Origin of the sequence: Buttiauxella massiliensis, assembly GCF_902500225.1 — a bacterium.
Taxonomy (GTDB): domain Bacteria; phylum Pseudomonadota; class Gammaproteobacteria; order Enterobacterales; family Enterobacteriaceae; genus Buttiauxella; species Buttiauxella massiliensis.
This window is the reverse complement of sequence record NZ_LR722655.1, coordinates 173015-224826: the sequence shown is the minus strand read 5'-3', so window position 1 is coordinate 224826 and position 51812 is coordinate 173015. Positions and strand designations below refer to the sequence as shown.

Sequence of the window (51812 nt, the reverse complement as noted above, 5' to 3'; positions counted from 1 at the left end):
GAAGTACGGGAAATCACGGAACGCTGGCTGAATGAATACAACAGTGAGCGGCCCCATGAATCCCTGAATAACCTGACGCCGGAAGAATACCGGCTGATGGCTGAGAAACCGGAAATCTCAAAAAGTGCGTGGAACTAAAGCTGGGATACTTACAAGATCATCAGTATTCTCCGCGAGACTAAAGCCGGGGTTTCAGGCCGTGAACTCGACCGCAAGCACATCACCTTTTACGCCAGATGTAAAAGTTTCGCGGTATGGAAGTGCCGGAAGTTAAGCGTCTTAAGGCTCTCGAAGAAGGTAACGCCCACCTGAAGCCATGCTGGATATGGAGGCGATCTGGGGCGAAAGTACTGACGACAGACCAGAAGCAGCACGCTGTGGTAGTGATGTGGACGTGATGGGTCTGTCGCAACGTCGTGCCTGCAGCTCGCTGGTTTGTCGCTGTCAACATTCCGTTATGAGGTTCAGCGTCAGGCAGCACCTAATCTCACCTAGGTCAATGGTCTTTGTCATGAATGCACTGGTCACCGGATTAAGTTCCTGACCTGACTGGATGATTTGACGAAGGAGTGCCTGACGATTACCGCCGTTTTCGTGATTTCAGACGTGCAGTTAACGCGCATTCTGGACAGCATTGCACTGCTTCGTGGCTATCCGGTGGCGGTAAGAACCGATCAGAGGCCCGGATTTACCTGCTGGCCGCTGGACCAGTGGGCCTTTGAACATGACCTAGAACTTCGGCTTATTCAGCCGAGCAAACCAACACAGAACGGATTTATTGAGAGCTTTAACGGACGCTTTCGTGATGCATGTCTGAATGAGCATTGTTGAGCGAAATCATTCGCATCAGGTCAATCCCTAATGACTGTAAGCTGGACTATAACGAATGCGGACCCCATTCAGCACTGAATTTTCAGACGCCATCTAAATTTACAGCAGGCTGGAGAAATGGAAAATTTGAAGGTAAACAAACCGACATGACTAACTGACGGCTGTATCTAATACTAAGGCTGGTCATCTCCTTCAAACAGCCTGCATTCCTTAACAGAAAAAATTAGCTTGCCAGTCATAGCACTCCGGGAGTCCTTTTTCAGATACTGTCGATGGGATTAGCTTTCTTATCCTCCAAAAGTCTACCTTCTTAAACTATTCGCAACCAATTCAATCCAGATCAAATTTCAAGGGATCATCGTTGTACACAAAGTGCCAATTTAGGGATAGTATCGACAGCGTATCCTGTTTTTAATTGGCAAAACGGTAATTATGATGAATATCTATGAAGAGCAGTATCAATTATTAAAGCAAAATGGCGCGCAGGCGTGGGCTGGTGAAGGTTATAAGCGAGCGCATCAACAATTAGCTCTCATTCTGCAAGAGTTAAAACAACGTAATATCCTACCCTCCCCTGGAGCTTCATTTCTGGAATTAGGCTGTGGAAATGGTGCGATGTCTTCTCAATATATGGCAGAGCGTGGCTACGAAGTATCTGGTGTTGATATTTCACAAACCGCAATTGAGTGGGCAATAGAGCGATTTTTGACACTTGGGCTTAAAGGGCATTTTACCCAGGGCGATGTCTGCCATCTTAAGCAGCTGGAAGCAGATTCATATGATGTTATTTTTGATGGAAGTTGCTTGCATTGCCTTATTGGTTCACAGCGTGAATTGTGTCTTACAGAAATAAGACGTCTGATAAAACCAGAAGGTACGGTTGTTATCAGTACTATGGCTGGGAAACCGAAAAAACCTGAAGATTTACGAGATTTTGATGCCGATAATTACCATTTAATGAGGAATGGCCAGCCATGGAGAACCTTAAAGCCTCTTACACTACTGGAAGAAGAGATCAGCAATCAGGGATTCTCGATTATTTATACCGACCTGAATCATAATCCATGGTGGGATCATGCCACTATTTGTTGTAAGCCATCATAGAAATGAGAATGTATTGTAAGATCAAGCTATCTCATTCAACTCAATCAATTTCCCGCGGTAAAATTTTATATCTCCTGAGCCTTCTAGCTCTCTTACAACCTTCTGAACAGCACTCCTCGATATATTATTTCTGGAAAGAATAAAATTGTATACAGAAGTTGTGTGTCTTTCTGGTTCACCTAAAGCCCAAATTTCCTTCAAATGTTCAACAACGATCTCCCTGGCTGATGATTTATGAATTAGTTTTCCTTTAGGCATGCAGATATATAAATACTTTCTGATTATAAAAAAAGCATCTTGCCATAGACTTTTCTCTGTAAATAAATCAAAAGCAATATTCGAATCAAGGATCCACATTGAACATTCGCTTTTACACTGAATGAAATGAGTCAGCCCAATATCATGTATATGGCCAAGTCCAATAACTGCGGGCGCTTTAATAGAGTTAGTCAGTAGCCCATCTTCAATACGATGAATAGTAACAATGCCCGATTTAAGGAATGCAACCTGATTATCCTGAATAATCTCTACGTGCTGCCCCCTTTTTCTAATTGCAAAAAAAGCATGTTTACATTTTTCTATCTCTTCACTGACTACTTTTACTGAGTGCGAGATATCCGTTCGACTGTTCATATCATAAGTGCCCTATTAATACCTTCTGGATTAATTTAAAGTATTACTTCTTCAATTGGCACAGGCTTACCCGTGTGGTATCCCTGTAACCAATCTACACCTATTCTTATTAGCTCTTGCTTGATCTCTTCATTTTCAACAAATTCTGCAACGACCTGCATTTTTTTGATTCTAGCAACGGTGCAGAAAGATCTAACTAAAAAGTGATTTAAGTCATCATGAAGAATCTTGCGGATAAAAGACCCATCTATCTTAAGAATATCAGCTTCTATTTCTTCCAGGCGAGAATAGCTGGAGCAACCGGCACCAAAGTCATCAATGGCTATCTTGCAACCAAGACTGCGCATCTTTTCAAGCTTTAAAGCGGCTACTTTAGTATCAATAATGTCCGTTTCGACGATTTCAAAAATAATTCTGTCCGGTGATATTTTGTACTTCTTGAATAGCCCCATCAAATGGTCAATAAAATAGATATGATGAAGCGTCCGCGGGGCTAAATTAATACTAAATTTACTTTCAGATTTTGATTCCTCAAGTGACTGTATAAATCTGAATGTTTGTTCAATAACAGTCATATCTAATTGAGCAAGAATCCCAGCTTGTTCTGCAATAGGAAGAAATGCGTCAGGAAATAAGAGCTTTCCATCTTTGTTTCTGATCCGAATAAGGACTTCATGATAGTATGAATCTGTACGTGATGAGATCACAGGCTGAGCCATGAGTATAAAAGACTGGTTGTCTATAGCGCTTTGAAGCTCACTCCGTATATTGTCATTACTCTTTATATTACGTCCCACCGTCAAAAAATCTGTATCATCCCAAACGACCATTACCGGAACTTCACTATTGATAGATTCTGCAGCAACAGCAGACAATTTACCGACAATCATTAATAAATTATATCTTTCTGGCAAGCTTAACATGTAAGCCAACCCTGAATTAATGCCCAATGTATTATTGCCATGCGAAAAACGGTATGTCTTAACTAAAGAATATATATTATTAATATGCTCTTTATCAGGAGAACTCAGTCTAATATAAAGCCCATAACCTGGTTGATAATAGATCTCTTCATTATCCTGAAGATGAGGGAGAAGATAGGCGGTCAATGACTTAACGAACATAAATCTAATGCTAAGCCCATGCGTTTGTGTCAAAGTCCAAAGCTCAGGGCAGTGAATTAAAGCAAGCCCGGACCCAGGGTAGTCAGCAAGAGATTTTTTGAGTGCATAAACATTCGATAAGCCAGTATAAAACTCAGTTTGCATTAGCCTGGTTATTTTTTTGATATATGAGCGATTACTTGAAACCAGCACTCCAGATAAAACTAAAGAGAAGGACACAACTAATAGTGTGGCAGATGCAGTTGCCAAAGGTTCAAGGATTTCAAGTTCACTGATAGCGTAATTATATTGTATATAACCATCACTGTGGAATCCGAGCAGAATCAAAACAGCACTCCAGATGGGAACAATAAATGAATGACCAATAGTTACTGTTCCCCAGACCATTATCGGGAGTAACCATAACAACCCATATCCGGTAAATAATAAAAATGTTTGCTTAGTAGATAGTAAGCAATACATGATACCAATGAGAGAGCATAGCCATATAATCCGATAGAATATTCGCGAACCTGAAAATATTATTTTAATTTGTTCATTAAGGTAACGCGAACACCATGCTGTATTGCTGATACATCTAAGAATAAGATAACAGAATGGTACACCAGTAAGGCAAGATGTCATCATCCATTGGACGTTAATCAAGTTTTTGGTGCTAAAAAATTCACCATACAAAACTTCATCAAAATGAAATAAAAACAACATTAACTGATGAATAACTTCAAACACTACAGAGTTAAAAACAACCAACCAACCGATACGATGAAATGTTAATTTGTAACGACCGAAACTGACTGCACCTTTGCTTCCAACAGAGATAAAATATATCAGGCAGCTGATTGAAGCGGCCAGAAACTGTGAATAAACAGTGAGGTTTTGCAACACAGATTGCGTGTTTAAGCTGTAGATAATAAGCAGCCCGAGTGCAGGTATGGCTCTGACACCATATAAAACAAGTAGTGCTGTAAACAATGGCAGCCTGAGATCATAGAATGTCAGAGCATATCCACCCACTTCAGCACTACTCATTAGTTGACCAAAAACATAATGAAACAGAAACAACAATACACAAGCTTCCAACATGCGTTTAATCGTATTTCTGGTTTCTGCACTTATTTGCATTAAACAACTTTCCATCTATCAATATGTACAAAAAAACATCCATGTGAGAGTAAGCCTCGCTTTAACATCATGATGTTAATTGCAGCTCCTTTTCATAGGTTGAAACATTATTAGAGCAATGATGATTTTCTTTCAGGACCTGGCATAATTTTTCAACTGGTAACGGACGCCAGAAAAGGAACCCTTGTGCCAGTTCGATACCAACAGAGCGAACCTGGGCAAGTTCCTGGTCTGTTTCAATCCCTTCAATAAGAACCTGGCGCAGCTCATCTTCAGTTTCAACACCTTCAATAACAAGATTGCAGTGCGTGAGTCGGCACAGTCTGGTGACTTGTTTTAAAAACTGCAGCCCACCATTTTCAGCTAGCCCCTGCACTAGTGAACGATCAAGCTTTATCTTGTCGAGCGGATATCGTGTCAGATAATTCAGTGTCGAGTACCCTGCCCCAAAATCATCAAGAGCAATACGAATCCCCATTGATTTTAATTTTGTCAGCACCGAGGCCACATTTACCGGGTCGATAACAGCTTGTGACTCTGTAATTTCCATCTCAAGAGTCCAGCCTGGAGGTAAAGGTTTTTCCAGCACTTGGGATATCACTTTAAATAATCTCTTGTCCAGCAGTGTCTGCGCCGAGACATTGACCGACAGAGTCATTTCATTAAATTCTTGAAGATGATGATGTAGATAATTAACAGATTGTTCGATAACCCAGAAATCTATATCTGCCATCGCTTTGAGGCGATCATAATATTGTAGGAAAGTAGGTGGCGTAATTTTACCATCTTCACCCTGATGGCGGATTAATGCCTCAACCCCAATAATGCGACGGTCGGAGATCCGTACCTGAGGCTGAAAATAAAGAATGAAATGACCACTCGATTGTAAGTGTTGCACCTTGCTCAGTGCATCAAGATAAGATTTTTCTTCGGACTGCAGCGTATGCCCAGGAACCAGGTCTAAATTTGTTGGTGGTAAAAACAGATTCAACTCAGGGGTTTTAAGTTTGCTAATAGACCATTTTCTAACAAATGGTGTGTAGATAAGCGCGCTTACGCCAATAATAATGATATTCAGGACAATGGCTGAAACCGAGCCCTCGGTGGCAAGCCAGGTGCTCAAAATAGGTGGAACGCTCCAGTTTACCGCTTCAGAAACAGGGGGCACCAGATGCCAGACAGTTGCAGTGTACGCTATTGTATAGGACACAGCTGGCACCAGAACAAAAGGGATAATCAGCAAGGGGTTCATGACTATCGGCAAGCCAAAGATCAAGGGTTCATTCACATTAAACAGCGACAGCGGAAGCGATAAGCCAAGCAAATTCCTGTGCGGAGATTTTTTATTCAACAATATGCATAGCAACATTCCCAGGGTATTTCCTGTACCACCCATGGTGCACCAGATATTATAAAAAACGGGGCTAATAATGTTTAGCTGCCCTTGCCCTGCATGCCAGGCAGCAATATTGCTATTCATTTCGGCAATAAACCCGGCATCAATATCGGCACAAATAAAATACCCATGAATACCAAAGAACCACGGTATGCAGCGAAGAACAATATAAATCAACCCATCGATGAAGTTATCAGGGTAAGAGTGTAGTAGCGTTTGCGATATTACGGGAAAAATTAAAAGGTAAATGGAGTGGGCTACCACGCCAATAATCAATGTGGAAAAGGTGATAATGAGTACAGAACAGAAGAAAAGAGCTGATGTTTTTCGGCTTTTGCTTTTCAGGAAATCAACTGAATCCACTAAAGCGATAGTTTTTTCCAGCAATAAATTGACCATAATGCCTGAAAGTAAAGCTAAGGGAACAGTAATATCAAAGAAGAAAAGCTTATCATTACTGATAACCCGGCTAATAAATAGCAAGCTACAGAAATTAATAGTCAAAAAGTGGATAACTGAATATCGATTACGAATTGCCCAATGTAAAGCCATAAAGGCATTTATTGCGATGGGCATAAATTCTGTAAGCGTTTCTTGTAACTGGAACAACTGTACCGAAAAACTCCCCCACCCCAGCTGGTTGCAGACGATTGAGCCAACAAGAAGTAATGCACGGATGATGGCAAAGGGGACAATAGCTAAGGAGCTTGCGACAATAGACTTTATAACTCGGTTATTGAATAACAAAATCCGACTGTTGTTGAGCTGATAAATAAAAGTGTTCTGAAACCATGTACTCATCTCAAAAATACTCTTTTTTGGACATTTATTGCCTGACTGAAAACTATATTTATAAAAATTCCGAATATTTCAAAATGCTGAATTTTTTGTATGAGTTATAATTCATCAGAGTTTCTTATTAATTAGTGTTGCCGGAAAGATGCATACATTTTGCTAGTTATGACGCACTGCAAACTCAATTGTTAGAGTGGTGTTAGCCAGGAAGCTATTGCCATGCTCAATATATAAACACAGATCGATATAAACGATCAATAAATTAATTTCGATAGATTTAATCAATAGGTCTGATAGATCATTCACCCATAATAGATCGATAAAACCTATCAATTTGTTTAGTTATATGATTAAGTTTTAAAGAAATGTTAACGCACTTTGTGAGGTGTTTGTAATTACGGGAAATTAAATTCTGACATTTACTTCTAAATATTATGTGAAAAGAGGTGCGATATAATAAATAAGTGAACGATAAACAAACAATAGTGTAAGTGTTTGTTACATATATTTTTTTACTATGAACATAGCGTTTTAACGGACAACTCTGGTTGCTCACATTAATTTATTGGACGAATAGATTGATTTACAACCCCTGGTCTGGTGAGCAGCAAAGTTGTTTTTATAGGATCATCTCATTAATTGACTGATCAACCCGTGGTTGCGCTAGGCATTTTGATTTGAAATAACAAGTACAACATCTTCCACACAGCCGATTTTTATTTCACTGGTTCTATTTATTTTACTCTTGTCGATAAGCAATAAAGATTGTGCTGCGCGCTTCATGAGTAATGATTTAAATTCCGCATTGTAAGCATTGGAATCCCATAGCACACCATCCTTATCAACTCCCTCACAAGAGAAAAGAAACAGATCGATATCCAGCTCTTTAAGTTGGGAAATAATTGCAGGATTGACGTAACAAGCATATTTACGTTGAAGCAAGCCGCCTGAACTAATGAGCTGTATATTTTTCCATTTTGCAAGTTCCTGGCAAATACGCACACTATTGGTAAAAACAGTGATATCAATATCAGGGAGTTGTTTTGCCAAATACCAACATGTTGAACTCGCATCGAGCGCAATAGTCATTCCAGCACTAATCCACGGTAGTGTCTGGCGTGCAATATCGGCCTTGCTGGCAAAATGGCTTTTGAGGCGAGCGCTAAATGGGTCTCCACTGTCATGAGTGTCGCGCTTGATGCTCTTAGCTCGCCCATGCTGGCGAATGATTTTCCCCTGCGTCTGTAAAGCATTCAGATCACGACGGATGGTTTCTTTACTGACCTTTAATAGCTCGGCGAGATCTTCAGTTGTCAGGGTTTCATGTTGTCGAATGAGTTCTACTATAGCCGCATGACGCACCGTTTTCACAAGCCCTCTCCTCTACCTGAAACAACCATGCGCCGGTGGCGCATGGCAAAACAAGGAGTCTGAGACTACGGCGTAACCCCTTTCTTTAACAGAATATTCCCGTATTTAGCGGTCTCACCTGTGATGACGATCGCAAATGCCTGCTGCGCTCGTTCATAGAATGCAAAGCGATCAATACGGCTGACCTTATGTTGCGGCTTTTCACCAAATAAAGCCTGCAAATACCGGGTTTCAACACATGGATCTAATTCATCGCCTTCAACTGCCGCCATCATGACGAGCGGGGGCGCGTAACTATCGAGTTCAAATAACGGAATAATTGCGGCCAGTAACTCGCTCACTTTTAAACCATCGGCGCGGATAACATTCGGGCCCATGCTATGGGCAGGAAAATGTGCATCTGAAAAAATGATTTCATCGCCGTGGCCCATTTCAGCCAATGTTTTAAGTAGCTGAGGCGAAATTAATGGAGATATGGTTTTTAACATCGTTAAACCTCTTCGAATATTTCGGAGCACTGGCAAGCGAAGTCTTGATATTGCGCGCTTTGCTTGCCTGGATAATAAGACTGGTAGCAATAGTTAACTTGCTGGCGCGCTTGTTCTGGTGAGGTGTAAAAGTTGGCACCACTCCAGGCAAACATTGCCGCTCCCAGAACGGTGGTTTCCGCATCTTGTAATACTTTGATAGGTAGATTGAGCACATCCGCTTTTATTTGGTTCCACAGTGGGTTTCGGCTCCCTCCCCCAACCAGCAGCAACTCTTTAGCTTTAAAACCGCCGATATCTTCCAGCACTAACAAGTTTTGCTTTAGCTGCCATGAAAGGCTCTCTAACGCCGAGCGATAGAAATGACCGCGTTCTGTATGCAGATGCACACCACTCCAGCCTGCCTGCTCGCGCCTGTCGAGAAGTTGGCAGTTCATACGTAAACCTTCAGAACCTGGTGGGATCGTTTTGGCTTCAGCGATCATCTGCTCATATACAGCAGGCAATGTGCCATCCGGCCAATACAGCTTACGAACCCATTCCAGAACACCGGAGGCCAGCCATTGCAAACCGGGATTAAACAGACCAGAACAGCTATCAAGCTCGCACGTTGAACCTGCAAAACGTGGCAGCAATGAGGTATTAACCTGCGGGGTGCGTACCATCAGGATTTCCCAGGTTCCCGATGAAAGCACTGGCTGATCTAACCCCGCGCCGGAACCAAATAACGCAAACTGGGTATCATGCCCGGCTGAAATAACCGCTGTTCCCGCTGGTATTCCAAGGCGTTGTGCCATATGAGGTAAGAGATTGCCGATATGCTCGCCTGCGGCAACAAGACGTGGAAACAGCTCTATCGGCAGGCCGGTACGCTGAAAAATAGTCTTGCTGAAGATTTCCTGCCGAACATCTAATAATTGGCTGGTTCCCGCCATAGTGCGGTCGGTCGTGAATTCGCCGGTTAGCCGCTGATTAATCAATGAAGAGATAAATAGCCACGCGTGCGCTTTTTCCAGTAACTCGGGGCGGTTTTCTTTTAGCCAGATAAGTTTATATAAGGTGTTAAAGCTGAATTGACCGATACCCGAAATAGTTTGTAGCTCACCGGGGGTAATGTAGCGGTCAATTTTTTCCATAATTTCTGACGTGCGGGGGCATTTCCAACTAATTATCGGATAAATGAGCTCCCCTTGAGCATCCACCAGCGCGCCATCCACACCAAATGTTGTGACACTCAACGCATGAATTTTATCGCCTTTGAGCTGCGGAATAATTTGCATACAGCAGTCGGAAAAGCGCTGCAAAATGTCATCTAGCGACCAAATGTGCCATTGGTCATTTTCTTCAGCTGCAAGGCTTACATTAGGTAAAGCCGCTTTCGCGACCACATTGCCTTGCGAATCCACAGCAATGGCACGGATGTTAGTGGCGCCACAGTCCAGAACAATCACCACATCACGATTCATGATGCTTCCTTTGATAAGTATAAATGTGCCCCCCTCCAGACAAAGGGAGGCGACAAAGGGGCCTGGTTATAAGCAACCCCCTGGAGCATTATTTTTTATACAGTGGCCCGTAGTTTTGGCAGGCGCGATAGTCCTGGCCTTCCACATCCATACCATGAGCACCCCATGAAGATGGGCGATAAATGTCACCGTCCTCGACGTTATGCATACACACTGGAATGCGCAGCATTGACGCAAGGGTAATAAGGTCAGCACCCACATGCCCAATAGTCAGCACACCGTGATTAGCGCCCCAATTTGCCATCACAGAGTAAACATCAGTGAATGGGCCTTTGCCTGTCAGGCGTGGGGCAAACCATGTGGTTGGCCATGTTTCATTAGTGCGTTTATCCAGAATGTCATGCACATCTTTTGGCAGCTCAACGCTCCAGCCTTCCGCAATCTGCAAGACCGGCCCAATGCCCTTAATAATATTGATACGGGACATCGTGAATGCCACGCCACCGCGAGTGAGGAAGCGTGATGAATAACCGCCGCCACGGAAATATTCATGGATGGCCGGGCACCATTCGGTAGCTTGCAGGCAGTCATCAGCCTCTTTCTTGCTGATTTTCCAATGCGGCTTCATGGTTGGCTTGCCCTGCTCATCAAGCTGGCGACATGAACCATCAAGTGCTGCGGAACCGGAGTTAATTAAATGGATAATTCCGTGCTCAGCATGCCCGGTCAAATCGGTACCGGTTACGCGTTTCACCGCTTCTGGGGACCAGTAAGTACGCACGTCAGCGAATACCTGGGCCGTACCCGTGAGCATATGCCCAAACAACATTGCCACACCGTTCAGACTGTCATTTTCGGTCGCAAGCACATACGGCTTGCGCACCCCATTCCAGTCGAAAGAGCTATTTAACAAGGCTTCAGCGGTATCACCATTCGGGTATTGATCCGTCCAGTGACGTTGCCCCTGGAAACCGGCGGCGATGGCGTTATAACCAAGGGATTCTTCAACAAAACCTTTTTGTGCCAGCGCAGGATTGCCCTGCATCATGTCGCGGATACACATCGCCATTAGCAAGCTTTCACGCAATACCTGGCGGCTGCTTTCAGGGGAACGGCGATATTGTTCCGCGTTAAGATCCGGCCCGTAGCGGAAGTTTTTATCGGCCCAGGCCAGTGCCAGCTCTAGTTCCTGTTCATCATAAATTTTCTGGTCAATACGACGACGTAGCTCGGTCATATCAACAGACTGCACCTTCATACCCAGCCAGGATTCAAAGAAATTGTGGTCCACAATGGAACCTGCAATCCCCATTGAAACGCCACCCAGAGACATATAGCTTTTGCCTTTAATACTCGCCACAGCCAGGCCTGCCCGAGCAAAACGCAGCAGTTTTTCTTGTACATCCGCAGGAATAGATTCATCGCCGCCATCTTGTACGTCATGGCCATAGATTGAGAACGCGGGGATCCCTTTTTGGCTGTGGGCAGCTAACGCCGCGGCCAGATAAACTGCGCCAGGACGCTCTGTACCATTGAACCCCCAGATAGCTTTCGGGCGGAACGGGTCCATATCGATGGTTTCACTGCCATAACACCAGCAAGGCGTCACAGTAATGGTAAGGCCAACATTCTGTTTACTAAATTTGTCGTCACAAGCTGCTGACTCTGCCATTCCGGCGATGCAGCCATCGGCGATAATGCATTCAACCGGTGAACCACAGGCATGGTGAAGTTGTTCGCTCAGCAGTGCCGCCGTGGCTTTCGCCATATTCATGGTCTGCTCTTCCAGTGATTCACGTACCCCCATACGGCGACCATCAATCACAGGGCGAATACCAATTTTTGGTAGATTTTTAGACTGGTGTTGGCTGTTCATTTTATTCCTCAAATTAATCAGTAAATTGCACTTATTAAGGTTGAATTGCTTAAGCCGTTACACGCGGCATTACGTTTGATCTGAATTTGGCGAAAATGAAAATAATGGCGAAGCACAGCGCGGGGATGATTTCAGCAGCCGGGATATTGCCCGCCGCATCACTGACGAACCCCATAATCGGGGTGACAATCCCGCCACCGACAATAGTCATCACGATAATGGATGAACCATATTTGGTATCCTGGCCCAGTCCCTTGATGCCTAAGGAGAAAATCGTTGGATATTGAATGGACATAAACATGCTGCATAAAGTCAGCGCTATCAGGCCAAGATGCCCGCCCAGCACGGCTGAGATGATGCATAACAACATGGAAACGAAGGCATAGATGGCCAAAACTTTAAAAGGTGCATAGCGGCGGATTAACCATGTGCCGCTGAAGCGTCCGATGAAGAAACAGACCATGGTGGCGGTAAGATAGTTGGCGGCAAACCCTGGCGTAGTCCCCGGCAGCTCTTCGATAGCGTAACGAATCAAGTAACTCCAACAGGCTGTTTGTGCGCCGACGTAGCAAAACTGAGCTAATACAGCCCAACGCCAGTGGCGAATACGCAGCAGGCGAGATATAGAAGCCATGACTGAACCAGCTTCTTTACTTTCGTCATGGGAATCACTTTGAATCGAAGGAAACTTGGTCAACGCAATTAATAGCGCCACAACTAATACGACCGCTACGATTATCATGTAGGGAGACTGAACGGCGAGCACCAGGCTGTGGTTATAAGCACCAAGCTGGTCAGGCGTCATACTCTTTAATACGTCATCTGATTGATGAGGAACATGGGAAAGAATAAGGCCCTGACCAAATACTACGGCAACAATGGCTCCGAAAGAGTTAAAGGTTTGAGCTAAGTTAATTCTAAAATGCCCTGACTCTTCAGGCCCTAACACAGTAACAAACGGGTTAGCTGCGGTCTCCAGGCAACCAAGCCCTGCTGCTATAATAAACAAACCAATTAAAAACAATGAATAACTCATTCCTTCCGCAGCAGGCCAAAATAAAGCCGCACCAATGGCGTACAGTAATAACCCAGTAATAATACCGGCTTTATAACTCATCTTCTTCATCAATATCCCGGCAGGGATAGGAATAAGGAAGTAGCCAAAATAAAATGAAGACTGAATAAGCCCAGCCTGGAAATTTGTTAATGTAAAAGCCTGTTGGAATTGCGGTAGTAAAATATCGTTAAGATTGTTCGCTACAGCCCACAGGAAAAAGAGTGAACATAATAATGCAAAAGGAATGGCGTAGTTCCCTTTGCGCTCATTGCTGGCAACGCAGTAGCTCTCTGACTGAATTGAAACTTGTCCCATAGCACCCTCGTTAAATATTAAGTACATCTGCTTTTATTTCCGCAGCAACATAATCAATACAGTCAGCCAATTTCTAATCTGACAATCATGCGGCTTGTGCGGTAAGTGCAGCTATTCTTAAAACAAAAAACGCTTAAAAATATGAGTTCAGTCACATTAAGCATTATTAGCAGGTGAAGTGTGAGCATGATCACTTCAGTAAAAGAATTAATATGCCCGTTTCCGTCAAGCATTGAATAAAAAACACAACATGCATGCCCGATTGGTTTTATTTATTTTAAAACGGGCACTTTTAGATATTTAATGACATAAATTGCCCGTTTAAATCCACTTGAGATAAAACGGACATTTTTACTATTTCCACAATTGCGTTATTGAATCTAAATAAGCCATTTAACTTGATGAAGATCACACTTTCTGAACTGGCAACTTCTTAATAACTCTTGCTGGATAAAGATAAAAATCACATTCCCCATTCATGTTTATTTTTTATTCAAGAAGTTTAGAGAGGCAATAAAATGGAAAGAGATTTACTCGCACGTGAAATCATTCACACCTGTCTGGAAATGACTCGCCTGGGTCTAAATCAGGGAACCGCTGGCAACGTCAGCGTGCGTTACCAGGATGGGTTACTCATCACCCCCACTGGCATTCCTTATGAAAATCTCACAGAGGAGCAGATTGTTTATATCGATGCCGACGGTAAACATGAAGAGGGAAAGGTTCCTTCCAGCGAGTGGCGCTTTCATCAGGTAGCTTATCAGACGCGCCCAGATGCCAATGCTGTCGTGCATAACCACGCGGTAAATTGCACCGCGATATCCATTCTTAACCGCCCAATTCCGGCCATTCATTACATGATTGCCGCAGCAGGCGGAAGCACCATTCCTTGTGCACCTTATGCCACCTTTGGCACCAAAAAACTTTCTGAGCACGTTGCGGTAGCGCTTAAAAACCGTAAAGCCACGCTTTTGCAGCATCACGGTATGATCGCTTGTGAAACGAACTTACAGAAGGCTCTTTGGTTGGCTCATGAAGTTGAAGTTTTAGCGAAGCTCTATCTTTCAACTCTGCCAATCACTGATTCCGTCCCGGTCTTGCCTGATGAAGAAATCGCCATTGTGCTTGAGAAGTTTAAAAGCTACGGCCTGCGTGTTGAAGAATAAACCCGCCAGAAATTCATTTCTAAGCAAGGATTTTCATAATGACCAAAAGAATGATTTTGAATGAAACGTCATGGTTTGGGCGTGGTGCTATCAATGAATTAGTGCCTGAAGTTATGCGCCGGGGTTATGGCAAAGCACTGATAGTGACCGATGCCCAATTGGTTGCCTGTGGCGTGGTAGAAAAAGTGACATCAAAACTGGATGCTGCTGGGCTTCATTACCAGGTTTTTGATGCGGTTACACCTAATCCAACCATCAAAGTAGTGCAGCAAGGGTTAGCGGCTTTTCAGCAAAGTGGCGCCAATTATCTGATTGCCATTGGTGGGGGATCACCACAGGATACCTGCAAAGCCATTGGCATCATCAGCGCCAATCCAGAATTTGAAGATGTACGTAGTTTAGAAGGCATGGCGCCTACACACAGCCCAAGCGTGCCGATTTTGGCGATTCCAACCACAGCAGGTACTGCGGCAGAAGTGACCGTCAACTACGTCATCACCGATGAAGAAAATCGCCGCAAATTTGTCTGCATCGATCCTCACGATATCCCGCTGGCCGCTTTTATTGATGCTGACATGATGGACGGAATGCCCCCCTCATTAAAAGCAGCAACCGGGGTTGATGCGCTAACCCATGCCATCGAAGGCTATATCACTCTTGGCGCCTGGGAGCTCACTGATGCTTTGCATCTTAAAGCTATTGAAATTATTGCATCTTCTCTGCGTGATTCGGTTGCAGGCAAAGCAGAAGCCGTTGAGAAAATGGCATTAGGGCAATATGTGGCGGGAATGGGATTCTCAAACGTCGGGTTAGGGTTGGTTCACGGAATGGCGCACCCGTTAGGTGCGTTTTACAACACACCTCATGGCGTCGCTAATGCAATTTTGCTACCGCACGTGATGCGCTACAACGCAGAATTTACGGGTGAGAAGTATCGTCATATTGCGCAGGCAATGGGTTTTGAAGTGACTCACGCAACTCTTGAACATGCGCGAGAGGCGGCAATTCAGGCAGTAGAATCTCTTAATCGTGATGTCGGTATTCCCGCGACATTAAGAGAAGTTGGGATGCGTAAAGAAGATATTCAGGAGCTGGCGCAGGCAGCGTTTGACGACGTGTGCACGGGAGGAAATCCTCGTGAAGCGAAGATTGAAGAGATTGCCGAGTTATATTTAAAAGCACTATAAACCCTAAATAATTCAAGTTGTGGAACAAAAGGCTTTGGCCTTTTGAACAGTGCTTGCGCTGGCCCGCGAAGGGGCTAAGGCGAACAGCCAACGCATCAACAATTTGAAGTATGACGGGGATAAATTGCCTGAATAACAACCACGTTTCTAAATATCAGGGGCTGCCGAATAACACGCGGCCCCTGATGATCTTAATTTATCGCGTTAATTTCAAAGATTGCCGCCGAACGATTAGGCATAGATATCTGCATCTCCCCACGCGTTCCATCCCAGTGAGACTCATGAGTGATGGTGGTTGGGTAACCTTGCTTAATCACAACCTCTTTTGCCGCCAGTTCGCTAATAGGTAACACACAAACAGCCTGTTCCCCTTCACGACGCCACACCGCCAGCAGTCGTTTTCCACCTGGTGCGATCAGCCCTAAAGCCACCCACTCATCTGAGAAACGGGACAGTCCGAGTGGCCAGAAAGGCAGTGCGTATTTAATGTCATCACGCAGCGTTTTATAGAAACTGATTGCCTCCTGCACCAGGTTAAAATTAGCCTCAGAAAGTTCAGCTAAATGCCCACTCTGATGTATGCGTAGCAACATCGCCGATACCTGATTAAAGATGACTTCCTGCTCATCACCATCGCGCATTGGATACGACCAAATAGCCGCCTGTTCAGGGGTAACTGCCGTTGGCGCATTGGCAGCAATCGTGGCGTATTTCAGATAATCTTCCTGGTCGCTGGTCGACTGAATTGAACAGCGGCTTAACAACGCGTAATCCATGCGTAACCCACCACTACCGCAGTTTTCAATTATCAGTTGTGGATGGCGGGCGAACACATCATCCAACCAGCTCAGATAAGCGCGATTGTGTTTCAGCAACCCATCACCAAAGCTGTCAGCTCCCTGCTCGGTACCAATTCCTGGCTCGATGTTGTAATCCATTTTGATGTAACCAACGCCATAAATATCCACCAGACGATTAATCACCTCATTGGCATGTGCAATAACCGCCGGGTTTGTGAAGTCGAGTTGATAGCGGCTTCGATCAAAGACCCTTTTCCCGTGGCGCATGAAGAACCAGCTATCATCAGTCTCCGCCAGCTTTGGAGACTTCACGCCCATGACTTCTAACTCTAACCATAATCCCGGGGTCATTCCTTTATCGCGAATATAGCTAATGACGAACTCAATACCTTCCGGGAAACGTTCTACGGACGGCAACCATTGGCCAACGCCGTTCCACCACTCACCTTTGTCATACCAGCCACAGTCAATACAGAAATATTCCGCACCAGCCGCAGCCGCAGCATCAATTAACGGTAATAATTTTTCGGTGGTCGGATCGCCAAACAGACAATTCATATAATCATTGAAAATAACGCCGAGTTTCTGGTTATCCTCGTTAATCCGACGAATGCGACGGCGATACTGCGTCAATACGCCCATTGCATGGTCAAAACCTTGAGCAGTCACCCCAATAGCAACAGGAACGGAGGTAAACGATTCGCCAGAGTTTAATTGCTTAAACCAGTGACTATAAAATTCGTTAGGCCCACCTAGTTGCAAATACAAGTGATCGGCCTGGTCACCTATTTCCCAGTGCCAGGATCCATTGTTTTCAATTTGCCAGAATAGTCCCGTATTGTTATGGCTATCATGCAAATAAGCCATTGGTAAATATTCTTTAGTGGACCATGCGCCGGTATTAGTAAAGTGCATTGGTTTTGACGAACGCTGCAATCCTTTTTGAATACATGGCGTAAAACCTAACTCATCAAAACTATATTTTCGCCATTGTAATTCTCTCGTCCAGCTATTGTGCGGAATGTGGAGTGAGAAATTCCTCTCCCACTCTGGAGAACTATCTTTTTCTATACCATTAAGGACAAAGCTTGATAAATACTCTAATGTTTGCGGGGTATTTCCTTTATTGGTAATAACCGTCCAACTACGAATAATTGATAGCTCACTGTAAAATTGATAATGCACCTCAACGCTGATTTCACTGGCTGTATCTGTCAGTAAAAAAATAAGCTTGCGCCCTTGATCATTATGGTTATCACTAAAGGAATCGAACTGTAATGTATATCCCGGCGCTGTTGCTGTAAAACCTGCACCGTGACGTTCCAGTGGCTTATCAAGCCCGGACAAATTCACCTCCACCAGATTAAAGCGCGATTGAGCATCACTATTATCAGTAATTTTTTCTGGGTTAAAAAATTCTGTCGAAAAGTGTAATAAACGGGCACGTTCCGCCAAATCGAAAACCATAGTAATACCGTTTTCGACGATAGTTAATAATTCAGACATGAAAACCTCAATATAAATTAGTGCGCAGGAATAAGTGACTGAACTCGTTTACGCGATAAAGTGAATACTGATATAACCGTGAATACCAGAGCGACAAGACCAAGGATAGTGTAAGATTCTTTAAAGCCCAGCACGTCATACATACCGCCAATAGTCGTGCTCATAAATATTTGGCTAAACTGTTTTGCAAACTGGAAGCCGATTAAATAGACCGTGGCAGATAATTTCCAGTCGAAGTTAGCAGAAATATATTTCAGGGTGGCAATAATGAGAATTGAACTTTCAAAACCATGCAAAAGTTTCATGGTTGAGATCAATACTGGTCCCGTTGCCATTGCGCTACCAATAATACGGAAAGTCATAATAAATCCGCAGTACAGTAAGGCATTTTTCGGGCCAATTCGGTTAACGATGGCTGGCGCAAAGAACATTGTCATGGCATCAAGGAAAATCTGCGCGGTATATAAATAACCAAAGACTTCCGCGCCACGCGCTTTGCTTTCAAAGAACGTGCTGTAGTAAACCGCAAATTGCTGATCATATGTTTCATATACAGCACCGACACCCACCATATACAACACCAGAAACCAGAATCTTTTGGTGCACAGCAGATCGAAAATATCGCTCTTATTCACCTTCGCACGTTCAGAACTGACGTTACCAAGGAAGTTTTTCCCCGGGCGAAACACCAGCAAGATCAACGCAAGACAAACACCTGCTGCGCTGGCCATAATAAAGATGTAATCCGGGTTGACGACAAATAATTTACCGGAGAGAAACGTACCTACGGCGGCACCAATCCCCCCCCACATACGCGCACGGCCAAATTCAAATCCATCGAGACGTGAAACTTTATCAATATAGGCTTCACAGACCCCGCAACCACATCCGAAAGCAAGGCCGATAAAGATACCGCCGGCGGCCGCTCCAGCAATTGCACTGACTTTCAGTAGTGGTGCAAAGACCCAAATCCACCACGGTGCGAATGCAATCATCAGGATGACCAGCATCCACATCAGATGTTTTCGAAAATGCAGTTTATCGGCAAGAATGCCAAATATCGGTTGGAAGACGACGGCGACGGTAGCAATGCAGGTATAGACCATACCAACTTCAGCAGAGTTGATACCGATTCTTTCAGTAAGCCATAAAGATAAATAGGGAAAGCAAGACCCCCAGCAGATAAAGAAGAACAGAAACCATAAGCTTGATAAAAGGTAGTTCTGTTTTTGTATCCCGTTTCCTGACGAAGACATAGACACCTCATTATTTTTTAGTAAACAAACCAAGGCCACCTTAGTGATTAAAATTAACCCTGCAAAGATCACTGCTTCCTGAAGCGTGACAGGTATCACACTCTCTGTTTTTTAAAGCCATTTAATGTGATCTGCGCAATAAAAAAACAACAAAAGATATTGTGATATTCCTTAGGCACTCATAAATCCATCATGAAAATGCTATTTTTAGTAATCAAGAAAAATAACACTGAAAAACATGTTGAGGAAAAATATGAAAAGATTAGGTCTGGATATTGGCGGAACCAAAATTGAAGCTGTGGTGCTTGATGAGCAAGGTAACGTTGTTTACCGCCAGCGGTACCCTACCTGTAAGGAAAACTATCCGGCTTTCCTGAACAGCATCAGTGGAATCATTCAGGAGGCAGAAAAGCATGTTTCGGAAACTCTTAGTATTGGCATCGGTTTACCCGGCACACCGGATCCGCAAACCCATCTGATCAAAAATTCGAATATTCAGATTATTAATAAACAACATTTTGTTATTGATATTACTGAATTAATTGGCAAACCTGTTGCTGTAGCAAATGATGCAAACTGCTTTGCCCTTTCCGAAGCTATCGATGGGAGTGGTATGGGTTTTCATGCTGTGTTTGGTGTAATTCTGGGAACAGGCTGCGGAGGAGGTTTAGTCGTTGGGCAGCACTTACTGACTGGGCCAAATGCCTGTAGTGGAGAATGGGGCCACAACCCCCTGCCTCATTACAATCCGCAACGTGATGGCATTACATCTCGCTGCTACTGTGGTCAGGATAATTGTCTCGAATCATTTATTTCTGGTACCGGCCTTGAACGTCAATACCATCAAAATTATAGTAAACATGGTAAAGTCCCTGACATAATTTCTCTTGTCAGAGCTAACGATGTTACGGCGATGCAATGTTGGGACAACTTTCTTGATCAAGTTGCCCGGGCATTAGCCAGTGTGGTGAATTTGTTGGACCCTGATGTCATCGTTATTGGTGGCGGGGTATCAAATATTGCCGAGCTTTACACATCGTTACAGCAACGTATGGCAAAGTATGTATTTGGCAACAGCTGTGGCACCCCGCTGATTGCGGCGAAATACGGTGACAGCAGTGGTGTAAGAGGTGCTGCGTGGCTTGGCCATCAAAAGATTAACCAAGCTTTTCAACGCAACAAGGAAGATGCGAATGAACGCTACGGTGCATCAGGAAATTAAACGGGAGAGGCATGACTAAACCAGTAAGAATCAGAGATATTGCGCAGGCATGTGGGGTATCCGTCGGCGCAGTTTCACGTGCGCTAAAGGGCCAACCGGGCCTGAAAGAAGAGACACGACAGCGTATTGTGGCCATCGCCGAAGAGCAAGGATATGACTTTTCGCGACTGCACAGCGACAAGATAAAACGGGTTCTCTTCTTGCTACATCGTCAGCATGATATTGCGCGTGCTCTGCCCTTCTATTCGTCATTGCTACTTGGCGTCGAAGATAATTGCCGCGCGAAAGGAATTGCGATGAGTTTTTTGGCAATCGGTCCGGATGATGCGATTAATGATCAGGTTCTTCTGCATCACCCTGATGCGCTAATTTGTGCGGGATACTTTGAACCGCAACTCATTGCTACGCTCGCGCAGATGAAATTACCTATGGTGCTGGTCGACTTATGGTCACCTGGCCTGCCGTGTGTTAACCCTGATAATGTTCATGGTGGTTATTTAGCCACCCAACATTTGATTAAACTGGGTCGAAAACGTATCGCTTTTTTAGCCAGTACACTCTCCCATTACAGTATTCGTCAGCGTGAGAAAGGCTATCGCCAGGCGCTGTATGAAGCACAAATGTTGATGCCGCCTGAATATGAGGTGATTGCGTCCCCACTGGTTGATACAGAGCAATCCCTGATTTATGCGATGAACGAACTGTTAAACCTACCCACTCCCCCTGATGCTATTTTCGCTTACAACGACGTCACCGCGATGATTGCTATTAATATGTGCGAACAGCGTGGATTAAAGGTGCCTGAGGATGTGGCGATTGTTGGATTTGATAATATTGAAACCGCAGCCTGGGGACGTCCTTCATTAACAACGGTTGCCGTCGATAAGCATAAATTAGGACATCAGGCAGTCAGCTTATTACTCTCTAATGCATTACAGGAGAAAAACCAGCTATTGCCAGTGAAGTTGGTTATTCGAGAAAGCAGCGGTAAAGAAAAGTAACGCTGAGCACACCAGCCTGACCAGGCTTCAATCATTAGGCTTGAGCGAAATATAAGGCTTCTTTAAATAATAAGAAGCCCTGACTTTGTTGTTACCACTCTAAAAATGGTAATCGCCTGCGCGCATTAGCTGCTGACTCAAATATCCCTTTTGCCATAGCTTCTCCAATTTCCGCACAGACAGTCAGCCCCTGAACGAAGGGTTGATCGTGCATCAGATAAGGCAGCGCCCCAAAAGCAATGCGCCCACGAACAGATTCCGGTTGTAATAATATGTAGTCCTCACCGACATCCGGAATATCATCGCCGCCAGACTCGAGCTGTTTTCGTAGGCCAGGAAACGGTAGATCTTTAGTCTTAAGCGGCCTTTGCCCGCGGGCATCAATAAAAACGTCAAACTCATAAACATTTTGCCCGACGGAAATCGCCGTCTGTTTCTCTTTTACATCCATCTTATAATCCGGCCCGAGCGTAAGAATGCTGATTATCCCGGCCTCGCGTAACGCCAGTAAACGGCGAATAGATTGCGATGGAATGGCTGCGTAATTGTCGATGAACACTCGTGCAAGGCCCACGTTAAAACGCTCCCGGTCCTGCTCGTCCAGATAAGGCACAATCAACTGGACGGCTTCATGTAACCGAAGGATCACGTAACGCCAGGGAACCGTTCGCTTGTCGCGCTTATTGCGTTCAACTTCATAAAGATTGGCTTCAGCCCAATGAAACGGGTCGTTCATTTTCCTGTCAGCAAACCAGGCTTTAGCAAAACTATCCGCATCCAGGGTATTGAGCGCCAGATGTTTGCTCCATGCCGGATCTGCACGTTCAATTTCCTCAACCATAAGGCCGAAAACCCGATTGAGAAGACCATCGGCCCCAGCTGAAATTTCGTGATTAATCGCCTCTTGCGTCACGACAGTTAATGGCTCGTAAGGGATTGGACAGTAGAAATCAGCTTCCGGCAGAATCCCCGATCGGGACATAAGCACAATGTTAAGCTTTTCACTCCCCTCATCGAGATTGAAATGGATTTGCTCTTGTTCCGATTCAACAAACTCTCCATGCTGGATGACCACTGCCATCGCGGCATCCAGAGCACTCAACGATGTCCCCATAATTCCGACCTTACACGCAGCAATTTTAGCCTCCATCAGCCCTGACCATGGGCTTGGGAAAAAGGTGCGGGTCGACTTATCCTCATCAGGCCATACGTGCCCGGTGGCAATCACGACGAGATCAAACAACGCTGGGGAAGGTTCACCTTCTGCCCACAGTTTTACTCCCTCGGTAGTCGCCTCCAGATCGGTGACCTGGCAAGATTCATGAACCTCCACGCGGAACCCTTGCTCTTTTGCCTGAACAACCAGCTCCAGAAACTGATCGCGGAAGTACTCGCCAAGAAGGATACGCGGTAGAAACTGTCGGATATGAAGTGAGTCATGGCGAACACCATAACGCGCCAAATGATCTTCACTTTGGCTGCGCAACCAGTCAATGTAGGTCGAAAAAATAGGCGGGATTTCGATGCTGGCAATATTGGCCAGCATCATTCGGGAGTTTTCTTCATCACTGTAAGGCATGCCAACCCCTGCCTCACTGTCCTGCTCATAGATAGAAATGGACAGTGGCACTTGCTTCTTCAGAAGGGAGAAAAGAGTGTAAATGCCCGTAGGGCCTGCGCCGACAATAGCGATTCTTTTCATCAATCTGCACCCACCGTTGTTATAAAGTCTTCCATCTCTCTGTTGAGATTAGGCTCATTCAACGGTTTCTGGCAATTTATCTGCCAAACAAACTCGTTTTACTTGGCATGGGTTACCCGCAGCAATGACTCCGGCAGGAATATCATGTTTCACCACGCTTCCTGCACCAATAGTGCTGCCTTTACCGATAGTTACACCAGGCAAAATAATAGATCCCCCACCGATCCAAACATCATCGCCAATATTTATCGGCCGTGCGCTGCCAATATGTTGGTTTCGCGTATCAGGGTCCAACGGATGCTGCGCGGTATAAATTTGTACATCAGGAGCAATAAATACGTTATTACCAATAGTCACTGGAGCACAATCCAGTAGCACAAAGTTGAAATTAATAAATACATTATTACCAATATGAGTATTACAACCGTAATCAATACGCATTCCTTTTTCGAAATGAACATTTTCGCCAACTCGGCCAAATATTGTGCGAATTAACCTCTCTTTCTCGGTAACGGCACGGGCACTTAATGCATTAAATTCATCAACGATATCGCGTACCCGGTAACGGATTTCACGTAACTCTGGGTCATTAATATTATAATTTTCACCACTCACCATTTTGCTAAATTCGCGCATTCTCAACTCCTCATAGGCAATTGATGTTGTTAAATCATATTTTTTAGAACTGATAAATAACTACCTTTCGTAAACTGCATAGTCAGCACAAACGTCAATATATTCAGTTGTTTCTTACAACACCGAAAAGTAGAACAAAATTTATCCATATCAAATATTTGTATTTCTATGACCACACCTGATAAAAACCTCTAAAAACTTAATATATCTTATTGTTATTTATGCATTTACATTGTCATTCACTGAATTTATCAATTATGTCGCACTCATCACACAAATGATCATCACAGCAAAATAATCCATATATCTACCTACCTGGAGTCAGACGCTTTTTGGAAAGATCTTATAAAGTGCAGTCATTGGTTTTCGGAAACTACATTGAGCTTGCGGGATTTTGGAGATTTATTATGTCTAATGAAGTACTGCCTGGTTGCCCCAGTCACCTCAATACCAGAGCGCGCGACTCGCGCCGAATGACACTGTTTGTTTCCGTTTCTGCGGCGGTAGCGGGCCTGTTGTTTGGACTTGATATCGGAGTGATTTCTGGTGCTTTACCCTTTATTACTCAGCATTTTACTTTAAGTAGCCAACAGCAAGAGTGGGTTGTGAGTACCATGATGTTAGGCGCAGCAATCGGTGCACTTGCAAATGGCTGGCTCTCATCTGCGTTGGGTCGCAAATATAGTCTTATGGCAGGAGCGATATTATTTATTATCGGCTCACTCGGCTCAGCACTCGCGCCAACGGTAGAAATATTGATGGTCTCACGCGTCGTCCTTGGGATGGCCGTGGGGATTGCTTCATACACCGCTCCTCTTTATCTGTCTGAAATGGCAACGGAAGATATTCGCGGGAAAATGATCAGCATGTATCAGCTGATGGTTACTCTGGGTATTTTGCTGGCGTTCTTATCAGATACAGCCCTGAGCTACAGCGGCGACTGGCGAATGATGCTAGGCGTGCTGGCAATTCCTGCATTCCTGCTGCTGATACTGGTAGTCTTTTTGCCCAATAGCCCACGCTGGCTGGCCGCTAAAGGGCGCCATATTGAGGCCGAAGAAGTATTAAGTAAGTTGCGAGATACCTCGGAGAAAGCGCGCCAGGAATTGCAGGATATCCGTGAAAGCCTCAAGTTAAAACAGCACGGTTGGGAGCTGTTCAAAATGAACAGCAACGTGCGCCGTGCCGTATTCCTTGGCATGTTATTGCAAGCGATGCAGCAGTTCACCGGCATGAATATCATTATGTATTACGCGCCAAAAATCTTTGAAATGGCGGGTTTCACAACCACGCATGAGCAGATGATGGCAACCATTGTTGTCGGCCTGACGTTTATGCTCGCCACCTTCATTGCTATTTTCATGGTCGATAAAGCAGGACGTAAACCGGCGCTGAAAATTGGCTTTAGCGTTATGGCTGTTGGCACGCTGGTGTTGGGCTATTGCCTGATGCAGTTTGATAATGGCAATGCTTCGGATGGTTTGTCTTACCTGTCTGTCGGTATGACTATGATGTGTATCGCAGGCTATGCGATGAGTGCCGCACCTGTGGTTTGGATTCTGTGCTCTGAAATCCAACCGCTGAAAAGCCGTGATTTTGGGATTACCTGTTCAACCACCACGAACTGGGTGTCGAACATGATAATTGGTGCAACATTCCTGAGCCTGTTAGATGCAGTTGGCCCGGCGGCCACATTCTGGATGTATACCGCGCTTAATATTGCATTTATCGGCGTCACTTTCTGGCTAATTCCAGAAACGAAAAATGTCACACTGGAACACATCGAGAAGAAACTTATGGCGGGTGAAAAGCTGCGTAATATCGGGCAGTAACTCTTCCAGCACAATAAACCCTGACCTCATCAGTCAGGGTTTATCTATTTGTTCTGGCAATTAAAGTGAGTTATCCATGCCGAATGGGTAACTCTCAATACAATTGCGACCATTATTTTTTGCCTGATACAACATTTGGTCTGCTTTGTTAATAAGCCGCTGGTAATCAGGGTGGTTATCGAATTCGACCAAACCGGCACTGATGGTGACATTAAATGAGGTGTCTACATCGACTTCAATCATCTGGCTGGCAATATAGTTACGCAATCGCTCCGTCAGGACTTGAGCCTGAGACAATGACGTTTCCACCAGCAATAACATAAATTCTTCGCCACCGTAGCGGAAAACATAGTCACTACTGCGCACATACTCATGCAACCAGACCGCAATATTTTTTAGTGTGTTATCACCGACGGCGTGACCATAGTTATCATTGATTTTTTTGAAGTAATCTATGTCCAACAAAGCGATTGTAAAAGGTTTACCGGAGCTAATGGATAAACCAATCTCACGTCTCATAATCGTAGGGATAAAGCGACGAGTGAGTAGTTTGGTCATTGGATCTTTACCATTCTCACTTTTCACTATCTCTTCGAAGATAGAGCTAAGAATCATATTAACCTGTTCAATATCTTGCCTTAACAGGCGTAGCAAATGAATGCGACTCAACGTATTTGATGATTCTTTAGCAAACTCTGTGGTAATAAGCCTATCTATTTTTTGGATCAGTGCATCAACTTTCTTAATTAAATCTGGCTGCCTGAAAATATGTTGGCCTTTATGAGCAAACCATAGCCCGAATTCAGAATCACTTAGTAGCACACGTTCTTCAAATGGCAATTCAGTCGCAATATTATAAATAAACTGATTTTCCCAATCTTTTAATGCCCCTAACTGACGTTCACGTTCCACGCTCATATCGTCATAAACAGTTAGCAGGCGAAAATGTTCTTGATCGTGCATCATTTTTTGATGTGAAGGTGTAAAAGCAATAGTCATGACTTCAATTGCCGAATCTATTGCCATGCCACTAAAGAAGATAGCATCGTTAATTTCTTTTGCAGAGAGTTGTGTTTTATTTAATAGCAATTGAAAAAGTTCATACTTCAGCTTTCTGGCGCCACGGGCAACAAGATCGATAGGCAACCCAATCCGAGCATGAACCTCACCAACATTGCGCTGATGAGTAATTAACGCGGCTAAATCTTCACACGAACTCCCCAGCACTTTGCGCAACCAGTTGTTCATACTGGCACTAAGTCTCTCTTCAACCTGGGTCGTGCTAAGGAATAATTTCGCCTTCTCATCCTGCAACATATATTGATAATACGCATCAACCAGCTGCCTGACCTCCTCATCACTAAGGCTCATAAGGGTCTGATGAGTTGCAGCATTTGTATTATTAATTAACAACTGCCACTCATTTTTAATAATGTCGTAATTAAGAGGTTGGATGTTTTTCATAAGTGTAACATTTATTCTTCGCGAGATATTATTTCTATTAAGGAATTCCCCTGTGAGTTGAATATTATCTCAACTGCTCTTTTTTGTATAACTTTATCATTTCCAGATATATATAATTCTCTTACTTAAAATTTCCACATTTCAATACATTCAACTGCTTTAAATACGTCAATACTTCTGCTATGCAACCCAATATTGCAGCAATAGCGAAAAACTTTGCGCCAGATAAAAAAGATTACTTTAAATTCCCCAATTGCTTGCGGATATGGTGCTGTAGCACCGCTAGCATGCTGGCACCGGACAACCCAATCATCAGCGCACCATTCACCGCTTCCAGTGGGCCGAGCAGCTTCCATTTTGTACTCATCACGATATCGCCATAACCCAACGTGGCAAAATTGACGCCAGAGTGATAAACAGCCTCTTGCAGTGAGGAAAACTCCCCGAGCCACAAAAACAAGATCCCCCACAGCATTATTTGCAGCAGATTACCCACCAATACGATGATGATGATGCCGAACAATGCCAATACGCCATACAACATCCCTTCCTTCTGGTGAAAGCGCTTGATGTAAAAGCGAATGCACCAAACAGACATAAGTGATTGCAGCAACATATTGCACAGGATGACAGGCATCCCAGTTATCAAGACCAGCAACATTTTAACCCCCTTAATCTGTTTCGGCTGCTGGACGACCAGCCTGATGCCAGCGTTCAAGAACCACCACACACGCCCAGCCATACAGGGCAACAGCAACATATAGAGAACAGCGCATCAGCGATGCCAGCCAGACATCTTTACCGGAAGCACTGTCCTGAATTGCTGGGCCAAACAGAATCAGGCAGGTGACCCAGGCATTACTCCAGAAAGAGGGGGTGAATCGGCCAGCCGCCAGTCGCACCAAACGGCGCGCAACCCAAAGGCTAACGAAAGCCATCCACAGCACCAGCATCAGGAATGAAGGCCAGATGCTAAGCCCAAACCACAGCACCACCGCCAACAGCGCCCCCATCAGAGTCGATAGCACCAACTCTTTCCCGACCTGTTTTGCCGCAAGCGTGTTGGTTTGCTGTGCCAGCATCACGGTTTTCATCACTGCCGGGATATAAAACGCAGGGTTGCTTAATGCTAACAACCACACCGGCAATACAATAAGTACTGCACGTAAAGCCAGCTGGTGTGGAGATTCAGGAGGCAATAGATCCTTAGCTGCTAAGGCAAGTGTGGCCTGCGGCGGGAACAGTACTAACGCAAACCGGTTAACCACCGTACCAATGATGATGCCAAGCCCCATCATTTGAGCAATACCAATAGCTAGTGACTGCTCGATGAGTCCGGCAATCGGAATGATGGTAATGGCCGTCGTCAGTAGCATGGCCTGGGTTCCCTTCCCTCTAAGCCCCATCAGCATCAGCAGATAAAGCAGCAGCGCCGTAAACAGCAATGCAGATAACGGGTAGTGCGTCAGTAAAGGCACCATCAGCACGCCACCAATCATGGTCATCGTTAGCACTAAGCCAACAATAATCCCCTTTTTGATGGGCAAAGGTTTCCCCTGACACAACACAATCCAGGCCATAATGCAGCCCAAATGCGGCATCGGTAGTGCAAGGCCGTAGCAGACCAGCGCCGCAATGGCCGATCCCACTCCAATTCTCAGTACCGCACGATCCCCGTTATGCATGGCCTACCTCAGTAGATATACGAGAACCAGCTCATCAGTCGTATGTAGATGCTACCGAAGAAGCTCATTACGCCAGCGCCATTGGCATAGACCAATACATCCGCCTGCCCACCGACCCGCAAGTTTTTAACCGGAGGGAAATCGTCTTTAACAAAGGCTATTTTCACCGGGAACCGCTGCGCCTGACGTAGCCAGTCACGGCTATTATCGACCGTAGGCAGAACACCTGCGGGCTGGCTTTGTGTAGCACTTACGCCATAACTGATGCTGCGCACCTGGCCTTTGAAAATATGCCCCGGCATGCTGTCGAGCAAAATGGCGACTTCATCACCGATATTCACATTGCCGATGTTATTTTCGGTCATATCCGCGCTAATCCAGACATCGTTTATCGCCACCAGCGTCATAACGGGTGCTCCCGCGCCAAGAAACTGTCCGATATCAGTGCGCAGATCCGTTACCAACCCGCGGTTGGTCGCAACAACTACGGCATTTTTCCGGTCCAGTTCGGCTTTTTGCACCGCGGAACGAGCGCTCAGCAGTTGTGAGTTTTTTTCCCCGGAAACGCCCGCGGCTTCCGTCGCTCGGCGCACATCAGCAGCGGCGGCTGCCATCTGGCTACGCGCGGTTTCCCGCGTGGCTTGTGCCACTTCGAGTCGGCGAACTGAGATGGTGCCGGGATCTTCACGATACAAACGCTCCTGACGTTCAGCGTCTTTAGCCGCATTTTGATAAGCGGCTGTCGCCGCCTGTAAACCCGCTTTGGCCGCGGCAATGGTTTCATTATTGGCTTTGACCGAACTGAGCACCGTTTCATAGTCCGAGCGAGCCTTAGCCAACGCGATGTCATAAGGCTCGGGATCAAGCTCAAACAGCTTATCGCCCGGCGAGACCTCCTGATTATCGCGGACATAGACCTTTTGTATTTGCCCTCCCACTTCCGCAGCAATGGGGATAACAAATGCTTGAATTCTTGCCTGAGAGGTATAAGGCGTGAGGCGGTCCGCTGCCAGATACCAGCAAAGCAATAAAATGATGACCACGAGGAGACCTATCACTCCACGTCGACTGGCTTGCCCCGCCGGAGATGAGGATTCTGTCATTGCTGTTTACCTTCTTTGGGTAACGTTGCTGATGGCAAAGGGGCATCCAATAAAGGCACCCAGTTATCACGCTGGCGTAAATGAGCATCGGTTTGCTTATCAACCAGTGGGCGCTCACGCCCTTTCTCCCAACCGCCGCCCAGAGCCTTATAGAGCGTAATCAAGTCACGCATCAGGGCACCCCGGCTATTCACTAGTCGCTCCTGCTGATTGAACAAGGCTCTTTGTGAATCCAGCACACGCTGGAAGTCAGCCATACCCTCACGATATTGGGTGTTGGCGATATCCAAAGAACGGTTTGCCGCTTGCCCGGTTTGGGTCAGCAGATCGATCTCTTGTTTATCATTGGCGTAAGCAACGGCTGCATCATCCACTTCACGTGCGGCCTGAAATACCGTATCCCGGTAGCGTTCATGCAGTTGCAGGAACCGCGCATCTTGTACCAACACCTGGTTACCCAGCCGCCCTTGATCAAGCAAGTTCCAACTAAATGTCGGCCCCGCAGCCCAGGAGAGCGTGCTACTTCCGCCATTTCGGGCGCTAATTCCCACGCTGCCGAAAAGAGAAATAGATGGATAGAGTTCAGTTTCTGCCACGCCTATCAAGGCTGACTGTGCCGCTAATTGCCTTTCAGCCGCTCGCACATCAGGTCGGCGGCGCAGCAAATCTGCCGGTAGTTCCGACACCAGCTCGAGATTGCCCTTCGGAAGGACCCCTGTGTTATCGACCATTTCGGGTAACGGGCCAGGTTTTCGCGCCAGCAGCACGCTCAATGCGTTCTGGCTCTGACGCAGACTTGTTTCCAGTTGAGGAAGACTTGAGAGAGTTGATAGATATTGGGTTCTCGCCTGCTGTACATCTAGCTCAGCGCTGTTGCCGCTGAGGAATAAACGTTCTGTGATTTGCAGGCTACGCTGCTGAATTTTGGCGTTACTGCGGGTAATTTGCAGGCGCGCTTCAAGCGTACGGATATTCACATACAGCTGTGCGACTTGTGCCGCCATCAGCACCTGAATATCGTCATATTGCGCAAGTGTTGCGAAGTAACTCGCATCGGCAGATTCGACACCTCGTTTGAACTTGCCCCAGAAATCGATCTCCCATCCCAGGTTAAAGCCCGCGCCATAGTTGGTGCTAGCGATGTAACGGTCATTACGTTGTTGACCGCCAGTAATGACTTGCCCATCGCCAATGGTTGCCTGAGGTGAGAGTAAGCTTTCTGCAATCCCCAACTGCGCTCGTGATTCAAGCAAGCGCAGACCGGCAATTTTAACGTCGGGGTTTTTCCGCAAAGCTTCGTTGACGAGCATCGTAAGCGTCGGGTCATTAAGCTGTATCCACCACTGGTCATAACTGCTCTGAGATACACCAGATGCCATACTCTTCGTCACCGGTTGCCATTGCGCCAGCTCCGGAACTTGTGGAGTTTTATAGTCAGGTCCCAGAGTGGTACACGCGCTCAAGACCAGGCTTGCGCCCCCCGTTATCAGGAGGCGCCTGAATCTGTCTTCACAGAGCATCTTGCCCGCTCAACGTCGGGCCTGACGGACCTTCTTTAACCCAGGCCATGAAGATTCGGTAACCAATAGAAAGCAAGGTCGCGCCAATAAACATGCCGAGAATACCGTTGGTCGCCATACCTCCCAGCGCCCCCAATAGCACCACAGGCATTGGCACATCTACACCACGCCCCAACAACAAAGGTTTCAGCACATTGTCCGCCATACCGGCGACAATCAGCAGAATGGTGAAAATGATATTCATCACCGTTCCGTTGTCGCCTGTCATCCACATAATCGCGATAGCCGGGGCGGTAACCAGTATCACCGGAACCTGGGCAATACCCAGAATCAGAGCCAGAACGAAGAAAATCCCCACGGCAGGAATACCAGCGAACGCCATCACAATACCGGCCAGCAACGCCTGAATGAAGGCAACACCAATAACCCCCATCGCTACGGCACGAATGGTATTGGTGCAAAGTTTAGTCAGGGCCGGGCCTTTTCTTTCATCGGTGATGCGGGTGGCGATACTCGTGGCACTTGCCGCACCTGAAGCACCCCAGGCCATCATGATACCGGCGACGATAAAGGAGAATACAAAGCCAATCAAACCGCCACTCATGCTAGCCAGAATGGTAATAACCTGGCGGGTAATCTCACCTAGTTGCGGGCCATAACTTTTAACTAAACCCGGCAAATCTGTCGCGGCCCTCATCCACACAACATAGATTTTTTCACCCACAATCGGTATTGCCACCAGGCGATTCGAAGGTTGCGGAATGACCAGGCTATCGCTGGTGACTTTTGAAATAAGTGCACTGACGCTATCACCCAGGGAGCTAATCATCGCGATGGTAGGTACAACGATTAGCAACACCCCCAGCAATACCAGCAAGGTCGCAGCCCATCCCTGTTTATTCCCCATACGCGCAGCAAAACGTTGATGAAGCGGATAGAGAGTCACCGCCAGAATAAGTGCCCACAGCAGCATATTCATAAAAGGCGAGATGACAGTAAAACAGAAGGAGGCTAGTGCGAGGATGAGACCAAATTTGATGAACATATCCAGAAATCTGGCAACCAGTCTTTTCTCAGCTAAGGGGGTATCATTAATTTCCATGATGCGGTTATTCCAGGTGATAGTGACTACGTAACTATCCAGATCTCGAGCATTAATGACCGGGACAGCAGATCGCTGGCATTGCATTTTAAAAAATTAGATTGAGCCCAGTAATATAAACCCGTTGGTTTTTATTAACTATTTTGATAATAGAACAAACAGACATTACTGCAAAAATGGCACAAAGAGTGTGGTCGCCAGACTTACCATCTAAAAACAAAGATAAAAAATTTAATCTATACAATGGCATTCTATTTTCGATAGCATTTTCCGTATAAACAAAAATAAAAAATCAGAACTAAGTTCTGTAAAAAACAACCTGTACAATCGAAAATATCACGACAGCATTCATAACACCTCACTCACCGATGAATGCACCACCAGAAAAGAATGAAATGACAATAACCCCCCAACATCATTGAGGGTGATGCTCTTTCTGCAGAGTAATTATTTCGTGTTATACCCAAGTATTAAACCAGCCTTATTAGCACATAACAAAACGGTTTTTTGTTTATTTTTAACAAACACTAATCAACTCAATGAGAACAATTGCGGCATTAAGGTATCAAAGTGTTAATAATTAATTGCAAGCCATTAATTATATACCCAAAATAATTCAAGATGCAGGAAGGCGTTTGGGCGACCAGTAACGGATCAAACAAAACTGATGAACAAGCGTTGACCAAATAGTCCTGAGTGATGTCGGCGGTTAACTGTAGGTATGAATATCTCGGTGTTGTTGATTGGCATTTTTTGGATATTGGACCTGCATGGCGACACTTTCGCGCCGGTGCCCATTCACCCTTTATCTGCTGTTCTCAGATAAGGTTAGCAATAATCATACTTTTCAATACTGAACAATCTCTTATGCATCTATTTTTGAACAAAATTTTTCTTTCCCTAAGTTGGCGAGAAATACAGTTCTGAACCATAGTCTAAAGGTAGGGAAAACAATTTATCTACCATAAGCAAAGATGAGGTTCGTCATGAAAATAGCTAAGGGTGTATTGGTAGCGTTAACTTTGGGTGCAGTATCATTCAGTGCATTGTCAGCAGAACTGTTGACGAAAGAAGCCTATAACGACCATAAAGATCAGTATGTAAAAGTAGGTACCATCACCACCAGTGGTGAAATGTCACCATCTGATGCCAAAGCAGAACTCTCCAAGAAAGCCGATGAGCTGGGTGGTCAGTTTTATGTTGTAACTTCTGCAGATACCGAGAATAAAATTCACGGCACCGCAGACGTATACAAGAAGAAATAACCTGTCTTCTAAATGGGCACCCCCTGTGTTGCCCATTTAACAACGCTTCCCTTCACAATAAAGCCAGATAACCTTTCCTACCCAAAATACCCTATACTTTGCCATCCGTACCTGATTGATATACCTGAATAACACAGGTATCTGGGTTTCTCTGATGTATATATCAACCCGTTTTAGAATTGTGATTCACCTTTGTGCGTTTCTGGTAGTTCTATACAGTTTGACCATGATCCCGCCTATGTTGCTGGCTTTAGTCGAAAAAGAACGCAGTCTGTTTGGCTTTCTTTATACCTTTCTCATCACTTTTACACTGGGAAGCCTGGCCTGGGTGATGACTGGCCGGTCTAATATTCAACTCGAAACTCGCGATGGATTTATTATCATCGTTATGTTTTGGCTGCTGTTTTCGGTGATCAGCGCCATGCCGCTGTGGCTTGATGACAGCTATAACGTCTCTTTAGCAGATGCCATATTTGAAGGGGTTTCGGGGATAACCACCACCGGAGCGACTGTTTTCAATGATGTTGGCCATTTGCCCAAGTCGATTCTTTATTATCGCGCGCAGCTCAACTTCGTCGGCGGCCTCGGTGTCATAGTGCTGGCGGTTGCCGTGCTACCGCTGCTCGGTATTGGGGGCATGAAACTTTATCAGTCCGAAATGCCTGGGCCATTTAAAGAAGAGCGTCTCACCCCACGCCTTGCGGATACCGCCAAAAGCCTGTGGCTGACCTATTTGCTGCTCGGCGGCGCATGTACTATTGCGTACAAGCTCGCAGGAATGCCGTTCTTCGACGCGCTTTGCCACGGCCTTTCTACCGTGTCATTAGGCGGGTTTTCGACGCGAACAGAAAGCATCGGCTTTTATGACAGTTACGCTATCGAACTGGTCGCCGGGGCATTTTCATTGCTCTCCGCCATCAACTTCACGCTCTATTTTGTCGCCCTTGCGCGGCGTAGCATCAAACCGTTCCTGAAAAGTGCCGAGCTAAAGTTCTTCCTGTTGGTCGCAAGCGTGGTGATTTTAATCATCACACTCGAAGTCTGGCGCGCCGGGATGTACGCCTTGCCTGCTTCTTTCGTACACGCATTTTTCCTCACCAGCTCAATGATTACCGACAACGGGCTGTCGACCAGCGATTACGCCTCCTGGCCGGTACACACCATCGTCCTGCTGCTTTCGGCCAGTTTCTTTGGCGGCTGCGTAGGGTCAACCTGCGGCGGGATCAAAGCGCTGCGCTTCCTGGTGTTATTCAAACAGACTCGCCATGAAGTCCATCAACTCGCCCACCCACGCGCCATCATGAGTATCCGCATCGGCAATTCGCCGGTAAACGACCGGGTATTGCGCTCGGTGTGGAGCTTTTTCTTTCTCTACGTGGTGTGCACCCTGTTTTTCATCTGGATGCTGAATTTACAGGGCTATGACTTATTAACTTCCTTCGCCACCGTCGCCGCCTGTATTAATAATATGGGGTTAGGTTTTGGCGAAACGGCGGCGGGGTTTGGCACGTTAAGTGACAGTGCGAAATATTTAATGTGTGCGGCGATGTTATTAGGACGACTTGAGATTTATCCCGTGTTGATTCTGTTTTCCAGGACGTTCTGGCGGAGTTAATTATCAGACAGAACGGGCATAAATGGTGGATGACGCTGCCCGTTCTGGGGTAGGTCGGATAAGCGCCAGCGTCATCCGACAAAATTACACGCTAAGTTCACCCCAAACCAGATTCCCTTTATGGAATGTCGCGGTTCGTGGAGAGATACGTGCCACGGCTTCGGCAGAACATGAGGCATCCACCAGTACAAAGCTTGCTTCATCCTGTGCTTTTGGCCACACACGCTCGCCTTTGTCATTAAGCGGCAGCACATTTCCTGTGGCAATCGCCAGCGAGCGCGAAAGGTTTAGCTCACTCACACGCATATAAAGCTGCGCATATAAATTCGCTTTCTCCAACATGTCGCCCAGGCCATACGGCGACCAGTGGTCGATAACGCTGTCGGTGCCGGTCATCACAAACACACCCTTCTCTTGTAGCTGCTTAAGTGGCATATGCATGGTGCCAATCGGTACCGTTGACGCGATAGTAATTTGTTGCGCTGCCATACGCGTAGCAATCGCATCAACTTCTTGCTCGTTCATCATCGCCAGTGCAAAACCGTGGCTGATGGTCAATTTGCCTTTCAGCTCAGGAGTTTTCTCCACCGTTTCCACCATATAATTCACCGCCGCAATGCCCGCTGGACTGGTTTCGTGCAGGTGAATATCGACGCCTTTTTTGTAGTCGATAGCTATCTGGAACATGGCATCTAAGGATTTTTCCATCGCCCCATCGACGTTAGTCGGGTCAAGCCCACCCACGTAGTGAGCGCCCGCTTGCATTGCATCACGCATCAACGCAACGGAGTTCGAGTGCAGCAAACCATGCTGAGGAAACGCGACAATTTCACAGCTAAAACCAGACTTACGGCGTTCCAGAACCGCTTGCAGATTCTCGAGGTTTTTCAGCCCGGAAACTGGCTCAACGTTGCAATGGCTACGAGCGATGGTCGAGCCTTTCGACTGAATCAAATCAATCAGTTTTTCTGCACGCTCCTGAGTGACCGGTTGCAGTTCCGGCAGCAATTTTTGCTCAAGGGAAATCATGTCCAGAATGGTGGTTCCCGCCGGGCGGTTATGCACACGCCACGGGCCGCCGTAGAAGGTTTTATCAAGATGGATGTGCATATCGCGCATCGCTGGCAGCAGCAGTTTCCCTGACGCATCGTAATGGGCAAGGGTGGCATCGGGATGCTGTTTATTTGCGAGCAGTGCCGCAATTTTGCCGTCTTTAATTTCCAGCGTTTTTAGCTCGGTTTGCGTGCCAACAATAGTCTGCCCGTCGCGGCTAAAACCCGCCTCCAGCAGTACGTTGTCGAGGTAGTAATGCGATTCTTTAATGGCGCTCATGCGATTGTCCGTCTCACAGGTAAGGGAGGCTGGTTTCGCAGCATACGCCATTGAGCCAGTCGCGCCAAAGAGTGCGCAGGCAGCAGCCACTTTGCCGCCACCGCTTAAAAATTCACGGCGGCTTTTTTCTGCATTATTCATTGAGTTCTCCCACTCTTAAGTATTAACAATATGAGTGCCCGTCTCGCCACGCAGGGCTGCAGGTAATTTTTCAGGTGTGGTGATAATCACGCGTTTGCCGCCATTGCGCAGGAACGCGAGGCTGGCAGTGATTTTTGGCAGCATGCTGCCCGGAGGGAAATGACCTTCTTCGCTGAAATGCACCATCTGTTCAACCGTGACTTCATCGAGTGCTCGTTGTTCTGGTTTGCCAAAGTGAATACACACTTTCTCCACGCCAGTGGTGATTACCAGAATGTCAGCGTTCACTTCGCGAGCCAGCAGCGCGGTAGACAGGTCTTTATCGATAACCGCATCCACGCTCTGGTAATCGCCCTGTTCGCTGCGAATCACCGGAATACCGCCGCCGCCCGCGCCAATCACCACAAAGCCTTGTTTGATAAGCGCGCTGATGGCATCCGCTTCAACAATCCGTTTTGGCTCTGGAGACGCCACAACCCGACGGTAACCCCGCCCGGAATCTTCTACAAACTGCCAGTCCGGGTGAGCCACTTTTAGCGCCTCGCACTGTTGTTCGCTAAAGAAAGCGCCGATCGGCTTGGTCGGATGGGTGAAATTAGGGTCGTTTTTATCTACTTCTACCTGCGTAATCACGGTGACCGCTTTTTTGTCCCCGTGTTTACCCAACTGGTTATTCAGCGCCTGCTGAATCAGATAGCCAATGCCGCCCTGGGTATCTGCCACACAGTTAGCCAGTGGCGTGAGCGGCAATCCCTCTTTCTCATGGGCGATTTCCGCTCGGCGCAGATCCAGCCCCACCTGTGGGCCGTTGCCGTGCGTCAGCACGATGTCGTAATCCGACGAAAGCATTTCCAGCACCGTCTGGGCCACTTCTTTAACCGCGACTTGCTGATGTTCAACCGACTGGCTGGCGTTATCTTTGATGATGCTGTTGCCGCCAATTGCCACAACCACGAGCTGTTTCATTGTTTTTATCCTTGTAGGACAAAGGCCGGTGGATGCCGCCTGAGGCTTATCCACCCTACAAAACTGTAGGGCCGATAAGTACGCGTCATCCGCCATTTTTTTATACCGAGGTCACAACCTCAGAAGCCGCTTCACGGCGGTCGAGCACGTGCTTCACCACAAACATCGCGCCCATCATCAAATACGCAGTGACAAACATCAGCGAACTGCCCTGCGCAAAGCCGACCATCGGCGCATGAATCACGCCAAACAGTGCCAGCAACGCACCGACAACCGCCGCAACTGCACCACGTAACGGTTTGTTGATAATCGCGAAGATTGCAACACAGCCCCACAACATACTGGCGAGCGGTGCACCGTTACCCAAATGCACCAGTCCCTGGTAAAACACCCCTTTATGCGCCAGCGCTTCCGGGCCGATTTTTGCAGCCGTTGTGCCCGCTGCGGCCATCACGCTATTCACCATGGTCAGTGCCCAGTTAGCTATCCACGGGAACAAGCAGATGAAGATAACCGGCACCTCTATTTTCGGTGTCTCTCGCACCACCTGGTTTGCCGTCACCACACCGATAAACACCAGAATCGGCACAATCGCGGTCATCGGAATTATGGCGAGCATGAACGCCCCAAGGCCAAACAACGGCACGATAAACATCGTCACACCTGACGCCAGCGTGTAACCGATACTCGCGCCCATCGCTTTCCAGCCCGCATGGCCAACGTACACCGTGACCGGGAACGGGTTCCCCATCAGGCAACCGAGCGTTGAAGCCAGGCCGTTGGTCAGCATCACTTTACGCGTGTTGTATTCGTCACCCGCTGCGTGGGCACTTTCGATGTTTTCCAGGTCGAAAATGTAGTTCGCCAGCCCCAACGGAACTGCCGATGCCAGGTAAGGCAGCGCGTGCGGCAAGCCTTGCAGGAAGCTATCAACATGAATCGATGGCGGGTTAAAGCCGAATGAGGACATCGAGGCTTTGATGGCCTCCGGGCTTTGCAGGCCGGAAACCCACGCCAGCGCAGTACCGGCAACCAACAGTAATAAGCCAGTAGGAATACGGGCAAAAATCGGCTTTTTGCCAAACCAGTTGATGAAGATAAGCAGCAGCACGATGAAGGAAACCGTCGGCGCTTCAAATGCCTGAAGCATCGGGTTCATCGCCAACAGCAACAAACCTAATCCCGACAAACACGACAGCAGAACGGTACGCGGGATCATCTTGCGGATGGTTTCGCCAAGGAACGAACCGCCCACCAGAATCATCGCTTCAACAAAACACCACACCAGACCAATCTGAATCGCAAATTCGGCATCGCCAGTTTGCTGATAGACCGGCATCAATACCAAAAACGTCACGGTAAAGATGGACGGCGCACTTGGCCCGGAAGGCAGTGCGGTCACATCTTTGCGCCCTGTCTCTTTTGCCAGCTGCAAACCAAACCAGGCGTAGCAAATGCTCGCTACCAGCACCGCCAGCCCGAAGGCTGGCGCAATGCGCCCGTAAACAATCTCAGTCGGAATACCCACCACAAAAATGAGTAACCCCATCATGGTCAGCAAGTTAGTCAGGTTGTTGGTCATCAACCCGAAATATGCCGCCCAGTCACCGCGTTTCCACTCAAGCTTAACGTTTGTCATCGGGGTATCCCTCAGAAAGAGTAACGCTCACCAAAGGCGAGCAGAGCCTTCTCAAAACATTCAAACGGCGGATGGACAATCCCGGCGCCAATCATGCCGATGCCCGCATCTTTGTGGGCAATGGCTGTGTTGATCACCGGCAAAATGCCGCTGTTGCCCACACGCGTAATATCAATGGCGGTTGGGATGCCCATAAACGACAGCAATGGAATGGTGACGTTCGGGTTTTCGCCCAGCGTGATTTCGCGCATCTGGCGCGAGAAATCGATAGCTTCATCCACGGTGCCACCCACCAGCGCGACAATCGCCGGAGCCGTTGCCATTGCAAATCCGCCGATGCCGTAGGTTTCCGTGATCGCGCTATCACCAATATCGAGACCAGAATCTGCCGGTTTGTAACCCGCAAACATCGGGCCAATCACTTGCTGTGCCGGGCCGGTGAACCACTGCCCCGGTAGGCCGCTAACGCGCAAGCCAAACTCCACGCCGTTACGCGCCATAGTAGTAACCACAGTGCTGTATTCGATACCGTGCGCCGCGTCCATTGCCGCTTTGCACATCGCCATCCACGTTGGGCCGGAGAAGTAGTCGCTGCTGGCGACAAAATCGAACACTTCTTTCTGCTGTGCGACGGTGAAATTAGTCTGAATAATCCACGGTGTGAGCGCCTGAATCAGCAATGTGGTGCCCGCGTTGTTGCGGTTGTGGCACTCGTCGCCCATATGCAGTGCTTGCGCCAGCATCAAACGCAGGTCGATTTCACCCGCCAGTTTCATCGCATCACGCAACATTGGGCCGAGCACATCACGCATCCAGATAAGGCGGTCAATCACGCTCTGGTCGTTAGCGCCCATGCGCAAGATCTTCGCCATCTGTTCGCTGAGGTTGGTATAGGCGCGGTTACCGTAGGTTTTGTTCTCGACGATATGCATAAACATCGAGGCAGAAGTCACACCCGCCATAGACCCTACGCAGTCGTGTTCATGGCATGGCGAGAAGATTATTTCGCCTGATGCTGCCAGCTGCGCGGCCTCATCAATATTCGCCGCCAGCCCTTCAAACACCAGTGCCCCGGTGACCGCACCTTTCATCGCGCCGCACATATTTTCCCAGGCAACCGGCGGCCCGGCGTGAAGAATGGTGTTGCGCGTCATGCCCGGAACCACATTAATCGCCTGGTCGTAACCCACCAAAACAGGCTGTGACTGGATGATGCGCTCAACGGCCAGTTTGTTTGCTGCTGCTACTTTTTCGGCAAGTGCCGGAGCGACGATGGAATCGAGCGCGTTAACGACAGCTAAATTACCCTGCCCCGGTGGCGTCCAGTCCAGTTGAGTGACAGGAACGCTCTGCTTTTTCAAATCATCGCTGAACATTGCAATGCCGACGTTAATCACATTTAGCGGTTGGTTGAATAAACTCATTGTGCTTTCTCCTTGCAAACAAACTCACGTGCAAGCAAACCGGTGTTGGTGCTGCTACTTGCCCAGATAACGCCCGCATCCGTCAGCATCTGGCACTGCTTTTCAAGCGATGGCGTGTCCAAATCGGTGCCCAACACATAGCCCAGGATTTCCAGGTTACGCTCTTCGCGGGCAGCAATGGCTTTCGCTTCTTTGATGGCATCAAGCATCACGCCGACCGGATCTTCATGGGAGCCAAAGCCCAAGACGAAGTCCATCACAATCACGCCCACTTCCGGGTCACGTGCTTCCTGCAACAGGCGGCTAATACGGTTGGTTGGGTCAATCATCGGGTGTGGTTTGCCGTTGGTGAAATCATCGTCGCCGAAATCGAGGAAGGTGTGCGCAACGCTGATATTCACGTCTTTGAGGCGATATTCCGGGTTGGGTTGAATATTGCTGTAGACGTCCGGGTACTTTTCCAGTGCTGCAAACATCGCTTCGTCACACAGCGTGCCGCCGCAGAACAGCGCACGAATGTACTTTTGCTCAGGTTTCATGCGCGCACGGATTTCTTCAATCAGCGGCCAGTTAAGCGGGTGTAAGTCCAGCGACTCTCTTTTGATTCCAGTCAGCAGAACGGCTTTCAGCGCGGCCTCTTTCGTCGCACGAGCAAACTGCAAACCTGCTTCATCCTCACGTGCTTCTTTAGTACCAAGGAAGCAAACCACCACCGGTTTGCGGCAAGCTTTGGCCCTCTCCAGCACTTTACGGGCTACCGTTTCAGCAGGTGGTTTGGAAACCAGAACAATCACTTCAGTTTGCGCGTCATCTTCCAGCATCTGGATTGCATCGAGCATCATGATACCGCCGATTTTCTCGCTTAAATCACGCCCTCCGGTGCCGATGAGTTGTGAAATCCCACCGCCAAATTCATGGATACGCACGCTCAATTCCTGGCTGCCAGTACCGGACGCACCAATAATGCCAATTGAGCCACGGCGTACCGCGTTGCCAAAGCACAGCGCTGCACCATTGATAATCGCAGTACCGCAGTCCGGTCCCATCATCAGCAGCCCTTTTCTGTGTGCAAGCTGCTTGAGTGCCAGTTCGTCATCAAGGGAAACGTTGTCGGAAAAGAGCATCACGTTGAGGTCGTTTTCCAGCGCCTGACGTGCTTCACGGGCAGCAAACGCGCCATTGACCGAAATCACCACGAGGTTACTTTCAGGGATATTTTGATGCGCGCTGGAAAGTGTTGCGTAACGAGATTCGTGGCGTGAGTTGCCGCTGTCTTTGCGGGTGAAGAGCCCTTCAATGGCTTCAAGAGTGGCGTCGTTCGCCGTATCGCTCGCGCCTTTAATCACAATCATCAGGTCGCCATTTTTGGCCTGTTCGAGTTCGTCGTTTAACAGACCGAGGTTTTTTAAAACCCCTTTGTTCATCTCGGTCGCCATCGCGACAAACGCCTGTTCCACACCGTCAAGCTGGTTGGCTTTGGTTGAAATAGACATCAGTGAGACAGAATCAAAATAGGTGTTCTTTTTAATTACAATCCTGGTCGACATAATTTCCTCCGTTAATTTTGGTCAAAGCGAAGGCATCCGCCATGCCGCAAAGCATGTCGCATCCTGAACTCGATCCTATTTTTTTAATTTCGTTAATAGACTGCTGAATATTTTCTAAATCACCATTGACCACCTGATAAATAAAACCATAAATAGTTTCACGATAACGTTGGTCAATAGCTTCACGCAGCGTAATAGCGCTTAGCTGCGTGGTTTTATGTTTTTCTCTTTCCAGTACAACAATAAAAATATCTCTATATTTCCGCGCTGGATGCCCGATAATAAATAAAACAGCACTCAGGCCCGCCAGATAATCATCACCGGATGGTGTTAGTCCAATACCTAAACCCAGCAATCCACTTATTCCTTTTTCAATCCCAGCGCAATTCCCTGTATTTAGCGCTGATATAAGCTGCTTTCGATGTAATTGCAGCAGGCGGCTCATTTCCTGGTAGAAAATATTATCGCCATGAAAATAAAATAGTGACGAACTTTTTATGACACTGGCCTGTGTCATTTGCGCAAGATGTTGCCAATCAATCTGTTTTATTCGTGTGTGGCTTAGAAAAAGCGCTTCAGGTTGCCAGCGTGTACAGCGCGAGAAATCGATACGTTTATCTGTGCCAATATCAATGCCGTTACTGTGAAAACTTACCCGTTCACCAGGCTTAAAGTGGTTCTGACAATGCTCTACTGCTAAACGACAGCTATTTGGTGCGTTATCACATTCGGTACTGAGCAAAGTGAAGATCTGTTGCCTTTCAGGGAGGTGAATATTCACCGCCCGGTCAAACACCTGCTCAACATAACCTGTTGTATCACCGTATAAATCCGGGGTGAAAAAAGCGCTATCTGCCGTTTGTGCAAAAAGGCACTGCCGCTGAAGATATCCGGCGATAGTGCATCTCCTGTGTTTTACGCGCCGGCATTTACCAGCAGTTCGGCAATCTCGTGATAGCCTTTTTCACGCGCCAATTCGAGTGGCGATTTACCGTATTTGTCAGTCATGTGCGGGTTGGCACCGTGATCCAGCAGCAGTTTCACGATCTCTTGCTGTTTCGCCCCACCGTCGTTTAATACGATGGCTTCGAGCAATGGCGTCCAGCCCACAAAGTTGGTGTGATTAACGTTAATGTCGGTGCGTGTAACTAATTCACGGACAATTTCAACGTGACCTTTTTCACTGGCGGGCGTAATTCCCACGCCACCGAAACGGGATAAGCAATTTAAATCTGGGTTTGCCGGTAAAACCAGACGTAATAATGTCAGGTCGTTATTAAGACAACTCAGTAAGAAGGGGTTAAAACAGGTTTGGTCTTGTTGATTAATATCGGCACCGGCGGCAATTAAATATTCCACACAGTCATATTTTTTATGCAGGCTGGCGAGGGTAATGGCGGTGCGGCCCTGGCGGTTGGTGGCGTTAATATCCACGCCATCGCTAAGGCATTGTTTTAAATTTTCCAGGTTGCCAAGCTCTGCTGCACTTAGAAATTCTGCAATAAGTTCTTTCTGAGACATATCCATACTCCCATACTTTGCTATTTCTGATGAATTGAGAATAGCAACACTATGACCGCTTTAACATCCGTTTAAAAATCATTCATCGTTAATGACAGCATTGTTGAATAGTATTCAACAATGTGAGCAAAATGTGCGATAGAGCAATCTTTTACCTATGATAGAAGAGCTTTCGCCGCTCTTTATCTCTCTCTATGAGGAACGCCGTCAGGCCTTGCAGATAGCGGGAGAAATGAGATTCAAGAAGTGTGATGCTCTTCAAATCACTTGTAACGGCAGTGTTAAATATGGTTCAAGGCAAAGTCGCGGATCATAAGGAATACAAATACATTCAACAATAGGATTGGGTAGCTGTCGGATGACACTGCGCTTATCCGATCTACGGGAGTGGCGCATGAATTCCATTTTTACCGAAGAGAACCTACTTGCCTTCACTACCACGGCGCGGCTTTCAAGTTTTAGTAAGGCTGCTGTCGAGCTGGGGATCACCACTTCTGCCGTTAGCTACACCATCAAAAGAATCGAGACGTACCTTGATGTGGTGCTGTTTGTGCGCAATACCCGCAGTATCGAACTGACTGAATCCGGCTTCTATTTCTATCGTAAAGCAACCGAACTGCTTAACGATTTCCACGCCATAAAACGCGGTGTCGATACCATCTCGCAAGGAATTGAGGTGAAGGTCCGCATCTGTATCAACCAACTGCTTTACACCCCGCGCCACACCGCAAAGCTGCTGCAAATACTCAAAAAGCAGTTCCCTACCTGCCTGATTACTATCACGACAGAGGTGTACAACGGGGTGTGGGACTCAATTATCAATAACCAGGCAAATATTGCGATTGGTGCGCCAGATACATTGCTCGACGGTGGTGGGATTGATTACACCGAAATCGGCGCGATTCACTGGCAGTTTGCTATCGCCCCAACCCACCCGCTGGCATTTATGCCGGAGCCAATTTCTGAAAGCCAGTTGCGCCTTTACCCCAACATCATGGTGGAAGACACCGCATCAACACTGAATAAAAAGGTGGGATGGCTGCTGCATGGGCAAGAAGCGATTCTGGTGCCAGACTTCAACACCAAGTGCCAGTGCCAGATTCTGGGAGAAGGCGTTGGTTTTTTACCGAGCTATATGGTGCGCGAGGCTCAGGATAGCGGCCTGCTGGTGACACGCCAGATAAACAACCCGCGCCAGGATTCACGCATGCTGTTAGCAACCCAGCATGCCGCCACCGGCCAGGTAACCCGTTGGATTAAAAAGCAGTTTGCGCCGGGCGGGTTGCTGGCAGAGATTTATGGGGACTTGTTGTCCAGGGATTGAGGTCGTGGCTTTGTGAGGTAAAGGTGGAGGTCGCTTGCGCTAATCCACCCTAAAAACCCATTAAATTTTCAGCTTCAACTGCTCTGCCACACGTTTTGGCAGTGCAAAACGGCAGGTTTTCAGTGGGTCAACTACCTGGCAAATCTGCAAATCGCCAGTGATGCTCAGTAGGTTGATAGCATTTGGCAAAGTCACGTCACTATTGTCGGCAATAAAGTGCGCCATATTGCGTGTAGCAAGTGCTGCTGCGTCATCCAGCGTTAATGCTGATGCGAGCGTGAAGATGGTGTCGTTATTTTCCAACATCGGCGTTGGTAGTCTGCGGTTTTTAACCACGCTGAGATTAACTACTACGTCTCCAGCCACTTCCAAACCACAGACCGACACTTCCCCATCGCCCATGGCAGCATGCAGGTCGCCCAATGCAAACAACGCCCCTTCGACGTTAACCGGTAAATAGAGGGTGCTACCGGTGGTGATCATCTTGCAATCCATATTGCCGCCGTGACTATCAGGCGTGCCGCAAGAAATTGCCTCACCAGCAGGCGCTACGCCAATTACGCCGATCATCGGGTTAATCGGCACCCTCACCCCACCCGGCAGATGCGCTTCACCGTTATCAATCGGCACAACCAAAATACGCGGTTCGGTGAGCTCATCACCAATCACACCAAGTTGGGGAGCAGTCACCATCACTGCTTGATTGCCACGCAGCTCGATGCTTTTAATTTCAACTTTCAGCACATCCCCTGGCAGTGCGCCTTCCACAAACACCGGGCCGGTGGCGGGGTTAATGCGCTGCCAGTCAAGCTGGTTGAACTCAGCATCAGCATGCTGAATCTGGTCAGAGAAGCAGTCACAGGTAGCAAAACTGACGTCTGTATCGTTCGAAATCGTCGCCACAGGCGCGTTTTCACAGCTCATCGCGTAAATGACCTGGGTGTTGGCAATTTTTAACATTAATAATCCTGATTATGATGTTGGGATGTTTGCGTGACAGCTTATTTTTTGATGTGTTTTTATATAGCAAGATACGTAGGTATAAACAAATCTATATACATGTACTCCTTAAGGTTATTGGAAGTCAGACGCCTTCTACTCATTAAGTAGCGGTTCGCTACCCAATGATTAGCGAATTGATTTTGCTCAATATCCGCTCTGCCTCAGTTGCTATTTTCGCCGCCATTCATACGTCATAACAATGAGGTTACGATGGACGTCAGTCGCAGAAAATTTTTCAAGATCTGTGCCGGCGGGATGGCAGGGACGACCGCCGCAGTTCTGGGATTTTCTCCCAAAGCGGCGCTTGCCGAGGTGCGCAACTTTAAGCTTTTGCGTGCCAAAGAAACCCGCAATACCTGTACATACTGCTCCGTAGGCTGTGGCTTGTTGATGTACAGCCTGGGCGATGGCTCGAAAAACGCTAAATCCAGTATTTTCCATATTGAAGGCGATCCGGATCATCCGGTGAACCGTGGGGCGTTATGCCCGAAAGGCGCTGGCCTGCTGGATTATATCCACAGCGAAAGCCGCCTGCGTTACCCGGAATACCGCGCGCCAGGCTCCGATAAATGGCAGCGCATCAGTTGGGAAGATGCGTTCGCGCGTATTTCTCGCCTGATGAAAGATGACCGCGATGCCAATTTCGTTGAGAAGAATGAGCAAAATGTCACGGTCAACCGCTGGCTCTCCACCGGCATGTTATGTGCCTCGGCGGCCAGCAACGAAACCGGGATGCTGACGCAGAAATTTGTCCGATCGCTGGGCATGTTAGCGGTAGATAACCAGGCGCGCGTCTGACACGGACCAACGGTAGCAAGTCTTGCTCCAACATTTGGTCGCGGTGCGATGACCAACCACTGGGTTGATATCAAAAACGCCAACGTGGTGATGGTGATGGGCGGCAACGCCGCTGAAGCGCATCCGGTGGGTTTCCGCTGGGCGATGGAAGCCAAAAACAACAACGACGCCACGCTGATCGTGGTCGATCCGCGCTTTACCCGCACCGCTTCGGTGGCGGATATTTACGCGCCAATCCGCTCCGGCACCGACATTACTTTCCTGTCGGGTGTTCTGCTGTACCTGATTTCCAATAACAAAATCAACGCCGAATACGTTAAGCATTACACCAACGCCAGCCTGCTGGTGCGCGATGATTTTAGCTTTGATGACGGCCTGTTTAGCGGCTATGACGAAGCCAAACGCCAGTACGACAAAACCAGCTGGAACTATCAGTTCGATGAAAACGGCTATGCGAAACGCGACGAAACGTTGACCGATCCGCGCTGCGTGTGGAACCTGCTGAAAGAGCACGTTTCCCGTTATACGCCGGAAGTGGTCGAACATATTTGCGGTACGCCGCAGGCTGATTTCCTGAAAGTGTGCGAAGTGCTAGCTTCCACCAGCGCCGCCGACCGCACCACCACGTTCTTGTACGCGTTGGGCTGGACGCAACACACCGTTGGCGCGCAGAACATTCGCACCATGGCGATGATCCAGTTGCTGCTCGGCAATATGGGCATGGCGGGCGGCGGCGTAAATGCCTTGCGCGGGCACTCCAACATTCAGGGTCTGACCGATCTGGGCCTGCTGTCCACCAGCCTGCCGGGTTATCTGACGCTGCCTTCTGAGAAGCAAACCGACCTGCAAACTTATCTGACGGCAAACACGCCGAAAGCCACGCTGCCGGGCCAGGTGAACTATTGGGGCAACTATCCGAAGTTCTTCGTCAGCCTGATGAAAGCGTTCTATGGCGATCATGCGCGTAAAGATAACAACTGGGGCTTTGACTGGCTGCCGAAGTGGGACCAGGCCTACGACGTGCTGAAGTACTTCGACATGATGGACCGCAACAAAGTCACGGGCTACATCTGCCAGGGCTTTAACCCGGTCGCCTCTTTCCCGGACAAAAACAAAATTGTCGCAAGCCTTAGCAAGCTGAAATATCTGGTGATTATCGACCCGCTGGTTACTGAAACGTCTAACTTCTGGCAAAACCACGGCGAGATGAACGACGTGAACCCGGCGGCGATTCAGACCGAAGTGTTCCGCCTGCCGTCCACCTGCTTTGCCGAGGAAGACGGTTCAATTGCCAACTCCGGGCGCTGGTTACAGTGGCACTGGAAAGGGGCAGATGCACCGGGAGAAGCGCGTAACGACGGCGAAATTCTGGCTGGGATTTACCACCAGATCCGCGAGCTTTATCGCAGCGAAGGTGGTAAAGGTGCCGAGCCATTGCTGAAAATGGGCTGGCATTATGAGCTGCCAGACAGCCCTGAATCCGAAGAGGTCGCCAAAGAGAACAACGGCTACGCGCTGGAAGATCTCTATGATCCAGCTGGGAATTTGCTGGCGAAGAAAGGTCAGCTTCTGGACTCGTTTGCGCTGCTGCGTGACGACGGCACCACCGCGTCTGCCTGCTGGATTTACGCCGGGAGCTGGACGGCGAAAGGCAACCAGATGGCGAACCGCGATAACGCCGATCCGTCCGGGCTGGGCAACACGCTGGGCTGGGCCTGGGCGTGGCCACTCAACCGCCGCATTATCTACAACCGCGCGTCTGCCGATCCGCAGGGCAAACCGTGGGACCCGAAACGTATGTTGATTCAGTGGAATGGCGCGAAGTGGGTCGGGAACGATATCCCGGACTACAACACGGCCGCACCGAGCAGCGGCGTGGGGCCGTTTATCATGCAGCCAGAAGGTTTAGGCCGCCTGTTTGCCATCGACAAAATGGCAGAAGGCCCATTCCCTGAACATTACGAGCCGTTTGAAACGCCGCTGGGTACCAACCCGCTGCACCCGAATGTGGTCTCGAACCCGGCGGCTCGCCTGTATGAAGCTGACGCTAAACGCATGGGCAAACGTCACGAGTTCCCGTATGTCGGCACCACGTATCGCCTGACCGAGCACTTCCACACCTGGACTAAACACTCGCGGCTTAACGCGATTGCGCAGCCCGAGCAGTTTGTGGAAATCAGCGAGAAACTGGCGAAAAGCAAAGGTATTGCCAACGGCGACCACGTGAAAGTCAGCAGCAAACGCGGGTTTATTCGCGCCGTTGCGGTGGTCACGCAGCGCCTGCAAACGCTGAACGCTGGCGGGCAGGAAGTGGAAACCGTGGGTATTCCGCTGCACTGGGGCTTTGAAGGTACGGCGCGTAAAGGCTATCTCGCCAACACGCTGACGCCGTCCGTCGGTGACGCTAACTCGCAAACGCCAGAGTACAAGGCGTTTCTGGTCAACATTGAGAAGGCGTAAGGAGCGAACTCATGTCCATGCAATCTCAGGATATTATCAAGCGTTCGGCTACCAACGGCTTTACGCCGCCGCCGCAGGCTCGTGACTTCAAAGAAGAAGTCGCCAAGCTGATTGACGTCTCAAGCTGTATCGGCTGCAAAGCCTGCCAGGTCGCCTGTTCGGAGTGGAACGACATCCGCGATGAAGTCGGTCATTGCGTCGGGGTTTACGATAACCCCGCCGATTTGAGCGCCAAATCCTGGACGTTAATGCGCTTTAGCGAAACCACGCAAAACGGCAAGCTGGAGTGGCTGATTCGCAAAGATGGCTGCATGCACTGCGAAGATCCGGGCTGCCTGAAGGCCTGCCCGTCTGCGGGGGCCATCATTCAGTACGCTAACGGGATCGTCGATTTTCAGTCGGAACATTGTATTGGCTGTGGTTATTGCATCGCCGGGTGCCCGTTCAATATTCCGCGCCTGAATAAAGACGATAACCGCGTCTACAAATGCACGCTGTGTGTCGATCGCGTCAGCGTCGGCCAGGAGCCAGCCTGCGTTAAAACCTGTCCGACGGGTGCCATTCATTTTGGCACCAAAAAAGAGATGTTAGACGTGGCCGACGAGCGGGTTTCAAAACTGCAAAAACGCGGCTATCCGAATGCAGGGCTGTACAACCCGCAGGCTGTTGGCGGCACGCACGTGATGTACGTGTTGCATCATGCTGACCAGCCGGAGCTGTATCACAATCTGCCAAAAGATCCGCAAATCGACACGCCAATCAACCTGTGGAAAGGAATACTCAAACCGCTGTCGGCAGCAGGTTTTATCGCCACCTTCGCCGGGCTGATTTTCCATTACATCGGCGTCGGGCCAAACGAAGAGGTGGATGAAGACGAGGAGGAACATCATGATTAAGCAGAGCAAATCGATTATCAGGACGAAATTTATCGACCGTGCTTGCCACTGGACGGTAGTGATTTGCTTCTTCCTGGTGTCGCTTTCCGGTATTGCGCTGTTCTTCCCGACGCTGCAATGGCTGACGGAAACGTTCGGTACGCCGCAGATGGGCCGCATCTTGCACCCGTTCTTTGGCGTGCTGATTTTCGTGGCGCTGATGTTTATGTTTGTGCGTTTCGTACATCACAATATCCCGGAAAAGCAGGACTGGCCCTGGGTGAAAAATATTGTCGAAGTGCTGAAAGGCAACGAGCATAAAGTGGCGGATGTCGGCAAATATAACGCCGGGCAGAAGATGATGTTCTGGACCATTATGAGCATGATTTTCGTGCTGCTTGTGACGGGCGTGATTATCTGGCGGCCTTATTTCGCTTCGTACTTTCCCATCAAACTGGTGCGCTACAGCCTGCTGATTCACGCAACCGTCGCCATTATTTTGATCCACGCCATCCTGATTCATATGTATATGGCGTTCTGGGTGAATGGGTCGATAAAAGGCATGGTCGTCGGCAAAGTCAGCCGCCGCTGGGCGCAGAAACACCATCCGCGCTGGTATCGTGCGGTTCTGGCGAAAGAAGCGAAGAAAGAGAGTACTGAAGGGTTGTAGCGCTCTGCCCTGATATCCCCAGTGCATTTGTGCCGGGGATTTGTATCGACAGGAATTTTCCCGGACAATGCGCTTTTGGAAATGTTTTATACCCAAAATAATTCGAGTTGCAGGAAGGCGGCAAAAGAAGGAATCCCGATGAGCTTACTTGAGTAAGTGATTCGGGTGACTGAGAGCCGCCAACGCACCTGCAACTTGAAGTATGAAGGGTATTACTTCGGCGTAACAATAATGATGAAACACCCTCTCGAAACCTTGATAAGCGCTGGCAGTATTTTGCTGCTGGCGTTTTTCTCCTGCCTGCTGCTTCCGGCCCCGGCGCTGACCATTGAACTGGCGCAAAAGCTCATCACGATGTTCCATCTGCTGGATATGAACCAGCTTTACACCATTATTTTCTGCCTGTGGTTCCTGGCTTTGGGTGCAATTGAATACTTCGTGATTCGCTTTATCTGGAAGCGCTGGTTTTCGAT

Annotated in this window: 40 protein-coding genes and 1 pseudogene (1 of these 41 cut by a window edge); 15 read left to right on the top strand and 26 right to left on the bottom strand. The window is 47.6% G+C overall.

Features of this window, described 5'->3' with window-relative positions; translation table 11 throughout:
- The 3 genes and pseudogenes from GC128_RS14370 to GC128_RS14360 all read left to right on the top strand — a co-directional run.
- On the top strand, positions 1-138 hold a 138-nt coding region (locus tag GC128_RS14370), incomplete at its 5' end, for an integrase core domain-containing protein (protein ID WP_151994885.1).
- Between the two features lie 18 nt (positions 139-156).
- Positions 157-989 (top strand): annotated as a pseudogene (locus GC128_RS14365) (integrase core domain-containing protein).
- 274 nt (positions 990-1263) lie between these two features.
- On the top strand, positions 1264-1935 hold the full coding sequence (locus GC128_RS14360) for a class I SAM-dependent methyltransferase (protein ID WP_325063692.1): 672 nt from the start codon (positions 1264-1266) through the stop codon (positions 1933-1935).
- Between the two features lie 21 nt (positions 1936-1956).
- Here GC128_RS14360 and GC128_RS14355 read toward each other — a convergent pair whose 3' ends face one another.
- The 8 genes from GC128_RS14355 to fucP all read right to left on the bottom strand — a co-directional run bounded on the left by GC128_RS14355 (position 1957) and on the right by fucP (position 13605).
- Complete coding sequence (locus tag GC128_RS14355; protein ID WP_151994883.1) at positions 1957-2568, bottom strand: helix-turn-helix domain-containing protein; 612 nt, start codon at positions 2566-2568, stop codon at positions 1957-1959.
- A gap of 35 nt (positions 2569-2603) precedes the next feature.
- Positions 2604-4814, bottom strand: coding sequence for an EAL domain-containing protein (locus GC128_RS14350; RefSeq protein ID WP_193216262.1), 2211 nt, complete (start codon positions 4812-4814; stop codon positions 2604-2606).
- Positions 4815-4881: 67 nt separating this feature from the next.
- Complete coding sequence (locus tag GC128_RS14345) at positions 4882-7011, bottom strand: EAL domain-containing protein (RefSeq protein WP_151994881.1); 2130 nt, start codon at positions 7009-7011, stop codon at positions 4882-4884.
- 657 nt (positions 7012-7668) lie between these two features.
- The gene (fucR, locus tag GC128_RS14340) at positions 7669-8376 is read right to left on the bottom strand and encodes an L-fucose operon activator (RefSeq protein WP_151994880.1); all 708 of its coding nucleotides are present in this window, start codon (positions 8374-8376) and stop codon (positions 7669-7671) included.
- Between the two features lie 65 nt (positions 8377-8441).
- Positions 8442-8864: an L-fucose mutarotase gene (gene fucU / locus GC128_RS14335; protein WP_151994879.1), complete on the bottom strand. Its 423-nt coding sequence runs from the start codon at positions 8862-8864 to the stop codon at positions 8442-8444.
- A 2-nt stretch (positions 8865-8866) separates the two neighbouring features.
- The gene (gene fucK, locus GC128_RS14330; protein WP_151994878.1) at positions 8867-10330 is read right to left on the bottom strand and encodes an L-fuculokinase; all 1464 of its coding nucleotides are present in this window, start codon (positions 10328-10330) and stop codon (positions 8867-8869) included.
- Between the two features lie 88 nt (positions 10331-10418).
- A complete protein-coding gene (gene fucI / locus GC128_RS14325; RefSeq protein WP_151994877.1) occupies positions 10419-12206 on the bottom strand; it encodes an L-fucose isomerase in 1788 nt (595 codons plus the stop codon).
- A gap of 49 nt (positions 12207-12255) precedes the next feature.
- The gene (gene fucP / locus GC128_RS14320; RefSeq protein WP_255668742.1) at positions 12256-13605 is read right to left on the bottom strand and encodes an L-fucose:H+ symporter permease; all 1350 of its coding nucleotides are present in this window, start codon (positions 13603-13605) and stop codon (positions 12256-12258) included.
- A 491-nt stretch (positions 13606-14096) separates the two neighbouring features.
- On the opposite strand from fucP, the gene fucA reads away from it, so the two are divergent.
- Positions 14097-14744, top strand: coding sequence for an L-fuculose-phosphate aldolase (fucA, locus tag GC128_RS14315; protein ID WP_151994875.1), 648 nt, complete (start codon positions 14097-14099; stop codon positions 14742-14744).
- Between the two features lie 38 nt (positions 14745-14782).
- A complete protein-coding gene (fucO, locus tag GC128_RS14310) occupies positions 14783-15931 on the top strand; it encodes a lactaldehyde reductase (RefSeq protein WP_151994874.1) in 1149 nt (382 codons plus the stop codon).
- 191 nt (positions 15932-16122) lie between these two features.
- On the opposite strand, the gene GC128_RS14305 is transcribed toward fucO, so the two are convergent.
- Positions 16123-18237, bottom strand: a complete 2115-nt coding sequence (locus GC128_RS14305) for a glycoside hydrolase family 36 protein (protein ID WP_151994873.1) — start codon at positions 18235-18237, stop codon at positions 16123-16125.
- A 17-nt stretch (positions 18238-18254) separates the two neighbouring features.
- Positions 18255-19493: an oligosaccharide MFS transporter gene (locus tag GC128_RS14300; protein ID WP_151994872.1), complete on the bottom strand. Its 1239-nt coding sequence runs from the start codon at positions 19491-19493 to the stop codon at positions 18255-18257.
- Between the two features lie 253 nt (positions 19494-19746).
- Here GC128_RS14300 and GC128_RS14295 point away from each other — a divergent pair, with 253 nt between their 5' ends.
- Both GC128_RS14295 and GC128_RS14290 read left to right on the top strand, forming a co-directional pair.
- Entirely contained in the window at positions 19747-20715 is a 969-nt protein-coding gene (locus tag GC128_RS14295; protein ID WP_151994871.1) for an ROK family protein, read from the top strand.
- Positions 20716-20726: 11 nt separating this feature from the next.
- Complete coding sequence (locus GC128_RS14290; RefSeq protein WP_151994870.1) at positions 20727-21716, top strand: LacI family DNA-binding transcriptional regulator; 990 nt, start codon at positions 20727-20729, stop codon at positions 21714-21716.
- Between the two features lie 91 nt (positions 21717-21807).
- Here GC128_RS14290 and GC128_RS14285 read toward each other — a convergent pair whose 3' ends face one another.
- Together GC128_RS14285 and GC128_RS14280 are read right to left on the bottom strand one after the other, a co-directional pair.
- Positions 21808-23418 carry an FAD-NAD(P)-binding protein gene (locus GC128_RS14285; protein ID WP_151994869.1) on the bottom strand — a complete coding sequence of 537 codons (1611 nt, stop codon included), beginning with the start codon at positions 23416-23418 and terminating at the stop codon, positions 21808-21810.
- A 54-nt stretch (positions 23419-23472) separates the two neighbouring features.
- Complete coding sequence (locus GC128_RS14280) at positions 23473-24054, bottom strand: sugar O-acetyltransferase (protein ID WP_151994868.1); 582 nt, start codon at positions 24052-24054, stop codon at positions 23473-23475.
- A 407-nt stretch (positions 24055-24461) separates the two neighbouring features.
- Between GC128_RS14280 and GC128_RS14275 the strand changes: the two genes are divergently transcribed.
- Positions 24462-25886: a sugar porter family MFS transporter gene (locus GC128_RS14275; protein ID WP_151994867.1), complete on the top strand. Its 1425-nt coding sequence runs from the start codon at positions 24462-24464 to the stop codon at positions 25884-25886.
- 60 nt (positions 25887-25946) lie between these two features.
- On the opposite strand, the gene GC128_RS14270 is transcribed toward GC128_RS14275, so the two are convergent.
- The 6 genes from GC128_RS14270 to GC128_RS14245 all read right to left on the bottom strand — a co-directional run bounded on the left by GC128_RS14270 (position 25947) and on the right by GC128_RS14245 (position 32760).
- Positions 25947-27350 (bottom strand): diguanylate cyclase, encoded by a 1404-nt coding sequence (locus GC128_RS14270; protein ID WP_151994866.1) that lies wholly within the window; start codon positions 27348-27350, stop codon positions 25947-25949.
- A gap of 235 nt (positions 27351-27585) precedes the next feature.
- Positions 27586-28011 (bottom strand): ion channel, encoded by a 426-nt coding sequence (locus GC128_RS14265; protein WP_151994865.1) that lies wholly within the window; start codon positions 28009-28011, stop codon positions 27586-27588.
- Between the two features lie 10 nt (positions 28012-28021).
- Positions 28022-29035 carry a DUF2955 domain-containing protein gene (locus GC128_RS14260; RefSeq protein ID WP_151994864.1) on the bottom strand — a complete coding sequence of 338 codons (1014 nt, stop codon included), beginning with the start codon at positions 29033-29035 and terminating at the stop codon, positions 28022-28024.
- A gap of 8 nt (positions 29036-29043) precedes the next feature.
- A complete protein-coding gene (locus tag GC128_RS14255; protein WP_151994863.1) occupies positions 29044-30138 on the bottom strand; it encodes an HlyD family secretion protein in 1095 nt (364 codons plus the stop codon).
- Positions 30135-31601, bottom strand: a complete 1467-nt coding sequence (locus GC128_RS14250) for an efflux transporter outer membrane subunit (RefSeq protein ID WP_233782219.1) — start codon at positions 31599-31601, stop codon at positions 30135-30137. Before GC128_RS14250 ends, GC128_RS14255 begins: the two co-directional genes overlap by 4 nt.
- Positions 31602-31647: 46 nt before the next feature.
- Positions 31648-32760, bottom strand: a complete 1113-nt coding sequence (locus tag GC128_RS14245) for an AI-2E family transporter (protein ID WP_151994861.1) — start codon at positions 32758-32760, stop codon at positions 31648-31650.
- A 986-nt stretch (positions 32761-33746) separates the two neighbouring features.
- Between GC128_RS14245 and yahO the strand changes: the two genes are divergently transcribed.
- On the top strand, positions 33747-34025 hold the full coding sequence (gene yahO, locus GC128_RS14240; protein ID WP_151994860.1) for a DUF1471 family periplasmic protein YahO: 279 nt from the start codon (positions 33747-33749) through the stop codon (positions 34023-34025).
- Between the two features lie 154 nt (positions 34026-34179).
- The gene (locus GC128_RS14235) at positions 34180-35640 is read left to right on the top strand and encodes a TrkH family potassium uptake protein (RefSeq protein ID WP_151994859.1); all 1461 of its coding nucleotides are present in this window, start codon (positions 34180-34182) and stop codon (positions 35638-35640) included.
- Between the two features lie 84 nt (positions 35641-35724).
- On the opposite strand, the gene GC128_RS14230 is transcribed toward GC128_RS14235, so the two are convergent.
- The 7 genes from GC128_RS14230 to GC128_RS14200 form a co-directional block, all read right to left on the bottom strand.
- On the bottom strand, positions 35725-37113 hold the full coding sequence (locus GC128_RS14230; protein WP_151994858.1) for an amidohydrolase family protein: 1389 nt from the start codon (positions 37111-37113) through the stop codon (positions 35725-35727).
- A 15-nt stretch (positions 37114-37128) separates the two neighbouring features.
- Positions 37129-38079, bottom strand: a complete 951-nt coding sequence (locus tag GC128_RS14225) for a carbamate kinase family protein (protein ID WP_151994857.1) — start codon at positions 38077-38079, stop codon at positions 37129-37131.
- A 100-nt stretch (positions 38080-38179) separates the two neighbouring features.
- Positions 38180-39718, bottom strand: coding sequence for a xanthine permease (locus GC128_RS14220; RefSeq protein WP_151994856.1), 1539 nt, complete (start codon positions 39716-39718; stop codon positions 38180-38182).
- 11 nt (positions 39719-39729) lie between these two features.
- Positions 39730-41142, bottom strand: coding sequence for a YlbE family protein (locus GC128_RS14215; protein ID WP_151994855.1), 1413 nt, complete (start codon positions 41140-41142; stop codon positions 39730-39732).
- Positions 41139-42689, bottom strand: a complete 1551-nt coding sequence (gene fdrA, locus GC128_RS14210; protein ID WP_151994854.1) for an acyl-CoA synthetase FdrA — start codon at positions 42687-42689, stop codon at positions 41139-41141. Before fdrA ends, GC128_RS14215 begins: the two co-directional genes overlap by 4 nt.
- The gene (locus GC128_RS14205; RefSeq protein ID WP_226812125.1) at positions 42667-43485 is read right to left on the bottom strand and encodes a DUF2877 domain-containing protein; all 819 of its coding nucleotides are present in this window, start codon (positions 43483-43485) and stop codon (positions 42667-42669) included. Before GC128_RS14205 ends, fdrA begins: the two co-directional genes overlap by 23 nt.
- A gap of 119 nt (positions 43486-43604) precedes the next feature.
- On the bottom strand, positions 43605-44210 hold the full coding sequence (locus tag GC128_RS14200; protein WP_151994853.1) for an ankyrin repeat domain-containing protein: 606 nt from the start codon (positions 44208-44210) through the stop codon (positions 43605-43607).
- 394 nt (positions 44211-44604) lie between these two features.
- Here GC128_RS14200 and GC128_RS14195 point away from each other — a divergent pair, with 394 nt between their 5' ends.
- On the top strand, positions 44605-45534 hold the full coding sequence (locus GC128_RS14195) for a LysR substrate-binding domain-containing protein (RefSeq protein WP_151994852.1): 930 nt from the start codon (positions 44605-44607) through the stop codon (positions 45532-45534).
- 60 nt (positions 45535-45594) lie between these two features.
- On the opposite strand, the gene GC128_RS14190 is transcribed toward GC128_RS14195, so the two are convergent.
- Complete coding sequence (locus GC128_RS14190) at positions 45595-46494, bottom strand: acetamidase/formamidase family protein (protein ID WP_151994851.1); 900 nt, start codon at positions 46492-46494, stop codon at positions 45595-45597.
- Between the two features lie 252 nt (positions 46495-46746).
- Between GC128_RS14190 and fdnG the strand changes: the two genes are divergently transcribed.
- The 4 genes from fdnG to GC128_RS14170 all read left to right on the top strand — a co-directional run.
- The gene (gene fdnG, locus GC128_RS14185) at positions 46747-49794 is read left to right on the top strand and encodes a formate dehydrogenase-N subunit alpha (RefSeq protein ID WP_151994850.1); all 3048 of its coding nucleotides are present in this window, start codon (positions 46747-46749) and stop codon (positions 49792-49794) included.
- A gap of 11 nt (positions 49795-49805) precedes the next feature.
- Entirely contained in the window at positions 49806-50690 is an 885-nt protein-coding gene (gene fdxH, locus GC128_RS14180; RefSeq protein ID WP_151994849.1) for a formate dehydrogenase subunit beta, read from the top strand.
- Positions 50686-51339, top strand: coding sequence for a formate dehydrogenase-N subunit gamma (fdnI, locus tag GC128_RS14175; RefSeq protein ID WP_151994894.1), 654 nt, complete (start codon positions 50686-50688; stop codon positions 51337-51339). The genes fdxH and fdnI overlap by 5 nt, the downstream gene beginning before the upstream one ends.
- A gap of 234 nt (positions 51340-51573) precedes the next feature.
- Positions 51574-51812: the 5' portion of a DUF1158 domain-containing protein gene (locus GC128_RS14170; RefSeq protein ID WP_151994893.1), read on the top strand. Its footprint extends 13 nt past the window's final position; 239 of the gene's 252 nt are visible here — the first part of the coding sequence; the start codon lies at positions 51574-51576; its stop codon lies beyond the right edge, outside the window.

Coding starts and splice junctions, on each gene's coding strand:
- fucA (WP_151994875.1), top strand. CDS start 14,097: ATGGAAAGAGATTTACTCGCACGTGAAATCATTCACACCTGTCTGGAA.
- GC128_RS14200 (WP_151994853.1), bottom strand. CDS start 44,210: ATGTCTCAGAAAGAACTTATTGCAGAATTTCTAAGTGCAGCAGAGCTT.
- GC128_RS14285 (WP_151994869.1), bottom strand. CDS start 23,418: ATGAAAAGAATCGCTATTGTCGGCGCAGGCCCTACGGGCATTTACACT.
- GC128_RS14235 (WP_151994859.1), top strand. CDS start 34,180: ATGTATATATCAACCCGTTTTAGAATTGTGATTCACCTTTGTGCGTTT.
- GC128_RS14275 (WP_151994867.1), top strand. CDS start 24,462: ATGTCTAATGAAGTACTGCCTGGTTGCCCCAGTCACCTCAATACCAGA.
- GC128_RS14220 (WP_151994856.1), bottom strand. CDS start 39,718: ATGACAAACGTTAAGCTTGAGTGGAAACGCGGTGACTGGGCGGCATAT.
- fdrA (WP_151994854.1), bottom strand. CDS start 42,689: ATGTCGACCAGGATTGTAATTAAAAAGAACACCTATTTTGATTCTGTC.
- GC128_RS14350 (WP_193216262.1), bottom strand. CDS start 4,814: ATGCAAATAAGTGCAGAAACCAGAAATACGATTAAACGCATGTTGGAA.
- GC128_RS14345 (WP_151994881.1), bottom strand. CDS start 7,011: ATGAGTACATGGTTTCAGAACACTTTTATTTATCAGCTCAACAACAGT.
- GC128_RS14305 (WP_151994873.1), bottom strand. CDS start 18,237: ATGTCTGAATTATTAACTATCGTCGAAAACGGTATTACTATGGTTTTC.
- GC128_RS14265 (WP_151994865.1), bottom strand. CDS start 28,011: ATGTTGCTGGTCTTGATAACTGGGATGCCTGTCATCCTGTGCAATATG.
- GC128_RS14290 (WP_151994870.1), top strand. CDS start 20,727: ATGACTAAACCAGTAAGAATCAGAGATATTGCGCAGGCATGTGGGGTA.
- GC128_RS14255 (WP_151994863.1), bottom strand. CDS start 30,138: ATGACAGAATCCTCATCTCCGGCGGGGCAAGCCAGTCGACGTGGAGTG.
- fucP (WP_255668742.1), bottom strand. CDS start 13,605: ATGTACTTAATATTTAACGAGGGTGCTATGGGACAAGTTTCAATTCAG.
- GC128_RS14190 (WP_151994851.1), bottom strand. CDS start 46,494: ATGTTAAAAATTGCCAACACCCAGGTCATTTACGCGATGAGCTGTGAA.
- GC128_RS14300 (WP_151994872.1), bottom strand. CDS start 19,493: ATGTCTTCGTCAGGAAACGGGATACAAAAACAGAACTACCTTTTATCA.
- GC128_RS14245 (WP_151994861.1), bottom strand. CDS start 32,760: ATGGAAATTAATGATACCCCCTTAGCTGAGAAAAGACTGGTTGCCAGA.
- GC128_RS14270 (WP_151994866.1), bottom strand. CDS start 27,350: ATGAAAAACATCCAACCTCTTAATTACGACATTATTAAAAATGAGTGG.
- GC128_RS14355 (WP_151994883.1), bottom strand. CDS start 2,568: ATGAACAGTCGAACGGATATCTCGCACTCAGTAAAAGTAGTCAGTGAA.
- GC128_RS14295 (WP_151994871.1), top strand. CDS start 19,747: ATGAAAAGATTAGGTCTGGATATTGGCGGAACCAAAATTGAAGCTGTG.
- fucO (WP_151994874.1), top strand. CDS start 14,783: ATGACCAAAAGAATGATTTTGAATGAAACGTCATGGTTTGGGCGTGGT.
- fucI (WP_151994877.1), bottom strand. CDS start 12,206: ATGAACAGCCAACACCAGTCTAAAAATCTACCAAAAATTGGTATTCGC.
- fdxH (WP_151994849.1), top strand. CDS start 49,806: ATGTCCATGCAATCTCAGGATATTATCAAGCGTTCGGCTACCAACGGC.
- GC128_RS14195 (WP_151994852.1), top strand. CDS start 44,605: ATGAATTCCATTTTTACCGAAGAGAACCTACTTGCCTTCACTACCACG.
- GC128_RS14230 (WP_151994858.1), bottom strand. CDS start 37,113: ATGAATAATGCAGAAAAAAGCCGCCGTGAATTTTTAAGCGGTGGCGGC.
- GC128_RS14280 (WP_151994868.1), bottom strand. CDS start 24,054: ATGCGCGAATTTAGCAAAATGGTGAGTGGTGAAAATTATAATATTAAT.
- fucU (WP_151994879.1), bottom strand. CDS start 8,864: ATGTTAAAAACCATATCTCCATTAATTTCGCCTCAGCTACTTAAAACA.
- GC128_RS14215 (WP_151994855.1), bottom strand. CDS start 41,142: ATGAGTTTATTCAACCAACCGCTAAATGTGATTAACGTCGGCATTGCA.
- GC128_RS14260 (WP_151994864.1), bottom strand. CDS start 29,035: ATGCATAACGGGGATCGTGCGGTACTGAGAATTGGAGTGGGATCGGCC.
- yahO (WP_151994860.1), top strand. CDS start 33,747: ATGAAAATAGCTAAGGGTGTATTGGTAGCGTTAACTTTGGGTGCAGTA.
- fucK (WP_151994878.1), bottom strand. CDS start 10,330: ATGAATCGTGATGTGGTGATTGTTCTGGACTGTGGCGCCACTAACATC.
- GC128_RS14360 (WP_325063692.1), top strand. CDS start 1,264: ATGATGAATATCTATGAAGAGCAGTATCAATTATTAAAGCAAAATGGC.
- GC128_RS14225 (WP_151994857.1), bottom strand. CDS start 38,079: ATGAAACAGCTCGTGGTTGTGGCAATTGGCGGCAACAGCATCATCAAA.